The following is a 57,671-nucleotide window of genomic DNA, read 5'->3' as shown; positions in this document are numbered from 1 at the left end:
TTGATAAGATTTAGTCTTATTGATAAAGTCAGTAGAAGTTGCAGCTTTTACCAACTAACTTGTCTATCTTAATATACTTTCGTAACTATTAAGCATAATAACAAGATTATCAATAAGGCTTGGCCTATCTGTCATGCTGTCTAAGAATAAATTATTTGCTTTAAAATATTATACTTTAGTTACCATATAAGAAAAAATATAATTTTCATTAAGCTCATCAGGATTACCTTTTTAAAAGTACTTGTTTGATTTAAATATATGATTATTTCGAAATCAAATGATAACTCCATTCCAGTTGTTTCACTTTTATGTTTCCATTTTTTGAAGAGTTAGTGAAATAAAATTGAAAAATTAGTTGTTGAAATTACTTTACAAGTTTTAGGAGATAAACTAATCTCAAATATATTATTTTAAGCATTTTTTTACTATATTAAACTTTATATAAAATGTTTTATATTTAAATATAGGAATAAAACATACTAAAAGGAGTTTTATTTGATAGAATTAAAAACACCATTTGAGATTATAGAAGAGTTAAGCTTAGTTATTGAAAAAACAAGAATAAATCAAAATCTAAGACAAAAAGATTTATGTAAAAATGCTGGAGTATCTATCTCTACTTATCAAAACTTTTTATATGATAAAAAAATAAGTATTACTAGCTTGGTAAAAATTATGTACTCTTTAGATATGCACAAAAACCTAAGTGGACTTATATCTTATGATGAGATAAAAAGCCTTGAAGATATAAAAAGAGCTAAAAAAGAGGAAACTAAACCACAAAGAGTGAGATTAAAAGAAGATGAATAAAGATATAGAACTAGAGGCACTTATCTATGGTAAAAAAATAGGGGAATTACTTTATTATCAAAATAGGATTTACTTTGAGTACGATACAAAATTCTTAAAAGAAAATATAGAAATCTCTCCTTTGAAACTTGATACAAAAAAAACAAAAGGTGCTTATACAAATCTTGATAATTTTGATTTATACCAAGGTTTAGCTGGAGTCTTTTTTGATCTTTTACCTGATATTCACGGAATGCCTTTTATAGATAGATATTTTGAAGCAAAAGGCTATAAAGCTAGTGATATTACACTTTTACATAAACTTGCATTTATTGGAGATAGAGGTTTAGGAGCTATTGAGTTTAAACCAAAAGAAGAAGCAAAAAACTATGATATAGATGAGATTTTAAGTGTAAAAGATGCTTATGAAGATATGAAGACTATTTTGGAAAATAAAAACTCTATTTATAGTGTTGCTAAACTTATGAATATTTTAAATAGTGCATCTTCTATTGGTGGTGCAAGACCTAAAATACTTATAACTTACAATCATTTATCAAATCAGATTAAATATAATAATAAAAAATTAGATAGTGGATATAAAAGAGCTATTATAAAATTTGATGAGATTTACCCAAATAGTAAACTTATAGATGAGAGTTTAGATGATACAAAGCTTGAATATTTGTTTATGAAAAGTGCAAAAAATTGTGGTATTAATATTCCAAATATTTATCTTTATAAAGAAAAAATAGGCACTCATTTGATACTTGAAAGATTTGATAGAGATGAAGCTGATAAAAAAATTCATATATCAACAGCATCAGCACTTATGCACAAAGATATAAGTGTCCCAAAGGTGATGTCTTATGAGGAACTTTTTGCTTTTACAAATAAAATTTGTAAAAAACAATCAACTATTGAAGAGCTATTTAGAAGAATGGTTTTCAATATTTTGATTTTAAACTACGATGACCATGCAAAAAACTTCTCTTTTATAATGAGTAAAAATGGCTCTTGGGATTTATCACCTGCTTATGATATTACTTATTCAAAAGGAAGATTGCAAGAGCATTTAACTACTATAAATGGGAAAGGTAAAAATATCTTAGTAGAAGATATGCTAAATCTTGCAAAGAAAAATCTAATTGATGAAAAATTTGTTTTAGAAACAATTAAAAATATAAAAGATGAACTTAGTTTGTTTGAAACAAAGGCAAAAGAATTAGGAATAAAAGAGGAAAATTATATAAATATTTGTGAAGATATAAAGAATAAAATCAGAAGTTTCTAATTAGAAAAAGTGCTACTGTTGGTTTTACACACTTTGGAAGACGGCTCGATGATAGTTTAAATTTATGATAGAAGAATTTTAGGAGTTATCTGATGCTGACACAGAATGTAAACTTTTCGACTATTATAACTTCTGAACTTACAACATACAATAGGGCACATGAATATTTAAAGGATAAAGATGCTTGAATTATTTCAGTCATTAATTTTGATTGTTGTTGGATCTTTTGTGTGGTATTTAGATAAAGGTTTAAATAATAAAAAAAGGAGAAAAAATGGGTAATGTAAGTCAAGGACTAATAGTATTAGGAACATTTACTGCTATTGCAGCTTTGATTCCAATATTAATGAGAATCTTTATGAAAAGCACAAATAAAAAAGATAAAAATTTTGATAAATCTAGCAAACTAATCTAAAATAAAAAAGGCTAAAAATGAGTCCAATAGATAAAATTATTTTATTGGCGACAATTCTTACAATAATAGCTTTTATATTAAAAGGTGCTATTTGGTATATTGATAGTACAAATGAAACAGAGAGCAAATAAAAAATGGAAGAAGTATTAAGATTTATATTAGTTGCATCATTTGCACTTACTGTACTTTATCTGTCTTTTAAAGTAAAAAATAAAAATCAATAATTTTGCTAAACTTTTAGTAAACTAATCTAAACAGTAAATATTGTCAAAGTATTGCTCATTTGAACTAATCCATTAGAGATATGACTTTACCTCTAATGGATAGTTTTAAGACTTTAAAAAAATAATTAAAAAATATTACTTTTATAAATGTTTTTTTTACTATTTAAGATTCGAAGTAACTTAGGATTATTTTTTAATATTTCAGCTTCATTTTTTAATTCACTTTCAAGAATATTTGAAATAAATTCAAAATTATCACTTTTTGAGTTAATGACATTTATATATTTATTGATAATTTTATCTTCTGTATATTTATGCAATATACTAGGATATTTAAATCTACAATGGTAAAATGATTTATCCAAAAAGATAAGCAATGAGGCAAATATTAATTTCTCAAGTTCATGTATAGTTAGAACATATTTCTTTAATACAATAGCCTCTAATATTTTACAAACTGCAGAATTTATTTGAATAACTGCAACAGTTAAACTACAATCACCATATCTAGGAAAATAAGTATAGTGATGTACAGACATTACTTTGTCTGTATATTCATTTATTTTTATCAAAATATAAAAAATATCTTTCATAAAAATATCTGAAAAATAAACTTCATTTTTGTAGATAAGCTTTAGAAAATCATATGTCTCCCAAAATCTATATTTTGAAAGAATCTTATTATAAATATTTTTTTGTATTTTACTAAGTAAAGAAACATTAATTTCAGATTCTTTTATAATAATTGATTTTTTCTTCATATTTTATCTCCTTCAATTTTTTTCCAAATTTGATAAAGATAAGAATGATTTACTTCTACATTATATTTTTTACCTAAAAACTGTGTAAGCTCTCTAAAACTCATATTTGACATCAATATAGCTTCTCTGATAATAGCCCAATGTTCCAATAATAGCATTTCTTTATTTGTTTTTTGTCTAAATATTTTTTTATGTTTTTCCATTTGAAGTTTTTCAGGTGGGAGTGAGTTAATATATTCTCGAATAGAAATTATAAGTGCTGATTGGGATAATGTTTCATTGTCATAATTTTTATAAATATCTTTTAATTTGTGGAAATTAACTCTTTGCCTTTTAAATATTTCATTTCTTCTATTCTCATCAAAATCAGCAAACTCATTAAAAGCTTTTTTAATAGCTTTTTGTCCTAGTTTTGTGAGACTTTCACAATTTTTTAAATTGTCCATTTTTTTCCTTTGATATAGTTTTTAAATATATTTATTTTTAGTAAAAAATATATTTATACCTATATTCATAATTTAAGAAATAATATGAAATATAGACAAAAAGTGTTAAATCAAAATTCCAATAAGTGTGTTTTATAAACATTTAGATAAAATCTAAGCTATTTTAAAAAATAGATATATCGTAGGGGTTAAAGTGTCATCAAAAAAAGAGCTAACAGAAAGAGATATTTGTACAAAATATATAAACCCTGCTTTACTTAAATCTGGTTGGGATTTACAATCTCAAATTAGAGAAGAGGTTTACTTTACTGATGGAAAAATTTATGTAAAGGGAAACAAAACAAAAAGAGGTGAAGGTAAAAAAGCAGACTATATTCTTTATTATAAACCAAATATTCCAGTAGCAATTATTGAAGCAAAAGACAATAATCATAGAGTTCAAGATGGAATACAACAAGGCTTAGATTATGCAAATATTTTAGATATTCCAGTTGTTTTTTCAAGCAATGGTGATGGCTTTTATGAACATGATAAAACTATTTCTAATGGCACTATTGAAAGAGAGTTATCATTAGATAGTTTTCCTACACCAGATGAACTTTGGCAAAGATACAAAAAATACAAAGGAATCTCAACTCCTAAAGAAGAGAATATTGCTTCACAAGATTATTTCTTCGATGGTACAAACAAAAATCCAAGGTATTACCAACAAATAGCAATAAATAGAACAGTAGAAGCAATAGCAAAAGGACAAAATAGAATTTTGCTTGTAATGGCTACTGGTACAGGTAAAACATATACAGCTTTTCAGATTATTCATAGACTTTGGAAAAGTGGAGAAAAGAAAAGGATTTTATTTTTAGCTGATAGAAATGCTTTAATAGACCAAACAAAAAGAGGTGATTTTAGGCATTTCAAAGACAAAATGACAGTTATAAGAAAAAAACAGATTGATAAATCTTATGAAATATATTTAGCACTTTATCAAGGACTTACAAATTATGATGAAGATAAAGACGCATATAGAGAATTTAGCCCAGATTTTTTTGATTTAATCGTAATAGATGAGGCACATCGTGGAAGTGCAGCAGAAGATAGTGCTTGGAGAGAGATACTTGATTACTTTACAAATGCTACACAAATAGGACTTACAGCAACACCAAAAGAGACAAAAGAAGTTTCAAATATAGAGTATTTTGGAGAACCAATTTATACATACTCTTTAAAAGAGGGGATTGATGATGGTTTTTTAGCACCTTATAAAGTTATAAGAGTTGGGCTAAATATTGATTTAGAAGGATATGAGCCTGAAGTTGGAAAAAAAGATAAACAAGGCAATGAAGTAGAAAAAAGAATATACAACAGAAAAGATTTTGATAGAAGTCTTGTAATTGATGAAAGAACTCAAATAGTAGCTTCAAAAGTAACTGAATTTTTAAAGAAGAATGATAGATTTGATAAAACAATAGTATTTTGTACAGATATAGACCATGCAAGTAGAATGCGAAATGCTTTAGCAAACTTAAACAGTGATTTGATGGCACAAAATTCAAAATATGTAATGCAAATAACAGGAGATAATGATGAGGGTAAGAGAGAGCTTGATAACTTTATAAATCCTAGTGAAAAATACCCAGTAATTGCAACAACATCAAAACTTATGACAACAGGAGTTGATGCACAAACTTGTAAATTAATAGTTCTTGATAGCAATATAGGTTCAATGACAGAGTTTAAACAGATAATTGGTAGAGGAACTAGAATAAATGAAGAATATGGAAAAACTTTTTTTACAATAATGGATTTTAGAAATGTAACAGATAAGTTTATCGACCCTGATTTTGATGGCGAAGCAGTTAAAATAAAAGAGATAAAAGAAGATGAAGATATTGACAATACAGAAGATGATGATAATACTCCTATAATTGATGAAGAGAGTGGAGAAGAGATTATTTTTGTAACACCTGATATAAAAAATGCTGGAGAAATAGATGAAGAAACTAAAACACCAAGAGAAAAAATCTATATAAATGGTGTAGATGTTACAATACTAAATGAGAGAATACAAGTAAGAAACAATAGTGGAGAGTTAATAACAACAAGCTACAAAGACTATACAAAACAAAAAATTCAAGAAGAGTTTAGTTCTTTAGATGATTTCTTAAATAAATGGTCAAAAGCAGACAAAAAACAAGCAATTATAGATGAACTTTACGAAAAAGATATTTTATTTACAGAGCTAAAAGATGAAATTGGAAAAGATATAGATGTATTTGACTTAATTTGTCATATAGCTTACGATAAACCACCACTTACTAGAAAAGAGAGAGTAAAGAGTGTTCAAAAGCGAGATTATTTTACAAAATATGAGGGTACTGCAAGAGCAATTATAGAAAAATTACTTCAAAAATATTCTGATGAGGGAATAGAAGCCATTGAAACTATAGAAGTATTAAGACTTCCAGAATTTAGTCCTTTTGGAACAGCTATTGAAATAGTTAATACTTTTGGTGGTAGAAATAAATATTTAGAACTAATACAAGAGCTAGAGCAAGAAATTTATAAAGAGGCAGTTTAATAAATGAGTAAAAATATATCTTCTATAATAAAATCAATACAAAATATTATGAGAAATGACAAAGGTCTAAACGGTGATGCCCAAAGAATTGAGCAGTTAGGTTGGATGATTTTCTTAAAAATATTTGATGATAAAGATTTAGAGCTTGAACTAATCAAAGATGATTATATCTCACCAATTCCTAGTGAACTTCAGTGGAGAAATTGGGCTACAAATGATGAAGGAATTACAGGCGATGAATTACTTGATTTTATAGACAACAAGCTATTTACAACTTTAAAAAATCTATCAACATCAAACAAAAGAGCATTATTGATAAAAGAGGTTTTTGAAGGTAATAATAACTATATGAAATCAGGAACTATCATAAGACAAGTGATAAATAAAATAAATGAAGTCGATTTTAACAATAGCGAAGATAGACATCTTTTTGGGGATATTTACGAAACTATTTTAAAAGAGCTTCAAAGTGCAGGAAATAGTGGAGAATTTTACACTCCTAGAGCAATCACACAATTTGTTACACAAATGGTAAATCCTACTTTAAATGATATAGTTTTAGACCCAGCTTGTGGTACAGGTGGATTTTTGGTAAATGCAATAGAGCATATTACAAACAATAAAGAGCTAAAAACTCCAGAAGATAGAGTAACTTTACAAAACAATATAAAAGGAATGGAGCTAAAACCACTTCCACATATGTTGGCACTTACAAATTTGATTTTACACGATATTGAGCTACCAAATATTATATATGATGATGCCCTTTCAAAAGAGTTATCTTCAATATCAAACAAAGATAAAGTAAATTGTATCTTAGCAAATCCACCATTTGGTGGAAATGTAACAGACGGTATGGAAACAAATTTTCCTATGAACTATCGTACAAAAGAGAGTGCAGATTTGTTTTTGATTTTAATGATTGAGTATCTAAAAGAAGATGGAAAAGCTGGAATAGTTCTTCCAGATGGCTCACTCACAGGAGATGGGGTAAAACAAAGAATTAGAGAAAAACTCTTAACAGATTGTAATCTTCATACAATTGTGCGACTTCCAAACTCTGTATTTCAACCTTATGCTTCTGTTGCTACAAATTTACTATTTTTTACAAAAGGAAAACCAACATCTGAAATTTGGTATTATGAACACAAGTTACCAGAGGGACAAAAATCATATAGTAAAACAAAACCTATAAAAATAGAAGAGTTTGATACTTTAAAATCTTGGTGGAACAATAGAGTTGAAAATGAACAAGCTTGGAAAGTAAATATAGAAACTATAAAAGCAAATGGTTATAACTTAGATATTAAAAACCCACACAAAGAAGAAGATGAACAAAACCACACTTCAACAGAGCTTTTGGATATGCTTTCAAACTCTTTTTTAAAGAGCAATAAACTTTTAGAAAAATTAAAAAGTGAATTAATATGAGTAATTGGCAAAAAGTTAAAATTGGAGAACTCTTTGAATTAGAAAAAGGCTTACTTCAAAGTTCAAAATGTACAGAGGGAGAATATACATTTATAACAGCTGCACAAGAGTGGAAAACCCATAATAATTATTCTCACGAATGTGAAGCTTTAATATTTGCAGCAGCTGCTTCAGGTTCACTTGGAAGAACACATTATATTGATGATAAATTTATAGCTAGTGATTTGTGTTTTATTCTAACTCCAAAAAATAATAAAAAATATCCTATAAATCTTAAATTTTATCAATTTGTATTTAATTCTTTAAAAGATGAAATTGTAAAAAATACAAAAACAGGAACATCAAAAGAAGCTATAAATCAATCTAATCTTAGAAATTATGAAATACCATATTTTGAAATAGAAAAGCAAAACCTTTGGATAGATAAGCTTATAAATGCAAAATCAATAAGTGCTGATGTAAGTATAGAAATTGAAAATCAACAATCTCTTTTAAAACAATTAAAACAGACTATTTTACAAGAAGCAATAGAAGGGAAACTTACAGCAAATTGGAGAGAAGAAAATCAAAATATAGGTAGTGCAAAAGAGCTTTTAGAAGAGATAAAAAAAGAGAAAGCAAAACTTATAAAAGAGAAAAAAATAAAAGCCCAAAAACCACTTCCGCCAATAAGTGATGATGAAAAACCTTTTGATATTCCATCATCTTGGGAATGGTGTAGATTAGGGGATATTTTAAACATTGTTAGAGGTGGTTCTCCAAGACCAGCTGGAGACAAGAAATATTATGATGGAACAATACCTTTTCTAAAAGTTGCTGATTTAACCAAAGATGATGGAATGTATGTTGATGGTTATTCATACACTATAAAGGAAGCAGGTTTGCATAAAACTAGATATTTGCAAGAAGAAACTTTAATGCTAACAAATAGTGGTGCAACACTAGGTGTTCCTAAAATTTGTAATTTTCCAACCGCATTTAATGATGGAATTGCAGCTTTTATTCGTATGAATATAAGCTTGTTTAAGCCATTTTTTTATTATTTACTAAAGTCAAAAACAACTTGGTTTTTAAAAGAAGCTTCGAGGGGACAAGGGCAGCCAAATCTAAATACAGATATTATTGGTGAAACCATTATTCCTCTTCCACCACTTGAAGAACAAAAAGAGATAGTAGCGACAATAGAAAAACTTTTTGCTATTTGTGATGAACTTGAGAACGAAATCAAACAAAACAAAACAACAGTTGATAAGCTTATGGCAACAGTCCTTAAAGAAGCATTTGAAACTAAGGAGAATAATAATGAATATAAAGCTTGATGGTGGTTCAACCGATTTACATATGATAGCACTTAGTGATATGAAAAAACTTGCTGAAAGTATTCAAAAAATTTCATATAATTATGAGTATGAGCGATATGGTACTCGCAATAGAGAGATTTATATTCAAGCAAATAAAGAGGGTAGTTTTGAAATTGTTCTAGGATTGATTGATATTGTAAATTATCAAACTATTTTAGAAGGATTAGCAGGTGCATTTTTATATGATTTGATTAAAAAAATGAAAAGCTATACTCAATCTAAAGAATTTGTGGAAGATATTAAAAAACTTATTGATACTACATTTGAAATTGCAACCGAATTGGCAGAAGAAGAGTATTTTAATTCTCAATTTGTTAATAAAAAACAAACTATTGAAAGTAATTTGAAAAAAATTAATGCAGAATTTTCGAATTATAATGCAATGAAGCAAATTTCTTCGATAATTGCTCAAAATGAAGAAAAATCACTAAAACCTACATCAATTAAGATGATTGCGAAGAATGATATAGAACTTGAAGAAGTTTTAGAAATCAATATATCCAATAAACATATATTTGACAGTAATGAATTAGATAATATTAAAATAGATAATATAATCATTTCTGGTGTACCAGATGGATTAACAAGAAGTAGTAAGTTTTTTTATATAGATGTAGATTTTATAGGAAAAATGAAAATTAGAGCGACAGATAAACAGTTGTCAAAAATGAGTGATTATTTTAAAAATTCTCAAGCTGTAAAAATTGAAGTAGAGCCTATTATTAAAATTGGTGAACTTATAGAAACGAGAGATGCAAGACTTATTAAGATTATAGAGGAGTAATTTAAATGTATATTAATAAATCAAGAGTTCAAAATGTTGATAAATATTTAACTTTATTTAAAGAAGATGAAGAGGTATCAATTGTATTAAGTGATATAAGTACATTTGAAAAACAACTCAGAAATATGGGTTTTAGTAAAGAGTTTGATATAGGAGAACAATTACTACCCTCTATTGTAGGACCTATATCAAAAGTAAATGCAATAGGTAAAGAAATAATATTAGATAATTTGCCAAAGATAACTTTTTATGTATCACAAGATAGAAATTTTAAAGATTGGCATGGCAATAACCATAGTCGCTCAATTGATATTCCATATAAAAAATTTCAACGAGACTATATTAATGCCTATTCAATAGAATTAATTATTAGAAAAGATAATCAAAATAATAAGATATTAACTCATCGTACACAAGTAAAAAAATCTGATAAAGAACAGGTTAAACATATAATTAATTTATTTTTAGAACTATTTGGTTCTTGTGAAATAGTAGGAGTAGATTTTATATCAAAGGTAAAAACAAAAATTAAAAAAGTAAATTGGCACATATTGCCTCAAGGTGAAATGCCTTGGGAGAGATTGAGACATAATTTAAATGAAATGCTTGATATAGTTAAAGTTGAATATAAAGAAGATGCTCTTAATAGATTTGAGTTTATTAATAAATTTGCACCAAATTTTGTTGCAAGAGGAAATGGTGGATTTAATGATTATGTAGTCTTTGCTTTTGAAGATAAAAATTTATTTGTTATGGAAAACGCATTTGCAGGAAATGCTACATATGTATTTAGGGATGATTGGATTAATATATCTCAATTAACAAAAGCTCAGATACTAAAAGAAAATTTACAAGAAGATAGATTAATACATAAAAAGAATTGGAAAAGATTGATAACGGAAAAATTAGGATAAATATGAAGAATAATCTTCCAACTGAACTGTTTGAAAATAAGCAGTTAAAATTATCTCCACTTTTAATCAAATCGTATATTGATAAATTAAATGCACTTGGTAAATTTGAAGAATCAAAAGCAAATTTGCAAGGTTCAATAGGTGGTAATGATGAAGATGAAGCAATAAATCATTTTGTAGGAAGATTCCCAAATGGTGCAGTAAGATCACAATATGTTGTAATTAATCCAGATGGAGATTTAAATCATATTGCATCACAACTAGCAACTGTATTTTCTGATAAAAAATTAAAGATATTATATTTACCGTGTGGAAGTGGTGCTGGATTGATTGGTTTACTTACTACTTTATTTACATTAAGACAACACAAGTATTATCCAACTTTACCATTAGATATTGAAATTATAGGTGCTGATTTTTCAAGTGATGCTTTGAAAATTTTTGATGAAATGATGAATTCAATATCGAAAGATTTTTTAAAAGTTGGAATTAATATATCATACTCTACAAAACAGTGGGATGCTACAAGTAACACTGAGACAATGAAATTAATGCATTATTTGTTTGCTACTAATGCAGATGAATATTTTGTATTCTTTTCTAATTTTTCAGGTGCTACAGGTACTAATAATAATTTTGACGATTCATTTCGTACTATATTGGATTATGTTGCTACTATTGGTAAAAATTCTACTATATTGTGGATAGAACCTGGGAATTTTAAAAAAGCAGAAAAGTTGTTTAAAAGAATTGGAGAGTTAATCGAATCAATCAAAAAACTTTGGACACAGTTTACTGATTTAAATAGCAATGCTTGTGAAATTTCAACAAGAGAATTCAAATTTATTCATCCAACTTCTTTTAATGAGTTGCGAGGAAATATATCTGGATTAAGATTAATTGTAGATGGGCAAGATAAATGATAGATATAAAGAAAATAGCACTTAGAGCCATTAATTCAAGCAGACGAACTTCTCCATCTACATATGTAGCTCTTAGGCTATTGCTTGATAATCAGCAAAATTTAAAATGGTTAAAAAGCTATTGTGAAAGAAAATTAACTACAATATCAAAATGGTCTTATTTTGAATATCAATGGTTTAAAAAGATTGATGAAGAAGATAAACTAAATCATCGTAATTTTTATATTGGGAGTCCTACAACTTTACTTGTGGAAGCATATATTTTATCTATATTGTCAAAAGAAGAAATATTTAAAAACAATCCACAAAATTTCAGTTATTACCTTGCAGAAGATTATGCTAGTTATAATTATTCATACTACTATAAAGGTTATAAAAACAGAAATGTTTCTATCTCAAGCAGACTAGCAGAAGATGAAAACTTGAGAGCTTTTGTTTTTGATTTGAGTAATTATTACCCTAGTATGGATAAATCTTATGTCTATGAAAATTTTTCTAAGTATATGGAACAAACTAATATTGATGAAAAAATCAAAAAAGGCATTTTAGCTTTCATTAAATCATCTCTTGATGTTACAGTATCAGGAATAGCAGTCAATCCCGATATTGGTCATCTTCTTGGTAGTATTACTTTAAAATCATTTGATAATGAGATGTATGAAATTTTTGAAGATAAATATTTTAGGTATGTTGATGATATAGTAATTATTGATAATAAAGATAATGTTGAATATGTAAAAGCTATTTTATATGAAAAAATATCTAAAATAAAAGGTGCTATTTTAAATCAAGAAAAATATCAAGAGTTGGATGTGTCAGAATGGGAGCTTCTTACTAGTGAAATTGGTCATAATGATGAATTTATTAACTTACTTAATGACATTCAACTTTATTTGTCTATGCAAGATACTGTATCAGAAATACAAAAAGAGCTAAAAGACAATAAAATATCACTTCCTGTGTATAAACTTTACATAAATTCAAGGTATTCAGGATGGCAATCTTTTGTAAAATGGTTAAGTTATTATAATCCTTTAAATAGCTATAGAAAATCTTTAACTGTTGAAAAGTTAATAAATAGAGCTATAAAATTGAAGAAATTTTATATTGAAAGTTTAGAATCTTTGAATAAAATAGATACATCCGAACAAAATGTTCATCAAAAAATATTGCTTAAGAAGTATCATTTTTATATAAATAGGCTCATTTATTTATTTGATGTAAGTGAATTTGAGAGTAAATTATTACCTTTAATACCTACAACAAAAGATTTTTTTGAAACAAAATCTGTTATTGAAGCTTTGATAAAAAATGATATTTCAAATATATTGAATATTGGGGGTAAGTCTATTTTAACATTTGTAGAAATATCTAAAGCAAATTCTTTATCCAATCCAAAAATTAAGAAAAATATTTTAAAAGCTGATGACAAAACACAATTATATTCATTTGGAGTTTTATCTTTATATGGATTGAGCCAATTAAATCAAAGTATAGACATAGAACAAATAGAAGATAAAGAGATAAAATATTTTCTAAAATTTTGTGATGTTAATGCTCCTTTAGAAAGATTATTGAATGATTTTTCTTATAATGATGAAATTTTATCATTGAGGTTAAATGTATCAAAAGATGATATACTAGAAAAGCTATTTAGCAAATATGATAGTAAAGAAAAATTATATTTAGCTGGATTAACTTTGGATGAAAAGGGTTATTCTTCATTGTAAAGTAAATTTTTATCACTTTTAAAAATACTTAAAACTTCTCAGCCACAAGATACTGTCAATATACAAAATTTATACATAAAAAAAGGGTATTATTTCATTAATGCATATGAAAAAAAACAAATATCTATTAAAATTTAATTAACATTTTATTAAATATATTTAATTCATTTTCTAAAATATATTTAAGTTCAGTAGTGTTAGAAATAATTTCGAGTATAGAAGAATTATCTAATTCATTTTCTATCCAAAGAATTAACCTATCTTTATCTACCTCTTTTAGTTCAAATGAAGCAATCTTCGCATTTTTTGGTAACTCAAATTTTTTTAGTTCTAAAATAAAAGAATTTTTAATATCTAAAAAATCAAATTTTTGTTGAGTTTCCTCAATATATACTACAAAGTAATATAAAAATTTAATTATTTTTTCTCCTTTTCCTGAAAATTCTTCTATAATCTTTTCAAAAAAAGTTTGTCCTTTTAGCTTCTCAATTAATGATTTTATTTTAAATAAAATACTCTGAGTATTAATGAAATTTTCTAGTATATTATTAAGTTCATTTTCTTTATTGTTTTGAGTAGCTAAACATTGAGCTTTAAAACATTTTGAAGTATATCCATAAACAATTTTATCTAGGGATACTTGAATATCTATGTGAGTTAAAACTTTTTCAATTAATGTACCTAAGGAATTCCTTTTTTTTAGCATAGAAAGAGCATTTTTATTCATCTTTAATTTTTCAGCCAATTCAGCTTCATTTTTTAAATTTAACTCTTCTACTAAATATTTTATTGCCAAATCAGTATTTATAGGTTCCATTAAATTCCTTTTAAAGTTTTTCTTAAGATTATAAAGTGTACTATTCACTTATAAGTGAACATAGTATGTTGTAATGAATTATTCTACTATAAGTTAACTTAAATACAAAGAAAAAGGAATTTATGTGAAGGAGTTTGAATTTTTACTTATGAGTAAAAAAATAAACAATGTAAAGGATCTTATAGATAACATTGAAGCAATTATTGATGTTTTGAAAGAAGATATTTTAAGAATTTCAAAATCAAAAAAATTACACTTTTATGATTTTGATTTTACATATTCAACAGCTGTAAGTGTTTTAAATAATCAAATAAAAAAGAAACACTTAAATGGTGTAAAAAGATTTTTTAAACTCGAAAATATAGAAGATAAGTTAAATTGGTTAGTTTCTCGAATTTTAAATAATATGCGGAATTTGACAACAAATCCAAAATATAAGTTATATTTTAATCCCAAAAAGATTGATATTTATAAAGGGAATTATCAAGACAATGATGATTTTGAAAGAATGATTCAAATTTTAGATATTCAAGAATTGGATAAATCAATTATCAAAGAAGGTCTTATTAAAGTTTGGAAAGAAGCTAGATATGATGAAGATTTTGATTTTTTAGATTTTACAGAGTTATGTGAGAAGTATGGATTTGAAGTAGATGAAGTAGTTGGTAGCCACGAATCTGTTCAAATCCAATTTAAAAAATGTCGAAGTGGTAATTTTAGTTACCAACTTGAATTAATAATTTAAACCCAAAAGGAAGTAAATTAATGAGTGAAATATTAGCTAAAGTTAAGAAAAAAATCAATTTTCAATCTAGCCTTAATAGGCAGATTGAAGATATAAACTATATTTTATCACAAAAAAAGGCTCTTTTAGAAGAGCTTGAGATAGAAGAACTTACACAAGAAAAGCATAATTTAGAATCACAAATCATCAAAATAAAATTAAGCTTTGAAGATAGTTTTAATGATTTTATATATGACATAAAAGATATTAGTGAAGCCAAAAATATTGAATGGCTTATTCCTAGTGTACTTCCAAGCCAGTCAATTGGTGTTTTTTATGGTAATCCAGGGAGTGGAAAATCAACTATTATGATTGAATATTGTACTCAATTATTAAATACAAATAAGGATATATTTATTATATATATTGATGCTGATATGTCTGCTGTGAAACTTAAAGAAATAGGAATTGATAAATTAATCAAAACATATAAAGATAGATTTATATATGCTGGAAAGCAAGAAACAACAAATATTATTGAAAAAACACAAAGTTTTTTAGAAGAAATTGTAGAAGTTCAAAAAAAGTATAAGATGAGAAAATATCTTATTATAGAAGACTGCCTAACTCTTTTATCTCCTAAAAAAAATGGTTTCATTGATACTACTTTACTGTATAAATATGAAAAACAACTTAGAGATGCAGGAGGAACTATTATTTTAATCCATCACTTAAATAAAAGTGGAGTTTTTGCTGATTCTCAACAAATTGAAAATTTTGCAGATTATACCTATCTAGTTGAAAGAAATGATTTTAATAACTGTATACTACTAAAGCCACAAAAAGCAAGTAGGTTTGATATTCAACCAAAAGCATATAAGACCGAAGACCGAAAAATAATAGATGAAATAGACTTTTCTATGGCAAATATTTCATATCAAGAATCTAATTTTGTGAAAATAATTATTGACTTGCTACAAGATGGGGAGATGAATCAGTCAGAAATAATGAATTATTTAAAGCAATCCTCATTTTTCACAAAATTTGGTATTGGTGAGAAAAAAGTAATAGGATGGCTAGATAAATGGGCAAAAGATGGTAAATGGAAGTATGTGCAAAGAGCAAATGAGAAAAATGCAAAATATTTTTTCATAGAACAAACTGCAAAACTTACAAAACTGCCAAACAGTGATAAAGAGGAGATTTAAGATGAAAAATATTGAAAGACCAAGATTTCTAAGAGCAAAAGAGTTAGCAGATTATTTATGTATAGGCGAAAGTACAGTATGGTATTATCTTAAAATTGGAAAAATCAAAAGTATAAAAATAAGCCCAAAAGTAACTTTATTTAATGTTGCAGAAGTAGAAGAAGCTTTATGCTCTTAATATCATAATAATAAAAAATGAGTTATAATGATTATCTTTTATAACTCATCTTATTTTTGTTAAAAAAATAATTGGGTGGTTTTTTGGGTGAATGTAAAAAAATCGTATCTTGCAAACTACTGTTTTATAGTATTTGGAGATATTTTTCCGACTCCTACTGGGTACCACCTAATCTTATTATAAATCTAAAAAATTCATATGTACATAATATCTTCCATTATTTCAATAGAATATCAATAATTTTTACCAAAATTAAGTGAAATTTAAAATATAAACTGTAAAATCAAAGCCAAATTTTATCAAGGAGATTGTTTTATGAATAAAATCAAAACTTTAGGCTTAGGGTTTGTTACAGCAACTATGTTATTTACAGGTTGTGCTACAACAGAGTTACAAACAAATGCAAAAATGACTCAAAGTATTTTTATAAACCCAGTTAAAAAAGAGTTAAGAACTGTGTTCTTATCGAGTAAAAATACAAGTGGGCAAAAAATAAATCTTGAAAATACTATTATTGCTGAATTACAAGCAAAAGGTTATACTGTAGTAGATGATCCAGATGCTGCAACTTATGTTTTAATGGTAAATGTATTATATTGTGATAAAAAACAAGAAAATAATGCTGCAGGTGGTGCATTAGGAGCAGGAGCAATTGGAGCTGGTGTTGCTGGATATAATGGTGGAGGAGCTGGTGGAACAATAGGAGCTGGTCTAGGGGCTGCTTTAATTGGTGGTTTAATAGCAAAAGCAACAGAAGATACAATTTACCAAATGCAAGTTGATATTGTAATTAGAGAAAAAGCAAAAGGTCCTGTATATGCTTCTAATTCAACAGCTGCTGGACAATCTAGTGTAAGTGATAGTAAAAAATCTGGATTTATTAACAGTTTTGGTGGAAGTGTAAAAGATACTAATGCAACTGGTCATTTAAATTCAAATATGGCAAATGCACAATCACAAAGTTTTGAAACAGATTATATTGAACATAAAACTATGATGTTTGCTGAAGCTACAAAAATGAAATTAACTTTAGCTGAAGCTACTCCTATTTTAGAAAAACAAATCTCAAATCAAATTGCAGGTCTATTCTAAAAAATAAAAATGCACTAAAATTTAGTGCATTTTTCTTATTAAACTCTTTAAAAATTAACAAAATCCATTTAAAAGCGAATTTTTAGTAAAATAAAACAATTTTATTTTAAGGTCAAAAAAAGATGTTAGAAATTTTAGGTGGATTATCTACTAGAGTAAAAACTGGTATTGTTTTGATGATTGTAACATTAATTATTGGTTACATTGATTCATATTTTCTATTTTGGTTAGTATTTGGTATTATGCTTTTAATTGCTGTAAAAGAGTCAAAGGATTTATACAAATTAGAAGATAAAAGTATATATATCTATATTGTGTTACTTTGGGTTGCAGTCTATTTTTATCCTATGCCTGTAGATTTGATTTTCATCGTAGCTGTTGGATATGCTTCACAACTTGCATATAAAAGAAAACTTGATAGAAAAATGGTTTTACCTCTTCTTTACCCAACAGCATCATTTGTATTTTTAATATCACTTTATAGTGAATTTGGAGTAATGGTCCTATTTTGGTTATTAGTAATTGTTGCTGCTACTGATACAGGAGCATATTTTGCAGGAAAAGCTTTTGGAAAAACTCCTTTTAGTGAAACAAGCCCAAATAAAACACTTGAAGGTGTTGTTGGTGGTATGGTTTTAGCAATAATTTTAGGTACATTAACTTCTATAAATGAAATAGGAATTTTAGGTGCAGTTATTGTTTCAGCTGTTGTATCACTTGCAAGTGTATTTGGAGATTTATATGAAAGCTATTTAAAAAGAGAAGCTGGAGTTAAAGATAGTGGGAATATTCTTCCAGGTCATGGAGGGGTTTTAGATAGAATAGATGGTTACCTTTTTGGTGCAATTGTAATGCTAGTTTTATTAAGAGTAATTATTTGATAATTTTAGGAAGTACAGGTTCTATTGGGGTAAATACCCTAGAGATTGCAAAAAAATATAAACTAAGTGTTGAGGTTTTAGTTGCAGGTAAAAATATAGAGCTTTTAAACTCTCAAATAAAAGAGCATAATCCAAAAAAAGTGATAATTGCTTCAAAAGCTGATTTACACAAAGTAAATCATCAAAATGTAAGTTTTGGTGAAGAGGCTATTTTAGAAGCTATACAAAATAGTTCATCAAATATTGTTGTAAATGCACTTGTTGGATTTTTGGGACTAAAACCAACTTTAAAAGCCATAGAGTGTGGCAAAAAGTTGTGTCTAGCAAATAAAGAATCTTTAGTTGTTGCAGGAAAATTTATAGATAAATCAAACCTTAGAGCAATAGATAGCGAACACTTTGCTTTATGGTATTTACAACAAGAAAAAAAAATAGACTCAATGCTAATAACTGCAAGTGGTGGAAGTTTTAGAAATACCCCAATAGAGAGTTTAAAAAATGTAAGTGTAAAAGAAGCTTTAAATCACCCAAACTGGAAAATGGGAAATAAAATTACAATAGATAGTGCAACAATGACAAATAAAATGTTTGAACTTCTTGAAGCTTTTTGGCTTTTTGACACAAAAAAACTTGATGCCATAATAGAGCCAAAATCTTTGGTTCATGCCTTTATAAACTTTACAGATGGGAGCACAACAGCACATATTGCAAATGCTTCAATGCAACTTCCAATTGCTTATGCCTTACTTGATAAAATAGAAGATGAGATTTTAAAACCTGTTGATCTGCTTGAAATCTCATCTTTGGAGTTTAAAAAAATAGAGAGTTCAAGATACCCAATTTGGGATTTAAAAAATGAAATTTTAGATAATCCAGATTTAGGAGTTATTTTAAATGCTGCAAATGAAGTAGCAGTTTCAAAGTTTTTGGCTGGAAAAATTGGCTTTTTGGATATTTCAAAAATTTCAATTGATGCAATAAATAAATTTCATAGACTTAAAGCTTCAAATATAGATGATATTTTTTTAATAGATAAAGAAGTGAGAAAATATTGTGACTCTTGATTTACTAATACCATTTGCAATTTTGCTTATACTTGTAATCTATTTAATATATACTAGAACAAAATTTGAAAAAGATATGCTAAAACTTTATGAAGAGAAGTTTGAAGAGTGGAAAAAACACACTCCAATACAAACAGAAGAGAAACCAAGAAAAGAACTTGTCGCACTTGTCTTTGAAGAAGAGTATAAGTTAAAAGTTGAGATGTTTAAAGATATTGAAGATAGATTAAAAAGAGCAAAATTTGATACAAAACTAATAGGAAATAACAATGAGTAAAAGAGTTTTAATACTTCACGGGCTTAGTGGAAGTGATTTTCCACATTGGCAAAATCATTTAGCACAAGATTTAATAAAAGAGAATTACACTGTATCTTTTCCAAGCTTACCAAATAAAAATAGCCCAGATTTAAATGAGTGGAAAGAGTTTATAAGAAAAGAGATAGAGTATTTTAAGCCGAATATTGTAGTTTGCCACTCTTTAGCAAATATTTTATGGTTTCATATTTGTGATGAGCTTGATATAAAATTAGAAAAACTAATGCTTGTAGCACCTGTTAGAAACGAAGTTTTAGAAGAAGCAAAAACTTTTTTTCCATACCCAATTGCAAAAGATTTAAAATCTATTGAAGTAATTATGGCAGCTTCAACAAATGACCCATATATGAGTATAGAAGAGGCTATAAATCTGCAAAGTAAGTTAAATATCGGAATGAAGATTATGGAAAATGCAGGGCATATAAATCCAAGTGCTGGATTTGGAAAACTTGATTGTGCTTTTGAATGGATAAAAGCTTGTAACGGAACTGGGATTTTCTCAAAGAGAGTGCAAAGCACAAGAATCCCAGCAGAAAAATAAGGATAAAATCTATGATTTTAGCGATTGTCCTCGTCGTAAACTCCTGCGGGATAAATTTCACGCAATCAAAGATTGCTGAAATGTATGAATCTTTTTATAAGGATAAAACCTATGATTTTAGCGATTGAAAGCTCTTGCGATGATAGTTCTATATCTATTACAAAAATAGAGACTTTGGAGCTAGTTTTTCATAAAAAAATTTCTCAAGAGTTAGAGCATAGCATTTATGGTGGAGTAGTTCCAGAACTTGCTGCTAGGCTTCATATTGAAGCACTTCCAAAAATCTTAGCAGAGTGTAAAGATTACCTAAAAGATTTAAAAGCTGTCGCAGTTACAAATGCCCCTGGATTATCTGTAACTCTAACAGAGGGTGTTGCTATGGCAAAGGCTATAAGCATTGCACTCAATATTCCAATAATTGCTGTAAATCATCTAAAAGGTCATATTTACTCTCTTTTTATAGAAAAAAAGGAGATTTTCCCAATTACAGTTTTGCTAGTTTCTGGCGGACATACACAAATCATTGAAGCAAACTCTTTAAATGAGATGAAACTAGTTGCTAGAACCTTAGATGATAGTTTTGGTGAGAGTTTTGATAAAGTTTCAAAGATGTTAAATCTAGGTTACCCTGGGGGGCCAATGATTGAAAAATATGCAAAAAATGGAGATGAAAATAGATTTGATTTTCCAATACCATTAAGTCAAAGCCGAAGAATTGAGTTTAGTTATTCAGGGCTTAAAAATGCTGTAAGACTTGAAATTGAGAAACTTGAACGCACCACTTTAGAAGAGCAGGATATTGCAAATATAAGTGCTAGTTTTCAAAAAACAGCAGTTTTACATATTATTCAAAAATTAAAGAAGCTGTTTAAACAAAAAGCACCCAAAGATTTTGCAATAGTTGGAGGGGCGAGTGCAAATCTATTTTTGCGAAAAGAGTTAGAAACTTTATGTAAAAAATATGATACAAGATTGCACCTTTCAGAGTTGAAATATTGTTCAGACAATGCTGCAATGATTGGTCGAGTTGCAGTTGAACAGTATAAAATAGGTGAATTTATAAATTTAGAAGATTTAGATATAAAGACAAGATTAAAGGATTATTAGAAGATGGGAATTGCAGAGAAGTTAGCTTTGGGGCTTGGTGCGAAGCTTGAAGGAAATAGCTTTGACACAAAAAAAGAGGATAAAGGAAAAATCAAGGTTCAAAAAGAAGAGGCAAAAGTAATCTTAGCAAAAAATCAACATCAATTGGTTTTCTCTTTAGAAAAGAGAAATGGAAAACCAGTTACTATTGTTGGAAGATTTCAAATTGAAGATGAAAAAAGAAAAGAGATTTTAAAACTTCTTAAAACTAAACTTGCCTGTGGTGGCTCAATAAAAGATGAAAATATAGAGATTCAAGGTGATTTAAAAGATAAAATTAGAATCATAATGGTTGATAATGGGTGGAAATTTAAAAACTAAAACAAAAGGAGACAAGCTTGTGAAAAAGGTTTTTTATGAGGTAAATAGTTTAGATAAAAAATCTTACACAAAATATTTTTTAAGTGAAGATATTTTGATGGAACATGCAAGTCTTTCTATCTTTAACTACATAAATAAGAATTTTAAAAAAAATAGCACTGTTTTAATAGCTTGTGGAAGTGGAAACAATGGTGCAGATGGATTGGCATTAGCTAGACTTTTACAAGAGAAATATAGTGTAAAAATCTTTCAAATAAACAAAGCAAAATCTTCTATGGCAAAACTACAAGAACAAAGATGTAAAGCTTTAAAATTAGATTTTGTAAGTGAAGTTTATGAAGCAGATATTATTGTTGATTGTATATTTGGAAGTGGACTAAATAGAAAAATAGATGAAAAAACAATATCTTTAATTGAAAATTTAAACTCTTTTTCATCTTTTAAAATAGCTTGTGATATTCCAAGTGGAATAGATATAGATGGAAAAATAGAGAGTGTAGCATTTAAAAGTAATATTACTTTTACAATGGGAGCTTTAAAACTGGCACTTTTTAGTGATATAGCAAAAGATTATGTAGGAAAAATTAAAATTGTAAATCTAGGATTTGATAGCAAAAAGTATGAAGATGATACAGATATATTTTTACTTGAAAAATCAGATTTAGTTTTACCAAAAAGAGAAGATAAAACTAGCCAAAAAAGTACCAATAAAGGAAGTTTTGGACATACAAATATAGTTTGTGGAGAAAAAGAGGGTGCAGGAGTTTTAGCAGCACTTGCTGCTTCTTCTTTTGGTTCAGGACTTGTTACAGTTGTAAGTAATCAAAAAATAGCCTTGCCATATCATATTATGCAAAGTAGCACTATTAGTAAAAACTGCACAGCTATTGCTTTTGGAATGGGTTTAGGAGAGTTTAAAAAAGAGCATATAGATATTTTAAAATTAAATATTCCAAAGGTTTTGGATGCTGATATTTTTTATGAAAAAGAGATTTTAAAATATTTAGATGAAAATGTTGTTTTAACTCCACATCCAAAAGAGTTTGTATCACTTTTAGCATTAAGCAATATTGCAAATATAGATATAAAAACTTTGCAAGAGAATAGATTTTTCTATGTAAAAGAGTTTTGTAAAAAATATCCAAAAACAACTTTGCTTTTAAAAGGTGCAAATGTAATAATCTCACAAAATGAAAAAATATATATAAACACCCTAGGAAAAGCAAGATTGAGTAAAGGTGGAAGTGGAGATGTTTTAAGTGGTTTAGTAGCTTCACTTTTAGCTCAAGGCTATGAAGCTTTAAATGCAACTATCTGTGGCAGTTTAGCACATACCCTTGCTAGTAATAGAGTCAAAAAATCTTCTTATGCACTAAAACCACAAGATATTATAAAAATGGTTGAAAAACTATGAAAGCAATTATGATTCAAACAACTTTTACAAATCAAAAAGAAGCAGAAGATTTTGCACAAATTTTAATAAAAGAGAAATTGGCTGCTTGTGTACAAACTTATGATATAAAATCTTTTTATTTTTGGGAAAAAAGAGTTTGTAGTGATAATGAAACACTTTTAAATATAAAAACAAGAAAAAGTTGTTTTAAGAAAATAAAAAGCAAAATTTTAGAACTACATAGTTATGATTTGCCCGAAATTATTTCGATAAAACTAAAAAATGTTAGTAAAGAATATTTAAAATTTATTAAGGAAAATACAAAATGAGCGATATATTAAAAATTGGAAAATATGAACTAAATAGTAGATTGATTGTAGGAAGTGGAAAATATAAAGATTTTGATACAACTAAAGAAGCAACACTTGCAAGTGGAAGTGAGTTAATCACTGTTGCTATAAGAAGAGTAAATATTACAAATCCAAATGAAGAGAATTTACTAGATTATTTCAAAGATACAAATATTAAGTTTTTGCCAAATAGTGCAGGTTGCAAAAATGCCGAAGAAGCTGTTACAACTTTTAGGCTAATGAGAGAAGCTACAGGAATTGATTTAATAAAACTAGAGATTATTGGAGATTTTTCTAAAACCCTATATCCAGATGTTATTGAGACAATAAAAGCTTGTGAGATATTAAAAAAAGATGGTTTTACAGTTATGGCATATACAAGTGATGATTTAATTGTTGCAAAAAGACTTGAAGATGTAGGAGCTGATGCTATTATGCCTTTAGCTGCACCAATAGGAAGTGGTTTAGGTGTTCAAAATAGATACAATGTAGCTTTTATAAAAGATAGTGTAAAAGTTCCTGTTATTGTAGATGCAGGAGTTGGATGTGCTAGTGATGCAGCTATTTGTATGGAATTAGGAGCTGATGGAGTTTTAACAAATACAGCAATAGCTTGTGCAAAAGATCCAATTTCTATGGCAATAGCTATGAAACATGCAGTAATAGCTGGAAGACTTGGATATAAGGCAGGAAGAATAGAGAAAAAGCCATTTGCAAGTGCATCTTCACCTCTTAATGGATTGATTCAATTTTAGTAATTTAGAGGAAATTTGAATTTTTTTTAAATTTCTTCTAAAAACCCTTGACAAAAGAAAAAATATATAATATAATTCCGTCCACTTTTTAAGAATAAAGAGTGAAATTCGGGGCGTAGCGCAGTCTGGTTAGCGCACCTGGTTTGGGACCAGGGGGCCGGAGGTTCGAATCCTCTCGCCCCGACCATTTATTTTTCAATGGTAGGTATAGCTCAGTTGGTTAGAGCATCGGGTTGTGGTTCCGAGGGTCGTGGGTTCGAGCCCCATTATCTACCCCATTTTATTTTAAGCTTCCATAGCTCAGCTGGATAGAGCAACGCCCTTCTAAGGCGTAGGCCGTACGTTCGAATCGTACTGGGAGTACCATTTTGGTTTAGAATACCAACTAAACTTTTAAAACAATATATGCGGATGTGGTGAAATTGGTATACACGCCAGACTTAGGATCTGGTGCCTCGCGGTGTAAGAGTTCGAGTCTCTTCATCCGCACCACTACAAACACTTCAGAAACCCCCATTTTATCGTACAATCAAACACTTTGGGAAACTTTTGATAAACTTAATCAAACTGAGAAACTTTTAAAGAAATTATCATTATATAATGAGAAATATTTACTCAATAGGAATGGTATTTATTATTTTGTAATAAGATTTAATGAATCAATTATTTTTAAAAAATCTTTACATACATCTAACCTCACTTTAGGTATCCTTTTAAAATTAAAAATATTATATAGGTTGAGTAAGATGGGATTTGTCGGAAAAGGATACACAACATTTATAGGTAAGAATTCTTTGAATTTAGTCGCAGAAAATGAGACAGAAGAAAAGTTACTTAAAGAGATTGAAAAAACTATTGTAAATAAAATCAAAAGATTAAAAACTCAACAACATAGTGTAAATATTGAAACTGATGAAATAAGAGATACAAATAGTCTTAAAAAATTAACAGATGAATATATTAAATATAGAGAGAAAGTTAAAACATCTGTAAAAGTAATGTATAAATTTAAACAATGTATTGAATTTCTAAATATATATTTTGGTGAAAAAAAATTAGTGAAAGATATTACACAAAAAGATAATATGGATTTTCAACTTTTTTTACTATCAATTCCATCAGATTGGAAAAAGAAAAAAGATTTAGTTGGTAAAGATTTAAAACTAATCTATGAGAAAACTCCTAAAATGTTAGATAAGTATGAAAAACTTAAAGTATCAACTGTAAATGAGATTATTAAAAAAGTTATAACAATATTTGAATATTTTGAAGAAAATACCTATATATACAAAAATCCATTTAAAAAAGTTGGAAATGGTATTAAAAGAGTAGAAACAGAAAAAAGAGAATTTTCTGAGAGTGAATTAAAAGGAATATTTTTTTATTTAAATACTAAAGATTTGATAGAAGAATATAGATTTATGAAATTCTTACTTTACTGTGGATTGAGAAGAGAAGAGGGATTAATACCTACTGTTGGTGATATTGATTTTGAGAAATCTTTGATTGAAATTGATGGTAAAAAAACCAAAAATTCTAAAAGAATTTCTATTATTCATAAAGATATAGTTGATGATTTAAAAATACAAATGGATGGAAAAAATAGTGATGATTACTTATTTTTCAATATAAAATTAACCAATAAATATAGAAGTGAAAAAATTGGAACTAAATTAAATGGTTACATTAAAGATGTTGTTGGAGAAGAAACTAAAAAAGTTGTTGATTTACATAGTTTTAGAAAAAATTTCTCACAAACTATCAGTTTAAGTGGATTTTTTTCAGATTTAGAGATTAAAACATTGGTGGGTCACTCTACAAAAAGTGATGTAACTGATACCCACTACATTAGGGGTAAGAGAAATTGGAAAACCCTTAAAGAAAGAATAGATAAGGTTGATTTCTCTATCTATTTTTCATCATCTGATTTTTTACCTATCTAAGTTAGGGGAAATTATTCCCCAAAATAAACAATGTTAAAATTCTTTTTTATCCAATCAATTAGAATAAAGTTTTCACAGTAAATTGAATTACTCATAATCTGTAAAGTTATTGGATTATTTTTATCCAAACTCTTAAAATCTATATCATCAAAATATTTTTTGTGTAAATCATCATAGTAGTTGATAGTGTCATTCTGTAATCTAATTTCATCTATATTTTGTGATTTTTTAAATATTTTATATCCATTGTAAAAGAATTCAAACAATACAGATGAATCTAATATATTGATTTCATCTTTTCCATTTTTAATCTCTAATAATAGATTTTTTAAATTTATTTTTGATACATCACCATCTGTATTAATATTTTCAAAATCTAAATATGTTTCAATAAGAATGTTTTTTATAATTGTTGGTAGTTTCATAGTTTTTCTCCTAAAGATATTTGGTTTATTTGGAATAATTGGGTTAATTGAGATAATTATCTCAATAAAGAATTTCTAATATCATCAGATGTTGGATTGATGTAATTCAAAGTTGTTGATATATTCTTATGTGATACAAAATGTTGAATGATTTTTGGATTTATACCACTTACACCCATTTCTGTGATAATTCCTTTTCTAAAACTGTGTGTTGAATAATTTTTCCCTAATACAATTTGAATAAGTTGATTGAAATCTTTAGTAAATCCAATTGAATTAAGATTATTTCTTACATTATTTCTTTTATGGATAAAGTAACCATTTATATCAGTTTCATTTTCAATCAGTTTTTTTAAAACCTTTACAGATTTTTCAGATAGTGGAATATGTCTGATAATTTTTTGTTTTTTAACATATATAGTTAATTCAGATTTTTCAATTCCATCTTTTATATCTTTGATTTTAATATCTAAAATTTCAGATACTCTCATTCCACCCATATATAAAATTTCCAAACTTCTTAACCATTTGATTTTTGTCGTTTCAAATGTTTCTAATCCATTTATATATGATTTAAGAATTTTATATTCTCTTTCTAAAATTGGTTTTGAATTTCTTTGTGTATTTTTTGGTCTCATTGATTTTATCCCTTAAAAGTATTAATAAATATCATCCTACCGTAAAAAAATACTTTACGGAAGGGCGACTTTTTAGGGTTTTGAAGTGATTCCCTTAATTAGGGAAATCTTATTAAAATGGTTGTTTTAATATGTTTAGAAATCTAAGTTAAATACACCATTGTTATCTAATTCAAATTTTTCTTCTCTGTAAACCATAAAATCATCTGTTAGAATTTTTTCTTTTTTTTCATCATTGTATTGTGAAAACTCTCTGTATATAATTTCACCTTTATATACAATGTAATCCCAATATTGATCAGAATCATCTTCAGATTTAATTTTAAAGATAATATCAAACATCAAACCAAATGTGATATAAAATCCCAATGGAGGATACCCTTTTGTTTCATATCTCATTGATTTATTTTCATATTCAGTTGATAAGTAAAATCCATTTGATGTTTGAATAAATCTACTCCAAATTTTATTTTGAATAACTTCTGTTAATTCATTATATTGAATACCATTAATTGTTACATCTGTATTAGTAAAGAAATTATGAAAGTTAAACATTTTATTACCATTTTCAGAAATATCCATACCAATTTCCACAAATCTATCCACCTCAGTTTGTTTACCCATCATATTTACTTCATTATAAACCCAATTACCCATAGTAGTATTTTCCTTTCTTACTATTTTAAATTTAATTATTGAGATAAACTCACTTCTTTCCCATTTACATCTTTATTATAGAGAGATATTGAATCTCCCTCAGTTTCGGTTATCCAATTTTTTTCTGTTGGTTAAAACCTATATTATTTGAAGGAGTTGAAACATTTTGTTTCACCCCTTTTGAAAAGTGTTTGATAGTTTTGATAACACTCTCTTTTTTAATCATCTTTGGGGTTATATCACCATCAACATCTAAGTAACCATATTTGATTAGGTTAGATACACTCATTGGAAACTCATTTGTTACTCTGTGATACTTACATTTGAGAGTTTCACTCTTATCTGAGAATCTTTGGAAAATATCTTTGATACCATTGGTTTCCAACATCTGTTTAGTTTCAGAGATTGAAACATACTCATCCATACCAATTTGTTGTTTCAATGAGTTTACAGATTTTTATCATAAACCCATTTTCCCAATCTTTTCTTTCTTTTCAATCTACCACTATCACATAGAATGTTTAAACCATTTTGGTTAGTGAATGGAAGTAACTCCAAAACATCTTTTGTTGATAATGAAAAATTTATTGTTTTCATTTTGTATCCTTAGTATTGAATTTAAAGAGGAAGTATCACTTCCTCCTTTGTATATAAATTATATAAAGAGAGTGAATCCGAGGGAGATTCAGTAGTTGGTTGGGGTTGGAATTACCCAACCTTTTTACCACCTCTCTCAAAACTTTCAATCCAAATCATTTTGTATTGAGGGTTACTTCTACTTCCATACCATTGTTTTCTCCAAAACCCATTTACTGTGTGATGAGATTTTGTGTGAGGTTTATAATCCCCTCTATTTGATGGTTTTATTTTATAAGGGTTAAACTCTTCTACAAATTCATCATAAGTGTAATAAACAATGGTATTGTTTTTGATATAGTTGATAAAAAACTTATCAATACTTTTTGAATAGGTTTTGTTTCTGATTACAAAACCATCAATCATACTTACTCTTTTTTTTCTTTTCTCCTTAACTACTATTTGGGAGATAAGATTTCTTATGAATGGTGAATGTGTGAATTTTGTATAGTTTCTATCAACTATATAAAACCCATCTTCCATACCATCAACATCTCTTACAATCACTATCTCAAAGTTTTGATATTGAGAAGATAGGAATTGGTTACACCACTCATCATCATTGTATAACTCTATACATCTGTGATAACCCATCACATACAACCAATCACTTTTGATACTCTTTACAACATCTTCTACTTTGTAATTACTCATTGGTAACTCCTTCTTTTTGTTTTGTTACTGTAATTATTCCTAACTACCGAATCTCAATAAAATTCGCTCCACCAACTCTCATAACCGAAGGAAAATCCCTTTAAATAGGTATCTTTTCCTTTTGATACTCATATATTACAATCATAGTTAATCTCTCTAAGAGTCGGTTTTTTGTTCAACCACAATTAACGGAAAAGAAGGTAAAATCAATAACTATTTTTTATATATTTTAAGAGAGATTATGATGAGTGAAGAAAATAAAACAGATAGAAAAGTAATTCACACAAAAGATACTATATTTGATACATATGTGAATGTATTAATATTAATGATGGAAAATAAAGGTAAATCCTTTATGAATAGTGAAATCAGAGAAAAACTATTTGATGATCCAACAGATACATCAGTTAAATCTATGGTTAAAAGAGTTGTTGATTTTTATGTAGGTAGTAGTATCTTTGTAAAGGTTACTGAGATAACTGATAATAATGGAAATATAGTTGAGTTAAAACCTAATCAATACAGAGTTAGATTATATGATAAAGATATTGATGATAAAGATGAAGATTATGGTGTAGATTTACATATTCCACAAACTAAAGAAGGAAGAATTAAATTATCCCAAAATATTTCATCTATGGTTTTATCCATAAAAGATTTAACTATATATGATGAATTGATAAAAACAGTATTAGAATCACAACTATTTGGTTTTCAAACAGATTTTGTATCTCAAACCATTGGTAAAGTAGTTGTGAAACACCATAATATTCAAAATATGAGTGATAAAACTAATGGGTATCCATTAGATGTAATTATGAGTATTATTGATTCTCAAATCAATGTAAATGTAAAGTTTGAAAACTTTGGAAACACTATTGAATTAAACAATACAAAAATTAAAAAAGTAACTATCAAAGAAAATGGATTTGATATTCATTTTGATAACTTCATATCTCAAAACCAATCAGATATAAAACAAATCCTTTCAATTGAAAATTCATCAGAAGATGGATTAAGAGATGATATTGAAAAAGTAAGAGAGATGATAAATGATTTACCATCAGAAGAAAAAGAGAAAATTACTAAATTAATTGGTGAAGTAACTCCATCAATGGATATATTTGAGTTTTAAAATAAAGGAAATAAATGAGATTAACAGAAACATATGATAATTTAATAGAGAAATTAAAAACAAAAGAACAGTATTTTGATGAAAATGGAGATTTACTTAAATCAAAAGTGATTTATGATTCTCAAAATGATAGTGAGGAAATATTAGAATTATTACTATCAGATGTGAAACTTTCAAACACATATTTTAAAACAGTAAAAGATACAAAGATATTTTTGAAAGATAAGTTTATCAATACAATCAACCATAAAGAATTTTTCCCATCATCTTATACATCATATTTGAATTATATTGGATTATCAGATGGAACAGATTTTATAAAAAAATCAAAAGATGTTGTATTGAATTTTCCTTATAAAGATTGTATTTTAGAGGGTGGACAAAGTAAAGAAGAACAATCACTAAAAGAATTTTTCTACAATGAAACATTAGCTAATGATGAAGTAGATAGATTATTACATCCAAAAGTATTTACAAATATAAAAAAGTATACAAAAAATGGAATGGAAGAAAATCCAACTTTCAAACATACTGACAATTTATTGATTAAAGGGAATAACTTAATTGCGTTACATTCATTATCAAAAAGATATGAGGGAAGAGTAAAGTTAATTTATATTGACCCACCATACAATACTGGTTCTGATAGCTTTGGATATAATGATAAATTTAATCATAGTAGTTGGCTTACATTTATGAAAAATAGATTAGAAATAGCAATAAAATTATTATCCAAAGATGGAGCATTATTTGTACATATAGATTATAATGAATTAGCATATCTTAAAATTTTAATAGATGAATTATTTAATGAAAGTATGAAAGAAAAGAACAATAAATCTTTTGTTCAATTAATTTCAGTGAAAACTGCTTCACCTGCTGGATTTAAAACAGTTAATCCAGGACCAATAGATGTAACAGAATATATATTATTTTATGTAAAAAATAGAAAAGAATTTGAATTTAATAAACAATATGTACCTACAGAATATGATGATAACTATAAATTCGTAATAATAAATATTGAAGACAAACCAACAGAATGGAAATTGGAAAACATTAGAGATTGTGTATATAGAGAAAATAATATAGAAATTGGTGATACATTTCATAAATCAAATAAAAATGCAGAAAACAAATGGGGAATACATTGGAAAGTGATTAGAGAACAATTAATCTCAGAATATGCATTAAAACATAAAGATAAAGTTGTTAGTATAAGAGATCCACATAAACCATCTGATAAAGTTAAAGAATTAATGAATTTATCATCTACTGATAGAAATAAAGTTTATACATATAATAGAGAAGATGGAAGTCTTGGATATATTGTAAATGGAGGAGCATTATCGTTTTATTCCAATAAAGTAAAAACTATAGATGGAGTTGAAACATCAACTGAATTACTTACAGATTTTTGGAGAGATATAAGTTGGGATGGAATAGCTAATGAAGGTGGAGTAACATTAAAAAATGCTAAAAAACCAGAAAAATTATTGAGAAGAATTATAGAATTATCTACAAAAGAAAATGATATTGTAATGGATTTTTTTAGTGGAAGTGGAACAACAGTATCAGTAGCTAAAAAACTTAACAGACAATTTATTGGGTTAGAACAATTAGATTATGGAGATAATGATACATTATGTAGATTGAAAAATGTAGTTAATGGGGACAAAAGTGGTATATCTAAATTTGTTAATTGGAATGGTGGAGGTTCATTCATATATATGGAATTGATGAAAAATAATCAAACATACATAGATGCTATTACTGAGTCCACTACATCAGAACAACTAATTGAAATAAAAAATGAATTGAAAAATTCTAACTTCATAAGATATGAAGTTAAAGATGAGAATCTATTTGATGATAAAAATCAATTTGATACATTACCAATGGATGAACAAAAAGAAATACTTATTAAAATATTGGATAAAAATCATCTTTATGTAAACTATTCTGAAATAGATGATATACAATTTGATATATCAGATGAAGTAAAAAAATTCAATAGAGAATTTTATGAGGTTAAGTAATGTATGATTTAGATTACTTATTCAAAGAGTTTGAAACAAAGAAAACAAAAAAAGATTTAGAGAAATTAAGAAAAGAGTATGAAGATACAAATCCTTTCTTTATATCTCAATTAAATCAATCTCTATCACTTCGTCCATATCAATTAGAAGCAATTAGTAGATTGGATTATGTAATTGAGAATGATGATGTATATTTTGAAGATAAATCAAAACATATTCTATTTAATATGGCTACTGGTAGTGGAAAAACACTACTAATGGCTTCAAATATTTTGTATTTCTATGAAAAGGGATACAGAAACTTTATCTTCTTTGTAAATAGAGATGTAATTGTAAAAAAGACAAAAGAAAACTTTGTAAATGTTCAATCAGATAAATATCTATTCAAAGATGAAATTGTATATAACTCTCAAAAGATAAAAGTAAAAGAGGTTACATCATTTGAAGAAACTAATGATGATGAGATACAAATTATATTTACTACAATCCAAAATTTACATTTAAAACTAAATACACCTACTGAAAATCAAATCACATATGATGGTGTAAAAGATTTAAAAATAGTATTACTATCAGATGAAGCTCATCACTTACAAACAGCTACACAAAAAAATGAAATAGAAGAATTAGAAAAAGAAGAAAATGGATGGGAATCAACTGTATCAAAACTTTTAAAACAAAATAGAGATAATATATTATTGGAATATACAGCTACAATAGATTTGGATAATGAAAATATCGCAAAAAAATATGAAGATAAAATTATTATAAGATATTCACTAAAGGAATTTAGAGAGGATAAGTATTCTAAAGATATATCACTTCTAAAATCTGATATGAGTAAAGATAAAAGGATATTATCTGCATTACTACTCTCATATTATAGAGAGAAAGTTGCTTCTGATAATGGAATAAATCTAAAACCAACCATCCTAATTAAATCAATGAAGATAAAAGATTCTGAATCTGATATGGAAGATTTTTTGGATTTAATTAAAAATCTTTCTGTATCTGATTTTGAATATTTTAAAGATTATGATAATCCACAGATACAAAAAGCGATTTCATACTTTGAAAAAGATAGTGGATTTAGTTATGAAAATCTCATAACAATTTTCAAATCTAACTATGTTGATGAAAGTATTAGGATTGTAAATAATACTTCTGTAAATGAAACCATTGTTAAAGAGTTGAATGAATTAGAAAAAAACTCTATAAGAGTAATTTTCGCAGTTAATATGTTAAATGAGGGATGGGATGTATTAAACCTTTTTGATATTGTTAGGTTAGATGAATCAAATAGTAGTAAAAAAGATACTGTTATAAGTGATAAACAACTTATTGGTAGAGGTTGTAGGATATTCCCATTTAAAGTAGTTGGTAGAGAAACATTTCAAAGAAAGTTTGATGAGGATTTGGATAATGATTTAAGAGTATTAGAGGAGTTTTATTACCACTCTAAAAACAATGATAAATTTATTTCATCACTCAAAGATAATTTAGTAAAAGAGGGATTGATTGATACTGATGAGATAGAGATAGAAGTTAAACTCAAAGATGAATTCAAAGAAACTGATTTTTATAATGATGAGTTTGTATTCAAAAACTATCAGATTAAAAAAGATAAAGATAAAGTGGATTTCTTTGAAGATTATGGTGTAGAGAAAAGATATGATTTTGAGATTGATATTAAAAAAATCATTACTGATAATCCATTCTTAGAAAAAGAGAGTTATAACTTTGGAGATGTGGAGAGTAAGAAGATTACTATATCAAAAAGAGTGTATTTAAAATCTCTATCTCTAAATAGTTTCTTTTTCTATAATAACTTAAAGAAGTATCTTCCAATTGATTCAATAGAAACATTTATTAATGATAATGTATCACAAATCAGTATTTACATCAACAACATACCTAAATCATTTGATTTATCATCATTACAACCAAAAGAATTATTGGAAATATCAAACAATCTGTTTAGTGAGATTGAAAAACAGATGAAGAAAAAATATACAGATGATGAAGGTAGTAAAGAGTTTGAAAGAAAACCAATTAAAGATATTTTCAAAGACTTTAGAAGAAAATTCAAACAAATTACTACTAATACTGATGGGGAAGGACATTCTATTGATAAACATTCTAAGAAAGTATCAATAAAAGATGAAGATTGGTATGTTTATGATGATTGTTATGGAACAACTGAAGAAAAATGTTTAGTTGGATTTGTTAATGAATTAATCAAAGAGTATAGAGAGAATACAGATAGAGAATTTGATTATTTTTACTTAATTAGAAATGAGGGTGTTTTAAAGACATTTGGATTCAAAAATGGTAAAGGATTTGAAACAGATTTTCTAATATTTTTTAAACACTCAGATTCAGAATTAAAATATCAATTGTTTGTTGAACCGAAAGGATGTCACTTAATCCAAAATGATAAATGGAAAGAAAAAGACTTTTTAAATGAGGTTCAATCTGTATTTGAAACAAACAACAAAATTGTATATGAAACAGAAAATTATAGATTAATTGGATTACCATTTTATAATGATTCTAATTGTAGTGAAGATGACAAAAAAACAAAAGAGTATTTTGAAGAAGTAATCAAAGAAATAATTAATGGATGAAATTTCTGAAAAAATAGAAAAAGTTAAATCAATCCAAAAAGAAAAAATGGATAGCCTTAAAGCATTAAAGGCTTCAATTTTGGATAAAGCTTTTAGAGGAGAGTTATAAATATGGATTTTATTATTAATAACATAGTTAATGTAGATACACACCCATTTGAACCATTTATAAAAAATGATACAAAATATCTTATTGTTGGAACAATTCCACCACATAGATTTTGTATTAATCGTTTAGAAGATGATGATGTTAATTGGTTTTATGGTAGTAAAGATAATAGTTTTTGGGAAATAATTTCATCTGTATTTGATGTAGATTTAAATGATTTAGATTCAATTGAAAAAAGAAAAGAATTTTCAACAAAAAATTATATTGGATTTATTGATTTATTCCATCAAATTTATAGACATAAACAATCATCATCTGATTCAGATATTATTCCTATATCATTCAAAGATATTTTCAAATATATTGAGAATACAGAGATAGATACAATTTTATTTACTTCTGAATATGTAGAAAAACTTTCAACATCACTTTTTTCTGAAAAAATAAAATGTTGTGTAAATAGAGATTCTAAAAAAGATACTAATAAATTTGATAATATAAATTTTGATGATAAAAATATTAAATGGGTAAAGTTAAAATCTCCATCATTTCAACAGAGAACTTCTATTGAAGATAAAAAGAAAGAGTGGAAAGAAATATTTAATAAATTATAAATGGGAGACTAATTACTCTCCCATCTCTTTTAACTTCTTGTTTAAAGAGTTTTTCTTATTAGATGACCGAGTTTTGATTTTTCCATAACCAATAAATTTACCATCTTTATCTTTTGGATTGATTTCACAAATCATACAGTAAGATTCACATTTATTTTTTAATAAATCTAATGATTTTTTATCAACACTTTCACCTTTTTTCTTACCTAAAACAATCGTTGAAATAGAATTAATTTCATCATTTGATAATCTATAGTCTTTTTTTAATAACTTTACTAATTCTGTATCATTTTGTTTATTTGATTCAATTTCAATAATATCATTACAGATATTTTGTAATTCACTAAGTTGTAAAATTTGAAGTTGTAACTGAGATTTATCCATTGTGTTTCCTTAGAGTTATTTTTTAGATTTTACCCCAAAATTGTTTAAATATAAAAATCATTTTTAATAAAATGGATTACTTTTTTAAATTAAATTGAGATTTTCTTTCATTTGATAATCTGTCAATAAAAGATAAAACCTTATCAATTTCATACACAATGGAATTCAACCAATGGATTTTTCCATCATTTGAAATTTCCATTCTGATTGATTCAAATAACATTTTTTCTCTATCATCACAAAACTCTCTGATTTTTTTGGATTTTTTTAAAAAATCATCAAATATCTCATACTCTTTCATTATTATTCACCTCTAATGATTTTCTTCTCATCCTCGTCTTTGATAATTGATTTTATGGTATCTTTTAAAAAATCAATTTTTTGAGTGGAGTTTTTATCAATTACTCCATTTCTTTCAAATTTCTCTATTACATCAAACATATTTGTTAAAACATTTCTCAGTTTGTCTTTATTCTCATTTGATAAAGGTTTTTGATTTTTGATATTTTGAATATCTTTGTTTAAATCACTTACTTTCATTTTTTTTATCCTTATTTAATTTTTCTTTTATTGACTGTTTTATTTGTTGGTTTAACTCTTTTATATCAAATTGATGATTATTGTAAAAATGTTTGAAATCTTTTCTTTCAAAAAATTCACTTAACATTAATACTAAGACTAATTTTCTATATTTATCTAATTCATTGTTTTTATTATGAGATATACAATCTGTAATGTAACTCTCAATTTCTTCATAATCTCTATTTTCTAAAAATTCATATAGATTCATTTCTATTCTCCCTAAGTAATTTTTGAATATGGTATTTTTCTAAAAATGGATAATATTCCAAAAATAAATCTCTGTAATACTTATTATAAGTATTCGTATCTACATAAAATCCATCAAAATTATTCCAATCATATTCATTAAAAAAATGTTTTACAATTGATAAAACAAACTCTCTTTCAAATTCATCTTTATAAGTAGTTTCATCATTTGAAATACTTTTAAAAATTAATTCATCTACTTTTATTTCTCTCAATAACATCATTTTCTCCTACAACAAAATCAATAAAGAGTTGATAACCATCATTTCCATATCTTTTTATTAAATCATCTTTAAAGTAATACTCTAAATCAGATACATCAAAATACGGTGAATAGTGTTGAATAAATTCTTCAATTCCACCACCTTTGATGATTATCATTTTTAAAAGATTTGAATACATCATACTTTCCCATTCACCATCAAATAAATTTGATTGTTTAACAGATTTAAAAATTAGATTTTCAATTTCATTAGGATTTCTCATCATCAACTCCAACTGTTTTATTTTTATTTATACTCATTCTATGTATTTTTTAAATTTATACATAGAATGTAAAAAAAATGTCAAATCTTCTCTTCAAAGGTTTTTTTATAAAAAGAATACCAATGTGAGGGGTGATTTGATTCCGTTGATTTTAAAGAGGTTATTGTGTTAAGAAGTAATGGTTAAATTAATCCTCTTTGTTTTAATTCACTCTGTGACAATAAACATACCTTTTCAAATGTTTTAAAATAAGTATCTACCCACCATATATCATAATTATAATCATCATTTTTAATCCATTCATTAATTTTATTCAATGTTTCTAATGGTGTTTTTGTAAAATAATTAAAAAAATCTGTTAATCTGTATTCTCCATCAATGTAGATTGGTAAGTTTGTAATTTTATTTTTAAGAATAACAATTGGAATTTTATTTGTATTTGTTGTATCAAATTTTCCATCAAACTCAGATTTTATGTTATTAATCCGCTTATCTATTCTTTTTTCATAATCTGATTTTTTCTTTGAAGTTTCTCTTTTTAAATCATTTCCTTTCATATCAGTATCTCCTTTATAACTGTTGATAGTCACTCTATATTTTACAATTTCTAATCCATTTTCAAACTCTACACACTCTTTATCAAATGAGATATTCAAATCAGTTTTTTCATTGATTTTGTTCACAGATGATTTAAAAATATCACTTTGTATTTTACTTATAGATTTATCAGTATGGATATTTAAAATCTTCATCAATACATTACTTCTCACAAAGATTGATTTACCTATTAGAAATTTGTATCCAACCAAAAATTTGTAAAATAGTTTTGAATATTTTTCATTAAACTGATAAATATTATGTTGATGATATGAATTGAATGATTTGGATTTACCAAACAATACAAAAATCTTCTCATCAAATTCAACTTTGAAACTCTTTTTGTCTTCAGATAATGTAAAATAAAATTTATATCTCTTAGATGGTTTATTTGATTTTATGTTTGTAATAATGGTGATACCATTTAATCTTTGTATTGATGAAATAAAGGAATCTTTACTATATCTTCTAATTCCTTCTTTTATTTCACTAAAACCTATTTCAATATTATTAGTAGGTGTTTCATATCTTTCTCTGATTTTAAACCACAAATATTCCATTACATCAACATCAATATTTTCTAAGTTGATATTTTTAAATTCAATTTCACATAGACCTCTATTAATTGTAAACATTGTTATACTCCTTTATTGTATATATAACTATTTTACAAATCTTAAAAAGTTTTTTATTGATTTTTGAAAAAATGTGATTTATTTTGGAAAAAACTTACTTTATATTGGAATAAGTTGAATGATTTTGGATAAAAGTTGGTTCATTTTGGATAAATTCTAACTCATCACCATTTTTCACCTTTATAATAAAGTGTTTCTCAGAGGTAAATCCTCTCAAATAAAGAAATAAATTAAATAAAGAAAAAAAGAAAAGGATTCTTTGTCTTTCAGACTTCAGTTGGTAGTGTCTTACGACACTCCCTTTGTTGGTTACAAACCTTTGATACTTATTTAAAAATAATAATTATGTTTAAAATAATGTAAAATAGATGATATTAAAGGTAAAATTTATTACAAAAAATCTATTGGAGAAATAAAATGAGTTTTAATAAAAAAGATATTGATTTAGTTTTTGAATCATTAAAAAATTATAAAATAGAATTTGAAAATATATCTTATTTTGAGAGTTATTTTGAATTTGTAGAGTTTTTCAAAAGAATTGAAACAATAGATTATCATTCATTAGTTATTTCATCATATTTTACTTATGGATGGATGCCAACCATCTTAAAAAAATTTAATACAAAAGATAATATCGATGATGTTATCACCATTTTAAATAAGGTTAAAAACCATATTGAAATTAATAATATTGAATATGGAAAGTTAGTTGATTGTATTAATAATTCAATCGTAGGTGTATCTAAATTAATCCATTTTATCAATCCAACAGATTATCCAATATTTGATAGTAGAATCAAAAATTATTTTAAAGAAAATCATTTATTGGAGTCTATATGGAAACCAACTTATCAAAATAAGAATAAGGATGTTAAACAGTATCAACTATATAGAGATATTTGTTTGGAAATGATTTCAGATGATAGGTTTCAAAAAATTTATGATGAATCAACCAAACAGTTAGGATTTGATAGAGATATAACAAAGATGAGAGTTTTAGAGAATTTATTTTTTACTTTTGGAAAGAATTAGTTTTATCTCTAAAAATTTCAAATATCTTAGGATATATAGTATCTAAATCAGATTTTTTGAAATACAAATTTTCCAATTCAGATTGAAATTCACATCCATTTTTTAACAAAAATATTATCAATTCACTTATTTGAGTTGGTGTGAATCCCATTTGTTTTATAGAGTGGGTATAAAATAAAAATACCTTATGATTGATGATAATTTCTCTTAGTAATTTTTGATTTGTTTCACTACTGTATATAAAACTATTGTCATCTACAAAAAACATAGACAATTTATCTTTGAATAATTCCATTTGGTTATAGATTTGATTTTCATTAAGTGGAAATGGAGAGTATATAAGTATCATTATTTTATAATTTGAAAAATATTTTTATCATTTAATTTCCAATCTATTATGAAATTTTTTTTACTATCGTCTGATAATAATATTTTTATGATAGTTTGGTTTAAAAATGAAAAATCTGATTGAAGAATCCATTTATCAATTAGGTTTTCATTGTTATATTCTGATAAGTTAGTTATGAAGATTTTTAACATTGGTATCAATCCATTTTATAGGATGATACCGATTTTTTTAGTTGAAGGGAAGGATTTAGATAACTATAACAGATGGATTTGGATTTTTTTCAAACCAATCACAAAGATAAATAAAAATCTTTTTTTGATTTTTATAATAATCTATTTCAGATTTAGTATTTCTCTTATTTTTTAGAGATTTATTTACCATCTTTAATTGTGATTTAGAAAAACTTTCTAAATAACCCAAATAAAAATCATTTACATTACCATTAACAATTGAATTGATAATATCACCATAATTTTTGAATTGAATTCCTTTAGTTTGGTTATATGAATTGTAACAATGTGATACAACTTCCTTAACTACTGATATAAACTTATCATCCAATTTGATTTTTCTTTTTTTCATAATTAAACTCCCAATATTTGTATAAGTGGTTAAACCACACCTTTTATCTCTTTTACATTCATATTATACAAACGAAGTGAAACTCCCTAAGTTTCACTAATTTCCTATAATTTATGTATGAAAAGGGGAAAGAGGATTTCATCCTTTTGAGAGTTTCTAAATTCTATTTTATAAGGAAATATTATGAGAGAATTAACATTTTTAATCAACCCATTTAAAGAGGTTGAGAGTGAAAGAGTTATTTATATTGGTGAAAATTTAGAATATGATATAAAGGGGAGGGATTTGATTGACTTTCCATTTTATGATTTTATTTCATACAAAATTGGTGATAAGGATGGATTATTTACTTCAAATAATTTCTTCTTACAATATCCAAATCAAAGAGTTTTTGGATTTAATTGTGTTGATTATCACTATATATTAGGTGATGTATCAATCTTTACAATTAAAACTAAAAAATCTCCAAATGAGATATTGAAAAAATTAAAAAGTTCACTTCTATTTTTTAGTGATGAGAATACCAACAAATTTGTTTTTAATGGTATCAAAAAAATTTGAGTAATAAAGTAGTTTATCAACCATTTTCAAATCAACCTTTCAAATTTGTGTAATAGAATAATGGATTTCTTCCATCATTCTATTACTCTACAATCTAAAATTATCATCAAATCTAAACTGTAAATTAACCTCCAAAATAAACCTTATTTTATTGATATTTTCACTAAATTTAAAAACTTTTTCATACTATTAAACATATATTTAGAAATCCATTATAAATAGATTTATACATAGAATAAATTGGAGTTTATAATGAGAAAACACAAAAAAGTTTGTTATACATTAGAAAAATCTGTTGTGGATATTATTGAAAAAAGAAGTTTGATGGAGAATATTCCAAAAAGTAAGATTTTATTGTTTTATATTCAAAATGGTTATGAGTTAATGTATGAAGAATTGGAAAGTAGTAATGGTAAACCTATAAAAAGTATTAGAAAAAGAAAAAATACAATACCAAAATTTTATACTTTACCATTCGATTGTTTGGAAGTTTTAAACTTCTTTTCAAAAAAATTAGATGTTAAAAAATCCCATTTGGTTATGTGTTGTGTTGTTAATTTTGAGAGAGAATTGAAAAAGAAAGAGGATGAAAAAATCACACAACAGATTGATGAGTTGATGAATTTGGTGGATAAAAGTTATCATATCCAAAGAAAACCATAAAACTGATTCTAAAGTCTTATTACATTGGATGGAGTATATCACCATCAAAAATTGATATACTCTTTTCTTTTCCCAAACTTTTTTTGTTTTCATAGTAAACTTTTATATATATAATTACTATCTATTTTATATTTTTTAATATTTTTCTAAGTTTTATTCGCTATACTTCCATTCGTTAAAGATGAAAGTAAGAATACAGACATTATAATTACAAATGACTGATAAACTTATGGGAAACTTTATTTGGAAGTTTGAAAATTCTACACTTCCCACAAACATTGTGATTGATGGATTTCAGTATCCTATCATCCGCACCATTTATTTAAGCGGGAGTAGCTCAGTTGGCTAGAGCTTCTGCCTTCCAAGCAGACTGTCGCGAGTTCGAGTCTCGTCTCCCGCTCCATAAAGCCTTATATAAGAAGATTACTTTTTATATAAGGCTTTTTTATTTCTCTTAAACTATGCTTCCATAGCTCAGCTGGATAGAGCAACGCCCTTCTAAGGCGTAGGCCGTACGTTCGAATCGTACTGGGAGTACCACTAAATTATTAGTTATAAAAGATTATTTAAAAAACTTTTCCACCAACACTCATTCCAACACTTCCTCCACTACTTATATGAGCTGATGTAAAACAGGCATTGAAGCTAAGAATAATAAATATCATTAAAACTATTTGTAAGATTTTTAACATAATAACTCTTTTTTATTTTTTGTTGAGTATTTTATAATAATAAGATTAATTAAAGATTTTAATGTAGATTATTAGATAGAGAAAACTCTATCTAATATTATTTAAGAGATAACAGCTAAAACTTGTCCTTCTTCAACCGCTTTTGTAGGCTCAGTTAGGATTTTACTTACTGTTCCAGAAACTGGTGCAACAATATCTATTTCCATTTTCATAGCTTCTAAAATCATAATTTGTTGATCTTTTTCAACTCTATCGCCCTCTTTTACAAGAATTTTCCATACATTTCCATTTACAGCTGCTGGAACTTCTGTACCATTATAAACTGGTTTTGCAGGTGCTACTGGAGCTGCTTGAACAGGAGCTGCAGCTTGAACTGGTGCTTGAACAACAGGTTGTGCTACTTGAATATTTTGAACATCTCCTTCAAAAACCGATACATTAAATCTTTGACCATCTACTACTACTGTATAATTTCCATTTGCCATTTTATTTTCTCCTTTTTGTTTTGTCTCTTTTACTTCATTTGTACAATTTTTTCTTACATTTAAAGGTGCTTCACCTTTTAAAAATGCAATACCTTTCTCATCACAAGCAGCAGCTATAAAGATATTCTCTTCAGTTGCTTCTATTCCTTCAATTTCTAGTCTTTGTTTCCAAACATCTACTCTTTTTTTAGGGTCTGCATCTGCAATATCTAGTGGGTTTAAAGTTGTAGGTTCTAGTTTTAGTTTTTCACTTGCTAGTTTGATTATTTCATCATCAGCAGGAACTGGAGTTTTTCCAAAGTATCCTAATACCATTCTTCCATAACCTGGAGCGATTTGTTTCCAAGGACCAAACATAACATTTGCATAAGCTTGTTGCCAATAAAACTGGCTAACAGGAGTTACAGATGTTCCAAATCCACCTTTTACTACAACTTCTTGCATAGCTTTTATCACTTCTGGGAATTTATTTAAAGTTCCGTTATCTCTCATCATTTGTGTATTTGCTGTTAAAGCACCTCCTGGCATTGGTGAGAATGGAATAAGTGGCGATACTTGAGTCGCTTCTGGTGGTAAGAAGTAATCTTTTAAACAATCAGCTAAAACCTCTTCATATTTTAAGATTTTATCTATTTCTAATCCACCTAAATCGTAGTTCATACCTTTTGTAGCATGTAGCATTGTAAGAATATCTGGTTGAGATGTTCCACCACTAACTGGACTTGCTGCTAAATCTATACCATCAGCTCCAGCTTCAAGTGCTGCTAAATAACAAGCAACAGAAACACCAGCTGTTTCATGGGTATGAAGTCTTATATGAGTTGAATCTCCTAAAAGTTTTCTTGCCATTTTAATTGTTTCAAAAACTTTATTTGGGCTACTTGTACCACTTGCATCTTTAAAGCAAATAGAATCAAATGGTAAACCACTATCAAGAATTTTTCTTAAAGTTTTTTCATAAAAAGGTACATCATGGGCACCTGTACAATTTGGTGGTAAATCCATTAAAGTAACAACTGCTTCATGTTTTAATCCATGATTTTTAATACATTGCGCTGAATACTCTAAATTTTGAACATCATTTAGTGCATCAAAATTTCTAATAGTAGTTGTTCCATGTTTTGCAAAAAGTTTTGCATGTAAATCAATTAATTCACGACTACCAGTATCAAGCATAACAGTATTAATACCTCGAGCTAATGTTTGTAGATTTGCATCAGGACCAACGATTGCTCTAAATTTATCCATCATGTCAAAAGCATTTTCATTTAAGTAGAAAAATAGACTTTGAAATCTAGCTCCTCCACCAAATTCAAAATGTCTAATTCCTGCATCTTTCGCAGCTTCAACAGCTGGAAAGAAATCATTCATTAAAACTCTTCCTCCAAAAACAGATTGAAATCCATCTCTGAAAGTAGTATCCATAATATCAATATATTTTTTTGCCATAAACTATGCCTTTGCTTTCGTATGATGCTCAATTGCAGCCATAATTGCAGCTACTTTTCTAGCATCAATTCCATAAGGATTTGCTGGTGCTTGAGAAATAACATTATTATAGATAACTTGAGATGTTGCAGGCTCTGGTTTTTTTGGAAAAAATTCAACAAAAGTAACACCTTTTGCTTTTAGCAAAAATCCAATAACTAATAGAATAGTTGAAACTACCCCCATAATTATAAAAAAGCTGAATATTGCTTGTAATAAGGCTTCCACATTTCTCCTTTAAGTATTTATTAACACTTGTTTTAAAGTACCGTATTTTAGGAAAATTTTATATTTTCTTCTTCCTTTTTGGTGCTTTATAAATTGTTGTTTAGTGCTAATTTTATCTAAAATTTGATAAAATTATCTTATGAAAAAAGAGACTTTAGAAAAACGAACAAAAATAGCAAATGATATTATGTACTATATTTATACCCATATTGAAATAAACATAGATATAGAAGAACTTAGTATGGATTTAGGAGTAAGTAAATTTCATATGCATAGGATTTTTAAAGAGATTTTTGGTAGAAACATATATGAAAGTATAAAATCAATAAGGCTACAAAAAGCTTCAAACTTACTTTTAACAAATAAGTACTCAACAATTTCAAGTATTGTAAACTCTTGCGGTTACTCATCTCAATCATCTTTTATAAAAATTTTTAAAGAGAGATTTGGAATGAGTCCAAAAGAGTGGAAAAATGGTGGATATAAAGAGTATTCAAATGAGATTATAAAGCAGTCAAAATTTGCGATGAAATCAAAAGCCAGTTTTGAAAATATCACTCCAACAATAGTAAAAACAAAAGACATTGAGAGTTACTACTTAAGAAATAGGGGTTATAATCAAAATATAGAAGAAACTTGGCAAAAGCTTCAAACTTGGGTTTTAACAAATAATATAAAATCATATAAAAGAGCTGCACTTTTTCACGATAATCCTACAATTACACCACTTGATGATTGTCAATATATCGCTTGTATTATTGTTGATGATGATAAAAGTATAAAAAGCGATAGAATCCCAAAATTCAATATAGCTGGTGGGGTTTATGCAAAATTTGATTTAAAGGTAAAAAATGAGGATTTATTGCCTTTTATCCAGTGGGTTTATCATGAGTGGTTACCAAAAAGTGAATATGAAACCACTACAAAACCATCTTTTGCAATATATGATAAACCAGATTTTATAGATTTAGATGATGAGTTTGAGTTTAGTTTTTATGTATCTATAAATTACTAAAGCTAAGCGGTAACCACCTTTTTAAAAATTCATCTCTACTATATAGTTTTGCTCCTAAATCAAATTTATATTGCATATAAGGGTGACCTAAATTCCAAAAAGAGAAACTGTTTTCTTCTAAATAAAGTGCTAGTAATACAAGTTGTAGTTTTCCCCAGTTGTTGTAAATTTTTTCTTTACTTGAAAAACCACTCAACGAAGTATAAGTTTTAGCTATTTTATAGCCTATTTCACCTGCAACTATAATATTATTATCATCATAAAGTTCTACACAAAAAATCTCAAAATCATCTTTTGGATTTTTATATAAATCTAAAATTAAATCTTTATATTTTCCACAAAGCCAATTTTCTTTATGATATAGTTCAAGTTTTTCTAAAACTTTTTCTATATCTTTATTTATAAAAAATTGATAGTTTTTTTGATTTAAAAGTTTTTTTACCTTTTTGCTTATATGAAGATTAGAGAAGTCTAAAATTGCATACTCAAATTGTATTTCAGGTAGCAAATAAAACTCATTTTCAATAAAAATAGATGTAGAAATAAATCCAGTTTTTGCAAGAAGAATATAAAACTCTTGTGAAAAATCTAAGCTTACATAGTAGTTTGTTTTGTTATTTTTGTAAATTTCAAAAAGAGTATTTTTATCTTCTAAATTCTCTTTTTCTATTAGATATAAAAATTCTTGTTTCAAGTTTTTTACCAAAATAGAGCAGAAAGCTCTATTTTAAAAAGCTTCCCACTCATCATCATTTGAAGATGATTTTATCTCTTTTGTTGCTGGTTTAATAACTTTTGATTCAGTTTTAGTATTTGCTACACTAACTGTTGCATCTTTTTTTACAGGTTTTGCACTATTTTTAAATTCATTTTGAAGTTCTTGTTTCCCAATAAATTCATTTTTATTTGCATCTTCAACAACTTTGTAAGCTATATCATTTGCTTTTACTGCAATCTCTTTAGTATTTGCAGCAATATTAGCATTTTGTTGAGTTTGTTGGTCAAGTCCTGTTACTGCATCATTTATTTGAGTAATTCCAGCTTGTTGTTCTTTAGAAGCATTTGCTATTTCATTTATAGTTTCTGCTTGTTTATTTATATTTTCAAGAAGTTCTGTATATCCTTCAATCATTTCAAAACTGATATTTTTACCTTCATTTGCTTTTTGTGTTGCATACTCTACTAGATTTTTAATCTCTTTAGCAGCTTCAGCACTTCTACTTGCTAGATTTCTAACCTCTCCTGCAACAACGGCAAATCCTTTTCCAGCTTCTCCAGCTGTTGCTGCTTCAACAGCGGCATTTAAAGATAAAATATTTGTTTGGAATGCAATTTGATCAATTACAGCAATTGCTTCATTTATTCTATTTACTTGATTATTTATCTCATCCATAGCAGTTGTTGTATGATTTGCTAACTCTTGACCTTTTTTTGCTGAATTAGAAACTTGACTTGATAAATTTGACATTTGTGCTACATTATTTGCATTACTAATAACTGTGCTTGTAATCTCTTCAAGAGCGGCAGCTGTCTCTTCAAGTGAAGCAGCAGCACTATTTGAACTTTTATTTAAAATATCAACATTTTCAAGAAGCTCATTAGAGCTAGATTGTAAAACAAGACCAACATTTAATGATTGTTTTAATAAATCACTAATCTCATCACCTAACTCATTCATAGCGACAGCTACTTTTGCATAAGGACTTGGAAATCTTGCTGTAAAATCGTGTTGTTTGAAGCTTTCAATTACACTTAAAAGTTTATTTACATCTCTTGCTATTGTATGCTCAAGATAATCTTGAAGGTGATCTAATAGTCCTTTAAGAGCTATTAGATTTGGAGTATCACTTGTTTTTTCTATTTTTGCAAGCATATTTCCATTTGAAAGCTCTTTTACAAATCTTTCTACATCTTCTAAAAATTCATTATCTTTTTTTATTCCATCACTTGAATTTTTTATATTTGTATTTACTACATTTGCAATTTCACCAAACTCATCTTTAGAAGTTATATCAATATACGAACTAGAAGTTGTTTTGTGATTTAAGAAATCAAAGAAACTAAGTGTTCCAGATTTTATTTTTTCTAAAGAATTAGTAATGAAATTTATAGTAATAAATACAAAAACTAAACCTAAAATAGCTATTACAAGAAATACTACAACTATAGTAACAATAGAGTTATTAGCACTAGAAACTGAATTTTCTATCATATTTTTAGAAAAATTAAATGTTCTTTCTCTTTGTTCCAATAGAAGTTTTGAGAATTTCTCTGAAATTACAACTAAATTTGCAATATTTGTGTTATAAAGTTTTGCATAAGTTGCTTGAATCTCTTTATTATCTGAGGCTTCTATCGTTTTTGCTATTAGATTATCCAAAGTTATATGAATATTTTTCCAGTCGTTAAATGCTTCTTCTAAACCAGCAAAAGCTTTTTGTCCAGCTTCAGTTTTTCTTGGTGTACTTTTAAAGAAATCCCACTGCTTTTGAATTCTACTCCAAGTATCAAGTTTTGATTTTTGTACTTTTTGAAGATTTTCTTTAGTATTGTTAGTGTAATAAACTGTGTTAAACTCATGAACAATAGAACGAATATCCATTCTCTCTTTGTCTAAATCAGCTAAAGATAATAAAATTGGAACTCTTTGTTGGGCAACTTCTTCTATATCATTAGACCAAGTTTTTGCACTATTAAATCCAATATATCCAATAATTAACATACCAAAAAGTAAAACAGATGATAATAACCACAACCTAGTTTTTACAGACATTATAAACCCTTAAAATAAGATACAAATATTGTATTATAAAAATAACTAAAAGAATATAATTATTTTTTGGCTCTTCATAAGTAAAATTTTATTGTTTATATTTGTAACAAAACAGCAAATAATTTTAATATTCTAGTCTATAACCAACACCAGAAATATTTAAAATAGACTCTTTCCCTATTTTATTTCTAAGTTTATTTAATAAATTTTTAAATGCAGATTCAGTTGCTTCTAGCTCATCTTCCCAAATATAATTTTTTAATTCATCAATAGATAAAACTCTATTTGAGTTATTTATTAAATATTCAAGTAAAACTAACTCTTTTGAAGTTAAAGGTACTTCTTCATTTTTTTCTTTACAAAAAAGTTTTTTATGTAAAACATTAAACTCTATACCATTTTTAAAAGAGATTATATATCTTGAATTTTCTAAAATATCATCAACACATTTATAAAGAGCAGAATGTAAAGATTTAAAATCAATAGGTTTTGTAAGATAATCAGCTAGTTTTAATTTTGTAGCTTCTAGTAGGAAATCTCTATCTGTATAAGCACTTAGAATAATAATTGGGATTTTTTTGTCTATTTTTCTGAACTCTTTTATAAATTCTATACCATTTATATCAGGTAAGTTTATATCTGAAATAATAATATCAACTCTATGTTTTTCTAAAATAGATTTTGCTTCTTCAATATTTGATACATCAAAAATATTTTCGCAAAAAAGTTTTAAAGTTTCTTTTACATTTTCTCTTATTTTTATCTCATCTTCTATATATAATATATTTAAATTACTTAGTATTTTTGTGTAGTTATTGTTAATCAAAATATCCTCTTTGTAAATATTTTGATTATAATATAATAATAAAGCTTAGTATAAATTAATAATATTTAAGAATAAGTAAGATAAAATTAACCAAAAGTTAAGTTGAAAGTTATTATTATAACGATAAATATTATTTCATAAAAAATTAGAATGGAGACAAAATGAAACATAAAGCTTTAAAAGTTATTTGTCTATCTTTATTTGCAAGTGTTAGCATACAAGCTGCAAGTTTAAAAGATAATGTAGAGAAAGTACTTAACAATAATCCAGAGATTATTGCAGAGAAAAAGAATCAAGAGGCATTTAAAAAGTATATTGATGAAAGAGAAGCTAAATATCTTCCTAGATTAGATATAGATGGAAGATTAGAAAAAAGTAACTCTGACAAAAAATATAAAGACCAAACAATTAATAAAAATGGTTCAGAACAAGAAGATGGTTATAATTTAGGGATAGCTATTAATCAAATGCTTTATGATGGTGATTTGACTCCTGCTCAAATAAGAGAAGCAAAACACAATGATTTATCAAATACATATAGATCAAATAATAACATTCAAAATATCGTATATGAAACAGTTAATGCTTATACAGGATTAGTTCAATATGACGAGATGCTAAATCTTACAAAATCTATGATTCAAACAAATGAAGACAACCTTAGAATTGCTAAAGAGAAAGAGTCTATAAGTGGAGAAATCTTAGAGACTTATGAAACTGAGGGAAAACTTAACTTCATGAAAGAGAAATATATTGAAGAGCAAGATTTAAAGCATTCAAGAATTGCAACTTTTAAAAGATTTGTTGGAGAAGAACCAGCAGGTAATGAGTGTAGACCAAAAATGGATTTAACGAATATTCCAAATAATCTTCAAGATTTAGTAGAAAAAGCAGTTTTAAATAACTATGAGATAAAAGAACAAATTGAAAAAATAAAAGCTCAAAGAGAAAAAATTGCTCAAGCTGATTCAAAATTCTTACCAAATTTTAGTTTAGAATTAAAGGCTTTAACTGATAATGATTTATCTTTAAATGAAAATGGTAGAGAAAATCAAGCTTTTGGAAGAATAAACTTAGCTTGGAATCTATTTAATGGTGGAGCTGATAAAGCTGTAAGTGAGCAAGAAACTCTATTTTTAGCAGAACAAAAGCAAAGATTAGATGCAATTACAAATAAAGTAGTTGAAGAGATTAAAGTAAATTTTGAGAGATACCAAAAAAATAAAGATAGAATTAATATTCTTAAAAATTATGTAGTTTCAAATGAAAATATTGTTGAAGTTTATAAAAGTGAATTTGAATCTGGAACTAGAACATTTGTAGATATACTAGATGCTCAAACAGTTCTTTATGAAGCTAAAAAAAGCTTGATTAATAGAGAGTATGAGTTATATAGAAACTATTATGATATTTTATCATCACTTTCAATTTTAACAGATACGGTTTTATCTCCAGCTAATGATGGTTGTTCAAATGGTGTTGCTTTAAATAATTTAACTGGTGAGCCACAAAATACTATTACAGCAAATGATGAATTAAGAGCTCTTTTAGGAGATACCCCAGTTCAACAAGAAAATGTAGTAGAAAAACCAATGCATCATTCACCTACACCTGTAGCACCAGTTAAGCAAACAGCTAAGAGTGAAAAATTTGCAAGCTTTCAAGAAGCACCAGCTGGATATTATACGATCAATATTACTACAACAGAAGGTATTGATGCCGCTAATGGATTTGTAAGAAGTAGTGGTTTAGATTCGAACTCTACATATACATACCCATTCGGTCCTGAAATGGCAAGTGCTAAGGTTATATATGGTATATTTAAATCAGTAAAAGATGCAAATATTGCAATGGATAATTTACCAGCTTCTGTAAAAGCTCAAAAACCTTATGTTGATAATGTATCTAAACACCAAAAACTTTATGACAAATATCATAAATAATTTAGAGGGAATAATTGGAAAATAAATACTCTAGCCAATTAGAGAACGAAACACTTGGAAACTTAAAAGATAGAAGAAAAGTAGATGACCTTTTAGGTTGTCTACTTTTTCTTTCTAAATACCACAATAGAGAGACTTCAGCTGAATCTCTAACTTATGGATTACCAATACATAATACTTCGATGAATATTGCTATGTTTCATCAAGCCTCTTCACGAATAGGATTTTCTACAAGAACTGTAAATAGAGAAAAATTAAAAGATATTACAAAACTTGCCTTACCATCTGTTTTAATTTTAAATAAAAATAGAGCTTGTGTTTTGTTGAATTATGATTTAAAAAATGGAACAGCTCAGGTAATAATTCCTGGTTTAAGTAGTGGTGAAACAGAAATTACGGTTGAAAAACTTGAATCAGAATATACAGGTGAAGTAATTATTATAAAACCTGAATATAACTTTAATAATAGAATTGAAAAAGAGGTAAAAGTTGAGAACCCAAAAGAGTGGTTTTGGGGAACTTTAAAAAGAAACAGAGATATTTATAAACAAGTGATAGTTGTATCTTTATTTATAAATCTCTTTATTTTAGCTACACCACTATTTACTATGAATGTATATGATAGAGTTTTACCTAATAATGCAATTGAGACTTTATGGGCATTATTTATAGGAATCTCTATAGTTATGATATTTGACTTACTTCTAAAAGTTTTAAGGTCTTATTTTCTTGGAATTGCAGCAAAAAGAGCTGATACTGTTATGTCAAATAATATATTTAACCACCTTCTAAATATTAGATTAGATGCAAAACCAGCTAGTACAGGACAATTTGTAAGTAGAATTCAATCTTTTGAAAGTGTTAGAGAATTTTTTACAAGTGCAACAATTGCAACAATTGTTGATTTACCATTTGTATTTATATTTATTGCAGTTATATTCTTTATTGGTGGTCCATTAGCTTATATCTCTATAGGAACAGCTGTTATTTCTATACTTTTATCTTGGTATTTTCAAAAGCCATTAAAAGAGATTATTGAGAAAAGTGTAAAAGAAGACCAAATAAAGCAAACAACTTTAATCGAAGCTGTTACAGGTTTGGAAATCATAAAAAGTGTAAAAGCTCAAAATAGAATGAAGACACATTGGGTAAATTCTGTAAATAAAACTACACATTACTCAGATAAAAGCCATTTTTTATCTCAATCAGTTACTTATTTTACAGCTTTTTTATCACAATTCTCAAATATTGCAATTGTTGCAGCTGGTGTTTATTTGGCAAAAGAGGGTGAAATTACTATGGGAGCTATTATTGCTTCTATGATTTTAAATGGAAGGGTAATTGCACCAATAGCACAACTTGTTAGTATGATTATAAGATTTGATAGAGTAATGCTATCTTTAAATAATATTGATGAAGTTATGAAAATGCCTGTTGAAAAAGAGGATAAATTATATATAAGCAGACCACATTTAAGAGGAGATATTGAGCTAAAAGATGTTCAATTTTCATATAAAGAGCAAAATCATCAGACTTTAAAAAATATTAATTTAAAGATAAAACAGGGTGAAAAAGTTGCAATTTTAGGGAAAATTGGTTCAGGTAAATCTACTTTACTTAAATTAATAATGAATTTATATGAACCAACAAAAGGTTCAGTTTTGATTGATGGTCTTGATACTAGACAAATAGACCCTGTTGATTTAAGACATGCTATGGGTAGTGTTCCACAAGAGCCATTTTTATTTATGGGAACAGTTAAAGATAATCTTACTATTGGTGAGCAATATGTTTCAGATGAAGAGATTTTAAGAGTTTCAAAAATTGCAGGTCTTGATGAATTTTTGGGAAAACATGAAGCTGGATATGATTTACTTGTTGGAGAGAGAGGAGATGGATTATCTGGTGGAGAAAGACAATCTATTACACTAGCTAGAGCTTTAATTTCAGATCCTGGAATTATTATTTTAGATGAGCCAACAAACTCTATGGATAGACAAACAGAAAAGGCATTTATAAATAGGCTTCAAAATATTGTTTCTGATAAAACTTTAATTGTTGTAACACATAAAACTTCACTCCTACAGCTTGTTGATAGAGTTATTATTATTGAAAATGGGTCTATTATTGTTGATGGACCAAAAGATGAAGTATTTACTGTAAAAGTTGATTGATATGGAAAATTTAGAAAAACAAAATATTGTAACTACAAATATTGATATAGTAGAAGCGAATGAACATCTAATTGTTGCAAATAAAATAAAGCCTACTCAAAAGCCTATAAAAAAGAAAAAAGATACAATCTTTAATAAATTTAAAAATAATATAAAAGCTATTTATGGCTTAGGCGATGATAAGTATAATGAAAAAGAGGATTTGGATTTTATTTACACAAATTATTCTCATGCGAATGAAGAGTCTAGTTTAGTTAGTAAAATTATATTTACTATAGTTGTAGGTGTTTTTTCTGTTTTCTTACTGTGGGCAACTTTAGCTGAAATTGATGAGTTAGCAAGAGGTGCTGGAAAAGTTATACCAACTGATAAAATACAAACTGTTCAATCCCTTGATGGAGGTATTATTTCTGAAATATTTGTAAGAGAAGGAGATACTGTAAAGTTTGATGCTCCTTTGATGAAAATTGATACTACAAGATTTCAAGCAACATTAGAAGAGAGCCGTCAAGAATATCTTTCTCTTTTGGCACTTAAATCACGATTAGAAAAAGAAGCAGTTGTTGATATAAATGCTCCTTTACAAGAATTAAAATTTGATGATAAAGTACTTGAAGATAGCTCAAGATATGATTTAAATGAAAAAATGCTTTATGAAAATAGATATAGAGAGTTGAAATCTTCTATTAGTGTTTTAGCTACTCAAGAGAGTCAAAAAGTTCAAGAACTAAGAGAAATTGAGAGTACAATTAAGAAATTAAGAGATAATTTAAGATTTATTGATGAGCAAAAAAAGACAATTAAACAATTAGTTGAGAGAAAAATTAAATCAAATATTGATTTACTTGATATGGAAAAAGAATATAACCAAACAAGTGGTGATTTAAATACTGCAAATTTATCTATTACAAGATCAAATTATGCGATTCAAGAAGCAAGAAATAAAATCCAAGAAAAGTTGAATACTTTTAGAAGTGAAGCTTCAAATGAGTTACAAAAAACAGTTAGTCAAATAAATCGATTTGAAGCTAAACTTGTAGGAGATAGAGATAAAGTAGATAAAACAACAATTACTTCTCCTGTTGATGGAATTGTAAAGCAGTTGAATTTCAATACAATAGGGGGAGTTGTTCAACCTGGAGTTGATTTAGTTGAAATTGTTCCTTTAAGTGATGCTTTGGTTGTTGAAGCAAAAATAGACCCTAAAGATATTGCATTTATAAATCCAAGTCAAAAAGCAATAATTAAAATTACAGCTTATGACTTTTCAATTTATGGTGGATTAGAAGGGCATATTATAGAAATTTCAGCCGATTCCATAGTTGATAAAGATTCAAAAGAGGGTAAAAGTTACTATAGAGTTTTGGTAAAAACAGATAAAAATTACCTTGAAAGAAGAGGTAAAAAACTTCCAATTATTCCTGGAATGGTTGCAACAGTTGATATAGTAACTGGTAAAAAAACTATAATGGACTTTATACTAAAACCTATTTTAAAAGTAAAACAAGACTCACTTCATGAAAGATAATTGAATTTTTCAATTATCTTTTTACAAATTTCTAAATTTCTTCATAAAAAAACTTTTTAGAGACTTTTTTAATCTATAATACAAGCATATAAATCTAAAAATGTTTCAAGGAGCTTATTATGAAATTGACGATTAGAGAAGCAAACGGTTCAAGCAAGGTAGTTGAACTAAATAAAGACTTTAGCATTAGTGCTAAAAAAGGGCAACAATTCATTTTCTCAAATGGATTCTCAAGTTATACTATGAAGTTTACAGATAATCAAAAATCTGTAGCTTTTACTTTTAAAGTTGATGGGAAAACTGTAAATGTAAGTTTAAATGGAATAGTCCCACTTTTAAATGCAAATAAAGATGGTATGTCAAATCCTACATTAGTTGTAGTAAATAAAGATTTAAATGAACAAAATATTGATAGTGTTGTAAATAACAAAGTATTTAATGGTAGTGAGATTATTGATAATTTAGAAGCTCTAATTTCTAATAAGCCTAATAGCTTAGCTTTAGTTAATGACTTTGCTTCTTTGGTTGAAACTCTTGAAGCTGCTGCTGCTGGTGGAGAGGGAACTGCGAGAACAAGTGGTATTAAAGTAGGTTCTTCAGATTCTATAAATGACTCTTTATTTGGTCTTCAAGAAACAGCAATTTGGGAAAATCTATCAAGAGAAATATCTTCTTTACCTGTTGAGACTGGAGATACACCAGCTGAAGAAATAGAAGCTCCAAGATATATTATTAGATTAGAAGGTTTAAAAGTTGTTGATGTTCTTGAAGGGGATAAAGCTATCTATAAAGTTGGTTTATATGATGAAAATGGTAATTCTATTATTGCTTCAGAAGATATAACAGTAACTTTTAAGTATACATATAAAACAGCTTCTGGTGATGATATAGTAGAAGTTAAGAGTGTTACAATCCCAAAAGGTGAAACAGGTATTGAGTTTGAAATAGAAATAGTAGATGATGTTTATAATGAAGGAACAGAAGAGTTTGAAATTTCTATAGATGAGATTACTACAAACTCTACAGATGAGATAACTCTTGATAAAACACCAGTAAATACAACAATAACTGATGAAGATAAACCATATGTACCAACAGAACCAGTAGATCCTACACAACCAGTAGATCCAACAAACCCTGTAGATCCAACAGATCCAAATGAACCAAAAGATCCAAGTGTTCCAAATACAAGAGATAATGTAAATGTAGATATTATAGGTGTAACAACAACAGTATATGAGGGTGATAGCTTTGAATATAAAGTAACATTAACAGATGATTATGGAAGAGCAGTAAAAGCTGATAAAGATATTACATTTGAAGTAGTATATAAATATGTAACAGCAGATGGAAGTGATATAGTAGAAGTAAAAACAGTAACAGTTCCAAAAGGAAGTAGTGAAACAACATTTAAAGTAGATACTGTAGATGATGTATATGCAGAACAAACAGAAACTTTAAATGTAACATTAAATAAAGATTTAACAACAGTAGTTGGAGCAGATCAGTTTGAACATTTAACAGTAAGAGATAGAGAGATAGAATCAACTATTCTTGATGATGATAAAGATACTCCAACAGATCCAACAGACCCTGAAGAGCCAGGAGTTAAAGAGAATGTAAATGTTAAATTAGTAGGTGTAAATACTAATGTAACAGAAGGTGAAGATGCAACATATAAAGTAACTTTAACAGATGATAAAGGAAACCCAGTAGTTGCAAGAGAACCTATAACTGTAGAGTTTACATATACATATAAATCAGCTTCTGGTGATGATATAGTTGAGACTGTAAGTGTAGTAATTCCAAAAGGAAGTAGTGAAGTACCTGTAGTTGTAAAAACTGTAGATGATGTATATGCTGAAGGAACTGAAGAGTTTGATATAGCTATTAAAACTGTAAGTAACTTAGATCAGTTTGAGAAATCAACAGTAGATACAACACCAGTAAATACAACAATCACAGATGAACCAGGAACACCAGGAAACCCAGAGGATCCAAATAATCCAGGAAATCAAGGTGATGAAGTATTTGCAATTATAAGTGTAGATAAATCAACAGTATCAGAAGGTGGAGATTTAGTATATACAGTAACATTAGTAGATAAAAATAATAACCCTGTAAAAGTACCAGCTGGAAAAGAGATAGAAGTAAAACTAGCTTGGAGTGGAGATGCTGCAAATGATACGGATACAACAGGAAGACCAACAAGTGTAACAATAACAGGTGGAAATAGTAGTACAGAATTTACAGTAAATACAGTAGATGATGTGTTTGCAGAAGGAAGTGAAGATTTAGTAGTAAAAATCACAGACTTAGATAAAGATGTAACATCGTTTGAGAATATAAAAGTTGGAACACAAGATACAGCAACAAGTACAATCACAGATGAACCAGGAACACCAGGAAACCCAGAGGATCCAAATAATCCAGGAAATCAAGGTGATGAAGTATTTGCAATTATAAGTGTAGATAAATCAACAGTATCA

The 57,671-nt window shown here is 27.0% G+C and carries 59 protein-coding genes, 6 tRNA genes and 1 pseudogene; 42 read left to right on the top strand and 24 right to left on the bottom strand.

Going from position 1 to position 57,671, the window contains the following annotated elements:
- Positions 1-495: 495 nt before the first annotated feature.
- The 3 genes from IQC44_RS00325 (at position 496) to IQC44_RS00315 (ending at position 2,498) form a co-directional block, all read left to right on the top strand.
- Positions 496-810 (top strand): helix-turn-helix domain-containing protein, encoded by a 315-nt coding sequence (locus tag IQC44_RS00325; protein WP_198304203.1) that lies wholly within the window; start codon positions 496-498, stop codon positions 808-810.
- Complete coding sequence (locus IQC44_RS00320; protein ID WP_198304202.1) at positions 803-2,083, top strand: type II toxin-antitoxin system HipA family toxin; 1,281 nt, start codon at positions 803-805, stop codon at positions 2,081-2,083. Before IQC44_RS00325 ends, IQC44_RS00320 begins: the two co-directional genes overlap by 8 nt.
- A gap of 274 nt (positions 2,084-2,357) precedes the next feature.
- Positions 2,358-2,498 carry a hypothetical protein gene (locus IQC44_RS00315; protein WP_198304201.1) on the top strand — a complete coding sequence of 47 codons (141 nt, stop codon included), beginning with the start codon at positions 2,358-2,360 and terminating at the stop codon, positions 2,496-2,498.
- Positions 2,499-2,847: 349 nt separating this feature from the next.
- Here the strand turns inward: IQC44_RS00315 and IQC44_RS00310 are convergent, their stop codons facing one another.
- Together IQC44_RS00310 and IQC44_RS00305 are read right to left on the bottom strand one after the other, a co-directional pair.
- Positions 2,848-3,483: a hypothetical protein gene (locus IQC44_RS00310; protein WP_198304200.1), complete on the bottom strand. Its 636-nt coding sequence runs from the start codon at positions 3,481-3,483 to the stop codon at positions 2,848-2,850.
- Positions 3,480-3,929 (bottom strand): hypothetical protein, encoded by a 450-nt coding sequence (locus IQC44_RS00305; RefSeq protein ID WP_198304199.1) that lies wholly within the window; start codon positions 3,927-3,929, stop codon positions 3,480-3,482. The genes IQC44_RS00310 and IQC44_RS00305 overlap by 4 nt, the downstream gene beginning before the upstream one ends.
- 193 nt (positions 3,930-4,122) lie before the next feature.
- On the opposite strand from IQC44_RS00305, the gene hsdR reads away from it, so the two are divergent.
- The 7 genes from hsdR to IQC44_RS00270 are packed head-to-tail and all read left to right on the top strand — an operon-like array spanning position 4,123 to position 13,650.
- Positions 4,123-6,507 (top strand): EcoAI/FtnUII family type I restriction enzme subunit R, encoded by a 2,385-nt coding sequence (gene hsdR / locus IQC44_RS11740; RefSeq protein ID WP_198304198.1) that lies wholly within the window; start codon positions 4,123-4,125, stop codon positions 6,505-6,507.
- 3 nt (positions 6,508-6,510) lie between these two features.
- On the top strand, positions 6,511-7,938 hold the full coding sequence (locus IQC44_RS00295) for a type I restriction-modification system subunit M (RefSeq protein WP_198304197.1): 1,428 nt from the start codon (positions 6,511-6,513) through the stop codon (positions 7,936-7,938).
- Positions 7,935-9,257 (top strand): restriction endonuclease subunit S, encoded by a 1,323-nt coding sequence (locus IQC44_RS00290; RefSeq protein ID WP_198304196.1) that lies wholly within the window; start codon positions 7,935-7,937, stop codon positions 9,255-9,257. The genes IQC44_RS00295 and IQC44_RS00290 overlap by 4 nt, the downstream gene beginning before the upstream one ends.
- Positions 9,241-10,083, top strand: a complete 843-nt coding sequence (locus tag IQC44_RS00285; protein ID WP_198304195.1) for a hypothetical protein — start codon at positions 9,241-9,243, stop codon at positions 10,081-10,083. The genes IQC44_RS00290 and IQC44_RS00285 overlap by 17 nt, the downstream gene beginning before the upstream one ends.
- A 5-nt stretch (positions 10,084-10,088) precedes the next feature.
- Positions 10,089-10,997 carry a hypothetical protein gene (locus IQC44_RS00280; RefSeq protein ID WP_198304194.1) on the top strand — a complete coding sequence of 303 codons (909 nt, stop codon included), beginning with the start codon at positions 10,089-10,091 and terminating at the stop codon, positions 10,995-10,997.
- A 2-nt stretch (positions 10,998-10,999) separates the two neighbouring features.
- Positions 11,000-11,920, top strand: a complete 921-nt coding sequence (locus IQC44_RS00275; protein WP_198304193.1) for a hypothetical protein — start codon at positions 11,000-11,002, stop codon at positions 11,918-11,920.
- The gene (locus IQC44_RS00270; RefSeq protein ID WP_198304192.1) at positions 11,917-13,650 is read left to right on the top strand and encodes an RNA-dependent RNA polymerase family protein; all 1,734 of its coding nucleotides are present in this window, start codon (positions 11,917-11,919) and stop codon (positions 13,648-13,650) included. The genes IQC44_RS00275 and IQC44_RS00270 overlap by 4 nt, the downstream gene beginning before the upstream one ends.
- A 127-nt stretch (positions 13,651-13,777) precedes the next feature.
- Here IQC44_RS00270 and IQC44_RS00265 read toward each other — a convergent pair whose 3' ends face one another.
- A complete protein-coding gene (locus IQC44_RS00265) occupies positions 13,778-14,467 on the bottom strand; it encodes a helix-turn-helix domain-containing protein (protein ID WP_338078984.1) in 690 nt (229 codons plus the stop codon).
- Positions 14,468-14,591: 124 nt separating this feature from the next.
- Here IQC44_RS00265 and IQC44_RS00260 point away from each other — a divergent pair, with 124 nt between their 5' ends.
- The 18 genes from IQC44_RS00260 (at position 14,592) to IQC44_RS00175 (ending at position 26,379) form a co-directional block, all read left to right on the top strand.
- Positions 14,592-15,212 carry a hypothetical protein gene (locus IQC44_RS00260; protein WP_198304190.1) on the top strand — a complete coding sequence of 207 codons (621 nt, stop codon included), beginning with the start codon at positions 14,592-14,594 and terminating at the stop codon, positions 15,210-15,212.
- Between the two features lie 20 nt (positions 15,213-15,232).
- Complete coding sequence (locus tag IQC44_RS00255) at positions 15,233-16,399, top strand: AAA family ATPase (RefSeq protein WP_198304189.1); 1,167 nt, start codon at positions 15,233-15,235, stop codon at positions 16,397-16,399.
- A 1-nt stretch (position 16,400) separates the two neighbouring features.
- A complete protein-coding gene (locus IQC44_RS00250) occupies positions 16,401-16,577 on the top strand; it encodes a helix-turn-helix domain-containing protein (RefSeq protein ID WP_198304188.1) in 177 nt (58 codons plus the stop codon).
- Positions 16,578-16,892: 315 nt separating this feature from the next.
- A complete protein-coding gene (locus IQC44_RS00245) occupies positions 16,893-17,669 on the top strand; it encodes a complement resistance protein TraT (RefSeq protein ID WP_198304187.1) in 777 nt (258 codons plus the stop codon).
- 122 nt (positions 17,670-17,791) lie between these two features.
- On the top strand, positions 17,792-18,550 hold the full coding sequence (locus IQC44_RS00240; RefSeq protein WP_198304186.1) for a phosphatidate cytidylyltransferase: 759 nt from the start codon (positions 17,792-17,794) through the stop codon (positions 18,548-18,550).
- Positions 18,547-19,614, top strand: coding sequence for a 1-deoxy-D-xylulose-5-phosphate reductoisomerase (dxr, locus tag IQC44_RS00235; protein ID WP_198304185.1), 1,068 nt, complete (start codon positions 18,547-18,549; stop codon positions 19,612-19,614). The genes IQC44_RS00240 and dxr overlap by 4 nt, the downstream gene beginning before the upstream one ends.
- Positions 19,604-19,891, top strand: coding sequence for a hypothetical protein (locus IQC44_RS00230; RefSeq protein WP_198304184.1), 288 nt, complete (start codon positions 19,604-19,606; stop codon positions 19,889-19,891). Before dxr ends, IQC44_RS00230 begins: the two co-directional genes overlap by 11 nt.
- Complete coding sequence (locus IQC44_RS00225; protein WP_198304183.1) at positions 19,884-20,471, top strand: RBBP9/YdeN family alpha/beta hydrolase; 588 nt, start codon at positions 19,884-19,886, stop codon at positions 20,469-20,471. The genes IQC44_RS00230 and IQC44_RS00225 overlap by 8 nt, the downstream gene beginning before the upstream one ends.
- Positions 20,472-20,582: 111 nt before the next feature.
- Entirely contained in the window at positions 20,583-21,578 is a 996-nt protein-coding gene (gene tsaD / locus IQC44_RS00220) for a tRNA (adenosine(37)-N6)-threonylcarbamoyltransferase complex transferase subunit TsaD (RefSeq protein WP_198304182.1), read from the top strand.
- A 3-nt stretch (positions 21,579-21,581) separates the two neighbouring features.
- Positions 21,582-21,938: a translation initiation factor gene (locus IQC44_RS00215; protein ID WP_198304181.1), complete on the top strand. Its 357-nt coding sequence runs from the start codon at positions 21,582-21,584 to the stop codon at positions 21,936-21,938.
- A gap of 19 nt (positions 21,939-21,957) precedes the next feature.
- The gene (locus IQC44_RS00210) at positions 21,958-23,352 is read left to right on the top strand and encodes an NAD(P)H-hydrate dehydratase (protein ID WP_198304180.1); all 1,395 of its coding nucleotides are present in this window, start codon (positions 21,958-21,960) and stop codon (positions 23,350-23,352) included.
- Complete coding sequence (cutA, locus tag IQC44_RS00205; RefSeq protein WP_198304179.1) at positions 23,349-23,660, top strand: divalent-cation tolerance protein CutA; 312 nt, start codon at positions 23,349-23,351, stop codon at positions 23,658-23,660. The genes IQC44_RS00210 and cutA overlap by 4 nt, the downstream gene beginning before the upstream one ends.
- Positions 23,657-24,436, top strand: a complete 780-nt coding sequence (locus IQC44_RS00200; RefSeq protein ID WP_198304178.1) for a thiazole synthase — start codon at positions 23,657-23,659, stop codon at positions 24,434-24,436. Before cutA ends, IQC44_RS00200 begins: the two co-directional genes overlap by 4 nt.
- Before the next feature lie 109 nt (positions 24,437-24,545).
- Positions 24,546-24,623 (top strand) — tRNA-Pro (locus IQC44_RS00195).
- Positions 24,624-24,637: 14 nt separating this feature from the next.
- Positions 24,638-24,714, top strand: a tRNA-His gene (locus IQC44_RS00190).
- Positions 24,715-24,725: 11 nt separating this feature from the next.
- Positions 24,726-24,802, top strand: a tRNA-Arg gene (locus tag IQC44_RS00185).
- Positions 24,803-24,843: 41 nt separating this feature from the next.
- Positions 24,844-24,928: transfer RNA gene (locus tag IQC44_RS00180), tRNA-Leu, on the top strand.
- A gap of 302 nt (positions 24,929-25,230) precedes the next feature.
- A complete protein-coding gene (locus tag IQC44_RS00175; RefSeq protein WP_198304177.1) occupies positions 25,231-26,379 on the top strand; it encodes a tyrosine-type recombinase/integrase in 1,149 nt (382 codons plus the stop codon).
- Between the two features lie 11 nt (positions 26,380-26,390).
- Here the strand turns inward: IQC44_RS00175 and IQC44_RS00170 are convergent, their stop codons facing one another.
- From IQC44_RS00170 to IQC44_RS00145, 6 genes are all read right to left on the bottom strand, one after another.
- Positions 26,391-26,804 carry a hypothetical protein gene (locus IQC44_RS00170; protein ID WP_198304176.1) on the bottom strand — a complete coding sequence of 138 codons (414 nt, stop codon included), beginning with the start codon at positions 26,802-26,804 and terminating at the stop codon, positions 26,391-26,393.
- Positions 26,805-26,860: 56 nt separating this feature from the next.
- Positions 26,861-27,442 carry a tyrosine-type recombinase/integrase gene (locus IQC44_RS00165; RefSeq protein ID WP_198304175.1) on the bottom strand — a complete coding sequence of 194 codons (582 nt, stop codon included), beginning with the start codon at positions 27,440-27,442 and terminating at the stop codon, positions 26,861-26,863.
- A gap of 135 nt (positions 27,443-27,577) precedes the next feature.
- On the bottom strand, positions 27,578-28,099 hold the full coding sequence (locus tag IQC44_RS00160) for a hypothetical protein (RefSeq protein ID WP_198304174.1): 522 nt from the start codon (positions 28,097-28,099) through the stop codon (positions 27,578-27,580).
- A gap of 109 nt (positions 28,100-28,208) precedes the next feature.
- The gene (locus IQC44_RS00155) at positions 28,209-28,541 is read right to left on the bottom strand and encodes a hypothetical protein (protein ID WP_198304173.1); all 333 of its coding nucleotides are present in this window, start codon (positions 28,539-28,541) and stop codon (positions 28,209-28,211) included.
- Between the two features lie 5 nt (positions 28,542-28,546).
- The gene (locus IQC44_RS00150) at positions 28,547-28,696 is read right to left on the bottom strand and encodes a hypothetical protein (protein ID WP_198304172.1); all 150 of its coding nucleotides are present in this window, start codon (positions 28,694-28,696) and stop codon (positions 28,547-28,549) included.
- 111 nt (positions 28,697-28,807) lie between these two features.
- On the bottom strand, positions 28,808-29,389 hold the full coding sequence (locus IQC44_RS00145) for a hypothetical protein (protein ID WP_198304171.1): 582 nt from the start codon (positions 29,387-29,389) through the stop codon (positions 28,808-28,810).
- A gap of 244 nt (positions 29,390-29,633) precedes the next feature.
- On the opposite strand from IQC44_RS00145, the gene IQC44_RS00140 reads away from it, so the two are divergent.
- From IQC44_RS00140 to IQC44_RS00125, 4 genes are all read left to right on the top strand, one after another.
- Entirely contained in the window at positions 29,634-30,524 is an 891-nt protein-coding gene (locus tag IQC44_RS00140; protein WP_198304170.1) for a hypothetical protein, read from the top strand.
- A gap of 14 nt (positions 30,525-30,538) precedes the next feature.
- Entirely contained in the window at positions 30,539-32,563 is a 2,025-nt protein-coding gene (locus IQC44_RS00135) for a site-specific DNA-methyltransferase (RefSeq protein ID WP_198304169.1), read from the top strand.
- Positions 32,563-35,190, top strand: a complete 2,628-nt coding sequence (locus IQC44_RS00130; protein WP_198304168.1) for a DEAD/DEAH box helicase family protein — start codon at positions 32,563-32,565, stop codon at positions 35,188-35,190. Before IQC44_RS00135 ends, IQC44_RS00130 begins: the two co-directional genes overlap by 1 nt.
- 111 nt (positions 35,191-35,301) lie before the next feature.
- On the top strand, positions 35,302-35,913 hold the full coding sequence (locus IQC44_RS00125) for a uracil-DNA glycosylase family protein (RefSeq protein WP_198304167.1): 612 nt from the start codon (positions 35,302-35,304) through the stop codon (positions 35,911-35,913).
- A gap of 12 nt (positions 35,914-35,925) precedes the next feature.
- Here the strand turns inward: IQC44_RS00125 and IQC44_RS00120 are convergent, their stop codons facing one another.
- From IQC44_RS00120 to IQC44_RS00090, 7 genes are all read right to left on the bottom strand, one after another.
- Positions 35,926-36,297 carry a hypothetical protein gene (locus tag IQC44_RS00120; protein ID WP_198304166.1) on the bottom strand — a complete coding sequence of 124 codons (372 nt, stop codon included), beginning with the start codon at positions 36,295-36,297 and terminating at the stop codon, positions 35,926-35,928.
- Positions 36,298-36,373: 76 nt separating this feature from the next.
- Positions 36,374-36,598, bottom strand: a complete 225-nt coding sequence (locus IQC44_RS00115) for a hypothetical protein (protein ID WP_198304165.1) — start codon at positions 36,596-36,598, stop codon at positions 36,374-36,376.
- Between the two features lie 2 nt (positions 36,599-36,600).
- The gene (locus IQC44_RS00110) at positions 36,601-36,837 is read right to left on the bottom strand and encodes a hypothetical protein (RefSeq protein WP_198304164.1); all 237 of its coding nucleotides are present in this window, start codon (positions 36,835-36,837) and stop codon (positions 36,601-36,603) included.
- Entirely contained in the window at positions 36,824-37,087 is a 264-nt protein-coding gene (locus tag IQC44_RS00105) for a hypothetical protein (protein WP_198304163.1), read from the bottom strand. Before IQC44_RS00105 ends, IQC44_RS00110 begins: the two co-directional genes overlap by 14 nt.
- Entirely contained in the window at positions 37,074-37,346 is a 273-nt protein-coding gene (locus IQC44_RS00100) for a hypothetical protein (RefSeq protein WP_198304162.1), read from the bottom strand. Before IQC44_RS00100 ends, IQC44_RS00105 begins: the two co-directional genes overlap by 14 nt.
- Positions 37,318-37,611: a hypothetical protein gene (locus IQC44_RS00095; RefSeq protein ID WP_198304161.1), complete on the bottom strand. Its 294-nt coding sequence runs from the start codon at positions 37,609-37,611 to the stop codon at positions 37,318-37,320. The genes IQC44_RS00100 and IQC44_RS00095 overlap by 29 nt, the downstream gene beginning before the upstream one ends.
- Positions 37,612-37,793: 182 nt before the next feature.
- Positions 37,794-38,843, bottom strand: coding sequence for a replication initiation protein (locus IQC44_RS00090; RefSeq protein ID WP_198304160.1), 1,050 nt, complete (start codon positions 38,841-38,843; stop codon positions 37,794-37,796).
- A gap of 417 nt (positions 38,844-39,260) precedes the next feature.
- Between IQC44_RS00090 and IQC44_RS00085 the strand changes: the two genes are divergently transcribed.
- Positions 39,261-39,875: a hypothetical protein gene (locus IQC44_RS00085; protein WP_198304159.1), complete on the top strand. Its 615-nt coding sequence runs from the start codon at positions 39,261-39,263 to the stop codon at positions 39,873-39,875.
- Here the strand turns inward: IQC44_RS00085 and IQC44_RS00080 are convergent.
- Together IQC44_RS00080 and IQC44_RS00075 are read right to left on the bottom strand one after the other, a co-directional pair.
- Positions 39,856-40,224 carry a hypothetical protein gene (locus IQC44_RS00080; protein WP_198304158.1) on the bottom strand — a complete coding sequence of 123 codons (369 nt, stop codon included), beginning with the start codon at positions 40,222-40,224 and terminating at the stop codon, positions 39,856-39,858. The genes IQC44_RS00085 and IQC44_RS00080 overlap by 20 nt on opposite strands.
- 246 nt (positions 40,225-40,470) lie before the next feature.
- Positions 40,471-40,806 (bottom strand): hypothetical protein, encoded by a 336-nt coding sequence (locus tag IQC44_RS00075; RefSeq protein ID WP_198304157.1) that lies wholly within the window; start codon positions 40,804-40,806, stop codon positions 40,471-40,473.
- Between the two features lie 183 nt (positions 40,807-40,989).
- Between IQC44_RS00075 and IQC44_RS00070 the strand changes: the two genes are divergently transcribed.
- From IQC44_RS00070 to IQC44_RS00055, 4 genes are all read left to right on the top strand, one after another.
- Positions 40,990-41,367 (top strand): hypothetical protein, encoded by a 378-nt coding sequence (locus IQC44_RS00070; protein WP_198304156.1) that lies wholly within the window; start codon positions 40,990-40,992, stop codon positions 41,365-41,367.
- A gap of 252 nt (positions 41,368-41,619) precedes the next feature.
- On the top strand, positions 41,620-42,030 hold the full coding sequence (locus IQC44_RS00065; RefSeq protein WP_198304155.1) for a hypothetical protein: 411 nt from the start codon (positions 41,620-41,622) through the stop codon (positions 42,028-42,030).
- 326 nt (positions 42,031-42,356) lie between these two features.
- Positions 42,357-42,433 (top strand) — tRNA-Gly (locus tag IQC44_RS00060).
- Positions 42,434-42,493: 60 nt separating this feature from the next.
- Positions 42,494-42,570: transfer RNA gene (locus IQC44_RS00055), tRNA-Arg, on the top strand.
- Between the two features lie 26 nt (positions 42,571-42,596).
- On the opposite strand, the gene IQC44_RS11615 is transcribed toward IQC44_RS00055, so the two are convergent.
- From IQC44_RS11615 to IQC44_RS00045, 3 genes are all read right to left on the bottom strand, one after another.
- Positions 42,597-42,722: a hypothetical protein gene (locus IQC44_RS11615; protein ID WP_257120151.1), complete on the bottom strand. Its 126-nt coding sequence runs from the start codon at positions 42,720-42,722 to the stop codon at positions 42,597-42,599.
- Between the two features lie 101 nt (positions 42,723-42,823).
- Positions 42,824-44,656 carry a biotin/lipoyl-containing protein gene (locus tag IQC44_RS00050; protein WP_198304154.1) on the bottom strand — a complete coding sequence of 611 codons (1,833 nt, stop codon included), beginning with the start codon at positions 44,654-44,656 and terminating at the stop codon, positions 42,824-42,826.
- Positions 44,657-44,659: 3 nt separating this feature from the next.
- A complete protein-coding gene (locus IQC44_RS00045; RefSeq protein ID WP_198304153.1) occupies positions 44,660-44,923 on the bottom strand; it encodes an OadG family transporter subunit in 264 nt (87 codons plus the stop codon).
- Positions 44,924-45,062: 139 nt separating this feature from the next.
- Here IQC44_RS00045 and IQC44_RS00040 point away from each other — a divergent pair, with 139 nt between their 5' ends.
- On the top strand, positions 45,063-45,938 hold the full coding sequence (locus IQC44_RS00040; RefSeq protein ID WP_198304152.1) for an AraC family transcriptional regulator: 876 nt from the start codon (positions 45,063-45,065) through the stop codon (positions 45,936-45,938).
- Here IQC44_RS00040 and IQC44_RS00035 read toward each other — a convergent pair.
- The 3 genes from IQC44_RS00035 to IQC44_RS00025 all read right to left on the bottom strand — a co-directional run bounded on the left by IQC44_RS00035 (position 45,925) and on the right by IQC44_RS00025 (position 49,537).
- On the bottom strand, positions 45,925-46,632 hold the full coding sequence (locus IQC44_RS00035; protein ID WP_198304151.1) for a GNAT family protein: 708 nt from the start codon (positions 46,630-46,632) through the stop codon (positions 45,925-45,927). The two genes, IQC44_RS00040 and IQC44_RS00035, sit on opposite strands and share 14 nt — an antisense overlap.
- Positions 46,633-46,665: 33 nt before the next feature.
- Positions 46,666-48,711: a HAMP domain-containing methyl-accepting chemotaxis protein gene (locus IQC44_RS00030; RefSeq protein WP_198304150.1), complete on the bottom strand. Its 2,046-nt coding sequence runs from the start codon at positions 48,709-48,711 to the stop codon at positions 46,666-46,668.
- 124 nt (positions 48,712-48,835) lie between these two features.
- Positions 48,836-49,537, bottom strand: coding sequence for a response regulator transcription factor (locus IQC44_RS00025; RefSeq protein WP_198304149.1), 702 nt, complete (start codon positions 49,535-49,537; stop codon positions 48,836-48,838).
- A 161-nt stretch (positions 49,538-49,698) separates the two neighbouring features.
- Here IQC44_RS00025 and IQC44_RS00020 point away from each other — a divergent pair, with 161 nt between their 5' ends.
- The 4 genes and pseudogenes from IQC44_RS00020 to IQC44_RS00005 form a co-directional block, all read left to right on the top strand.
- Positions 49,699-51,480 carry a TolC family protein gene (locus IQC44_RS00020; protein WP_198304148.1) on the top strand — a complete coding sequence of 594 codons (1,782 nt, stop codon included), beginning with the start codon at positions 49,699-49,701 and terminating at the stop codon, positions 51,478-51,480.
- A gap of 14 nt (positions 51,481-51,494) precedes the next feature.
- Entirely contained in the window at positions 51,495-53,654 is a 2,160-nt protein-coding gene (locus IQC44_RS00015; protein WP_198304147.1) for a type I secretion system permease/ATPase, read from the top strand.
- Position 53,655: 1 nt separating this feature from the next.
- Complete coding sequence (locus IQC44_RS00010; protein WP_198304146.1) at positions 53,656-55,182, top strand: HlyD family type I secretion periplasmic adaptor subunit; 1,527 nt, start codon at positions 53,656-53,658, stop codon at positions 55,180-55,182.
- Between the two features lie 119 nt (positions 55,183-55,301).
- Positions 55,302-57,671, top strand: a pseudogene (locus tag IQC44_RS00005) (hypothetical protein); the annotation flags it as partial.

The sequence above is a fragment of the Arcobacter vandammei genome, assembly GCF_016106035.1.
Lineage (GTDB): Bacteria > Campylobacterota > Campylobacteria > Campylobacterales > Arcobacteraceae > Aliarcobacter > Aliarcobacter vandammei.
This window is presented reverse-complemented; position numbering and strand designations above follow the sequence as displayed.

Bases quoted from the DNA above. Each gene is read 5' to 3' on its own strand.
- IQC44_RS00320 (WP_198304202.1), top strand. From the start codon at position 803: ATGAATAAAGATATAGAACTAGAGGCACTTATCTATGGTAAAAAAATA.
- IQC44_RS00315 (WP_198304201.1), top strand. From the start codon at position 2,358: ATGGGTAATGTAAGTCAAGGACTAATAGTATTAGGAACATTTACTGCT.
- IQC44_RS00310 (WP_198304200.1), bottom strand. From the start codon at position 3,483: ATGAAGAAAAAATCAATTATTATAAAAGAATCTGAAATTAATGTTTCT.
- IQC44_RS00305 (WP_198304199.1), bottom strand. From the start codon at position 3,929: ATGGACAATTTAAAAAATTGTGAAAGTCTCACAAAACTAGGACAAAAA.
- IQC44_RS00295 (WP_198304197.1), top strand. From the start codon at position 6,511: ATGAGTAAAAATATATCTTCTATAATAAAATCAATACAAAATATTATG.
- IQC44_RS00290 (WP_198304196.1), top strand. From the start codon at position 7,935: ATGAGTAATTGGCAAAAAGTTAAAATTGGAGAACTCTTTGAATTAGAA.
- IQC44_RS00285 (WP_198304195.1), top strand. From the start codon at position 9,241: ATGAATATAAAGCTTGATGGTGGTTCAACCGATTTACATATGATAGCA.
- IQC44_RS00280 (WP_198304194.1), top strand. From the start codon at position 10,089: ATGTATATTAATAAATCAAGAGTTCAAAATGTTGATAAATATTTAACT.
- IQC44_RS00275 (WP_198304193.1), top strand. From the start codon at position 11,000: ATGAAGAATAATCTTCCAACTGAACTGTTTGAAAATAAGCAGTTAAAA.
- IQC44_RS00270 (WP_198304192.1), top strand. From the start codon at position 11,917: ATGATAGATATAAAGAAAATAGCACTTAGAGCCATTAATTCAAGCAGA.
- IQC44_RS00265 (WP_338078984.1), bottom strand. From the start codon at position 14,467: ATGGAACCTATAAATACTGATTTGGCAATAAAATATTTAGTAGAAGAG.
- IQC44_RS00255 (WP_198304189.1), top strand. From the start codon at position 15,233: ATGAGTGAAATATTAGCTAAAGTTAAGAAAAAAATCAATTTTCAATCT.
- IQC44_RS00250 (WP_198304188.1), top strand. From the start codon at position 16,401: ATGAAAAATATTGAAAGACCAAGATTTCTAAGAGCAAAAGAGTTAGCA.
- IQC44_RS00245 (WP_198304187.1), top strand. From the start codon at position 16,893: ATGAATAAAATCAAAACTTTAGGCTTAGGGTTTGTTACAGCAACTATG.
- IQC44_RS00240 (WP_198304186.1), top strand. From the start codon at position 17,792: ATGTTAGAAATTTTAGGTGGATTATCTACTAGAGTAAAAACTGGTATT.
- IQC44_RS00225 (WP_198304183.1), top strand. From the start codon at position 19,884: ATGAGTAAAAGAGTTTTAATACTTCACGGGCTTAGTGGAAGTGATTTT.
- tsaD (WP_198304182.1), top strand. From the start codon at position 20,583: ATGATTTTAGCGATTGAAAGCTCTTGCGATGATAGTTCTATATCTATT.
- IQC44_RS00215 (WP_198304181.1), top strand. From the start codon at position 21,582: ATGGGAATTGCAGAGAAGTTAGCTTTGGGGCTTGGTGCGAAGCTTGAA.
- cutA (WP_198304179.1), top strand. From the start codon at position 23,349: ATGAAAGCAATTATGATTCAAACAACTTTTACAAATCAAAAAGAAGCA.
- IQC44_RS00200 (WP_198304178.1), top strand. From the start codon at position 23,657: ATGAGCGATATATTAAAAATTGGAAAATATGAACTAAATAGTAGATTG.
- IQC44_RS00170 (WP_198304176.1), bottom strand. From the start codon at position 26,804: ATGAAACTACCAACAATTATAAAAAACATTCTTATTGAAACATATTTA.
- IQC44_RS00165 (WP_198304175.1), bottom strand. From the start codon at position 27,442: ATGAGACCAAAAAATACACAAAGAAATTCAAAACCAATTTTAGAAAGA.
- IQC44_RS00160 (WP_198304174.1), bottom strand. From the start codon at position 28,099: ATGGGTAATTGGGTTTATAATGAAGTAAATATGATGGGTAAACAAACT.
- IQC44_RS00150 (WP_198304172.1), bottom strand. From the start codon at position 28,696: ATGAAAACAATAAATTTTTCATTATCAACAAAAGATGTTTTGGAGTTA.
- IQC44_RS00145 (WP_198304171.1), bottom strand. From the start codon at position 29,389: ATGAGTAATTACAAAGTAGAAGATGTTGTAAAGAGTATCAAAAGTGAT.
- IQC44_RS00140 (WP_198304170.1), top strand. From the start codon at position 29,634: ATGAGTGAAGAAAATAAAACAGATAGAAAAGTAATTCACACAAAAGAT.
- IQC44_RS00135 (WP_198304169.1), top strand. From the start codon at position 30,539: ATGAGATTAACAGAAACATATGATAATTTAATAGAGAAATTAAAAACA.
- IQC44_RS00130 (WP_198304168.1), top strand. From the start codon at position 32,563: ATGTATGATTTAGATTACTTATTCAAAGAGTTTGAAACAAAGAAAACA.
- IQC44_RS00125 (WP_198304167.1), top strand. From the start codon at position 35,302: ATGGATTTTATTATTAATAACATAGTTAATGTAGATACACACCCATTT.
- IQC44_RS00120 (WP_198304166.1), bottom strand. From the start codon at position 36,297: ATGGATAAATCTCAGTTACAACTTCAAATTTTACAACTTAGTGAATTA.
- IQC44_RS00115 (WP_198304165.1), bottom strand. From the start codon at position 36,598: ATGAAAGAGTATGAGATATTTGATGATTTTTTAAAAAAATCCAAAAAA.
- IQC44_RS00110 (WP_198304164.1), bottom strand. From the start codon at position 36,837: ATGAAAGTAAGTGATTTAAACAAAGATATTCAAAATATCAAAAATCAA.
- IQC44_RS00105 (WP_198304163.1), bottom strand. From the start codon at position 37,087: ATGAATCTATATGAATTTTTAGAAAATAGAGATTATGAAGAAATTGAG.
- IQC44_RS00100 (WP_198304162.1), bottom strand. From the start codon at position 37,346: ATGTTATTGAGAGAAATAAAAGTAGATGAATTAATTTTTAAAAGTATT.
- IQC44_RS00095 (WP_198304161.1), bottom strand. From the start codon at position 37,611: ATGAGAAATCCTAATGAAATTGAAAATCTAATTTTTAAATCTGTTAAA.
- IQC44_RS00090 (WP_198304160.1), bottom strand. From the start codon at position 38,843: ATGTTTACAATTAATAGAGGTCTATGTGAAATTGAATTTAAAAATATC.
- IQC44_RS00085 (WP_198304159.1), top strand. From the start codon at position 39,261: ATGAGTTTTAATAAAAAAGATATTGATTTAGTTTTTGAATCATTAAAA.
- IQC44_RS00080 (WP_198304158.1), bottom strand. From the start codon at position 40,224: ATGATACTTATATACTCTCCATTTCCACTTAATGAAAATCAAATCTAT.
- IQC44_RS00075 (WP_198304157.1), bottom strand. From the start codon at position 40,806: ATGAAAAAAAGAAAAATCAAATTGGATGATAAGTTTATATCAGTAGTT.
- IQC44_RS00070 (WP_198304156.1), top strand. From the start codon at position 40,990: ATGAGAGAATTAACATTTTTAATCAACCCATTTAAAGAGGTTGAGAGT.
- IQC44_RS00065 (WP_198304155.1), top strand. From the start codon at position 41,620: ATGAGAAAACACAAAAAAGTTTGTTATACATTAGAAAAATCTGTTGTG.
- IQC44_RS11615 (WP_257120151.1), bottom strand. From the start codon at position 42,722: ATGTTAAAAATCTTACAAATAGTTTTAATGATATTTATTATTCTTAGC.
- IQC44_RS00050 (WP_198304154.1), bottom strand. From the start codon at position 44,656: ATGGCAAAAAAATATATTGATATTATGGATACTACTTTCAGAGATGGA.
- IQC44_RS00040 (WP_198304152.1), top strand. From the start codon at position 45,063: ATGAAAAAAGAGACTTTAGAAAAACGAACAAAAATAGCAAATGATATT.
- IQC44_RS00030 (WP_198304150.1), bottom strand. From the start codon at position 48,711: ATGTCTGTAAAAACTAGGTTGTGGTTATTATCATCTGTTTTACTTTTT.
- IQC44_RS00020 (WP_198304148.1), top strand. From the start codon at position 49,699: ATGAAACATAAAGCTTTAAAAGTTATTTGTCTATCTTTATTTGCAAGT.
- IQC44_RS00010 (WP_198304146.1), top strand. From the start codon at position 53,656: ATGGAAAATTTAGAAAAACAAAATATTGTAACTACAAATATTGATATA.